The sequence below is a fragment of the Microbacterium sp. MMO-56 genome (genome assembly GCF_037146215.1).
In the GTDB taxonomy this organism is placed as follows: Bacteria; Actinomycetota; Actinomycetes; order Actinomycetales; family Microbacteriaceae; genus Microbacterium.
In genome coordinates this window covers 1-48178 of sequence record NZ_JBBCVW010000022.1, presented here as the reverse complement: position 1 = coordinate 48178, position 48178 = coordinate 1, and the positions used below count along the sequence as shown (strand labels likewise).

47 protein-coding genes are annotated in these 48178 nt (G+C 70.0%); 23 read left to right on the top strand and 24 right to left on the bottom strand.

Going from position 1 to position 48178, the window contains the following annotated elements; genetic code table 11:
• The first annotated feature begins 118 nt into the window (after positions 1–118).
• The 5 genes from WFI00_RS16135 to WFI00_RS16115 are packed head-to-tail and all read left to right on the top strand — an operon-like array spanning position 119 to position 6239.
• Positions 119–271 carry a hypothetical protein gene (locus WFI00_RS16135; protein ID WP_336642375.1) on the top strand — a complete coding sequence of 51 codons (153 nt, stop codon included), beginning with the start codon at positions 119–121 and terminating at the stop codon, positions 269–271.
• Between the two features lie 34 nt (positions 272–305).
• Positions 306–2456 (top strand): integrase, encoded by a 2151-nt coding sequence (locus tag WFI00_RS16130; protein WP_336638503.1) that lies wholly within the window; start codon positions 306–308, stop codon positions 2454–2456.
• Positions 2453–3631 carry an AAA family ATPase gene (locus WFI00_RS16125; RefSeq protein ID WP_101305227.1) on the top strand — a complete coding sequence of 393 codons (1179 nt, stop codon included), beginning with the start codon at positions 2453–2455 and terminating at the stop codon, positions 3629–3631. Before WFI00_RS16130 ends, WFI00_RS16125 begins: the two co-directional genes overlap by 4 nt.
• Positions 3631–6048 carry a TniQ family protein gene (locus tag WFI00_RS16120; RefSeq protein WP_336642374.1) on the top strand — a complete coding sequence of 806 codons (2418 nt, stop codon included), beginning with the start codon at positions 3631–3633 and terminating at the stop codon, positions 6046–6048. The genes WFI00_RS16125 and WFI00_RS16120 overlap by 1 nt, the downstream gene beginning before the upstream one ends.
• A complete protein-coding gene (locus WFI00_RS16115; RefSeq protein WP_101305229.1) occupies positions 6045–6239 on the top strand; it encodes a hypothetical protein in 195 nt (64 codons plus the stop codon). The genes WFI00_RS16120 and WFI00_RS16115 overlap by 4 nt, the downstream gene beginning before the upstream one ends.
• A 396-nt stretch (positions 6240–6635) precedes the next feature.
• Here WFI00_RS16115 and WFI00_RS16110 read toward each other — a convergent pair whose 3' ends face one another.
• The 4 genes from WFI00_RS16110 to WFI00_RS16100 form a co-directional block, all read right to left on the bottom strand.
• Positions 6636–7421, bottom strand: a complete 786-nt coding sequence (locus WFI00_RS16110; RefSeq protein ID WP_101305230.1) for a hypothetical protein — start codon at positions 7419–7421, stop codon at positions 6636–6638.
• A 77-nt stretch (positions 7422–7498) separates the two neighbouring features.
• Positions 7499–7939, bottom strand: coding sequence for a zinc ABC transporter ATPase (locus WFI00_RS16105; RefSeq protein ID WP_336633376.1), 441 nt, complete (start codon positions 7937–7939; stop codon positions 7499–7501).
• Between the two features lie 105 nt (positions 7940–8044).
• Positions 8045–8131, bottom strand: a complete 87-nt coding sequence (locus tag WFI00_RS17790; RefSeq protein WP_349885370.1) for a hypothetical protein — start codon at positions 8129–8131, stop codon at positions 8045–8047.
• Positions 8128–8445, bottom strand: coding sequence for a LuxR C-terminal-related transcriptional regulator (locus tag WFI00_RS16100; RefSeq protein ID WP_336633377.1), 318 nt, complete (start codon positions 8443–8445; stop codon positions 8128–8130). Before WFI00_RS16100 ends, WFI00_RS17790 begins: the two co-directional genes overlap by 4 nt.
• A gap of 26 nt (positions 8446–8471) precedes the next feature.
• Between WFI00_RS16100 and WFI00_RS16095 the strand changes: the two genes are divergently transcribed.
• From WFI00_RS16095 to WFI00_RS16085, 3 genes are read left to right on the top strand one after another with little or no spacing between them, the layout of a single operon-like run.
• Positions 8472–8798 (top strand): tyrosine-type recombinase/integrase, encoded by a 327-nt coding sequence (locus WFI00_RS16095; protein ID WP_275587390.1) that lies wholly within the window; start codon positions 8472–8474, stop codon positions 8796–8798.
• Positions 8788–9123, top strand: coding sequence for a helix-turn-helix domain-containing protein (locus tag WFI00_RS16090; protein WP_060960789.1), 336 nt, complete (start codon positions 8788–8790; stop codon positions 9121–9123). Before WFI00_RS16095 ends, WFI00_RS16090 begins: the two co-directional genes overlap by 11 nt.
• Positions 9124–9129: 6 nt before the next feature.
• Positions 9130–11085 (top strand): hypothetical protein, encoded by a 1956-nt coding sequence (locus WFI00_RS16085; RefSeq protein WP_336638497.1) that lies wholly within the window; start codon positions 9130–9132, stop codon positions 11083–11085.
• A 74-nt stretch (positions 11086–11159) separates the two neighbouring features.
• On the opposite strand, the gene WFI00_RS16080 is transcribed toward WFI00_RS16085, so the two are convergent.
• Entirely contained in the window at positions 11160–11549 is a 390-nt protein-coding gene (locus tag WFI00_RS16080; protein WP_017828519.1) for a heavy metal-responsive transcriptional regulator, read from the bottom strand.
• A gap of 115 nt (positions 11550–11664) precedes the next feature.
• Here WFI00_RS16080 and merA point away from each other — a divergent pair, with 115 nt between their 5' ends.
• Together merA and merB are read left to right on the top strand one after the other, a co-directional pair.
• Positions 11665–13089 carry a mercury(II) reductase gene (gene merA, locus WFI00_RS16075; protein ID WP_036286088.1) on the top strand — a complete coding sequence of 475 codons (1425 nt, stop codon included), beginning with the start codon at positions 11665–11667 and terminating at the stop codon, positions 13087–13089.
• 189 nt (positions 13090–13278) lie between these two features.
• Entirely contained in the window at positions 13279–13497 is a 219-nt protein-coding gene (gene merB, locus WFI00_RS16070; RefSeq protein ID WP_336633378.1) for an organomercurial lyase, read from the top strand.
• Positions 13498–14000: 503 nt separating this feature from the next.
• Here merB and WFI00_RS16065 read toward each other — a convergent pair.
• The 6 genes from WFI00_RS16065 to WFI00_RS16040 are packed head-to-tail and all read right to left on the bottom strand — an operon-like array spanning position 14001 to position 18052.
• The gene (locus WFI00_RS16065) at positions 14001–15914 is read right to left on the bottom strand and encodes a heavy metal translocating P-type ATPase (RefSeq protein WP_336633379.1); all 1914 of its coding nucleotides are present in this window, start codon (positions 15912–15914) and stop codon (positions 14001–14003) included.
• Complete coding sequence (gene cmtR, locus WFI00_RS16060; RefSeq protein ID WP_060960787.1) at positions 15911–16270, bottom strand: Cd(II)/Pb(II)-sensing metalloregulatory transcriptional regulator CmtR; 360 nt, start codon at positions 16268–16270, stop codon at positions 15911–15913. The genes WFI00_RS16065 and cmtR overlap by 4 nt, the downstream gene beginning before the upstream one ends.
• 26 nt (positions 16271–16296) lie before the next feature.
• Positions 16297–16839, bottom strand: a complete 543-nt coding sequence (locus tag WFI00_RS16055) for a type II glyceraldehyde-3-phosphate dehydrogenase (protein WP_081767967.1) — start codon at positions 16837–16839, stop codon at positions 16297–16299.
• 39 nt (positions 16840–16878) lie between these two features.
• The gene (locus WFI00_RS16050) at positions 16879–17040 is read right to left on the bottom strand and encodes a hypothetical protein (protein WP_336633380.1); all 162 of its coding nucleotides are present in this window, start codon (positions 17038–17040) and stop codon (positions 16879–16881) included.
• Entirely contained in the window at positions 17037–17465 is a 429-nt protein-coding gene (locus tag WFI00_RS16045) for a hypothetical protein (protein ID WP_336633381.1), read from the bottom strand. Before WFI00_RS16045 ends, WFI00_RS16050 begins: the two co-directional genes overlap by 4 nt.
• Positions 17465–18052 (bottom strand): AAA family ATPase, encoded by a 588-nt coding sequence (locus WFI00_RS16040; RefSeq protein WP_036286077.1) that lies wholly within the window; start codon positions 18050–18052, stop codon positions 17465–17467. Before WFI00_RS16040 ends, WFI00_RS16045 begins: the two co-directional genes overlap by 1 nt.
• A gap of 60 nt (positions 18053–18112) precedes the next feature.
• Here WFI00_RS16040 and WFI00_RS16035 point away from each other — a divergent pair, with 60 nt between their 5' ends.
• The 6 genes from WFI00_RS16035 to WFI00_RS16010 all read left to right on the top strand — a co-directional run bounded on the left by WFI00_RS16035 (position 18113) and on the right by WFI00_RS16010 (position 22922).
• Positions 18113–18397 carry a metal-sensitive transcriptional regulator gene (locus WFI00_RS16035; protein ID WP_005049572.1) on the top strand — a complete coding sequence of 95 codons (285 nt, stop codon included), beginning with the start codon at positions 18113–18115 and terminating at the stop codon, positions 18395–18397.
• 46 nt (positions 18398–18443) lie between these two features.
• Positions 18444–18803, top strand: coding sequence for a heavy-metal-associated domain-containing protein (locus tag WFI00_RS16030; protein ID WP_051498747.1), 360 nt, complete (start codon positions 18444–18446; stop codon positions 18801–18803).
• Positions 18800–21079: a heavy metal translocating P-type ATPase gene (locus WFI00_RS16025; protein ID WP_336633382.1), complete on the top strand. Its 2280-nt coding sequence runs from the start codon at positions 18800–18802 to the stop codon at positions 21077–21079. The genes WFI00_RS16030 and WFI00_RS16025 overlap by 4 nt, the downstream gene beginning before the upstream one ends.
• Before the next feature lie 25 nt (positions 21080–21104).
• Entirely contained in the window at positions 21105–21383 is a 279-nt protein-coding gene (locus tag WFI00_RS16020) for a YHS domain-containing protein (RefSeq protein ID WP_005049577.1), read from the top strand.
• A 30-nt stretch (positions 21384–21413) separates the two neighbouring features.
• Positions 21414–22031, top strand: coding sequence for a hypothetical protein (locus tag WFI00_RS16015; RefSeq protein ID WP_135948657.1), 618 nt, complete (start codon positions 21414–21416; stop codon positions 22029–22031).
• A 78-nt stretch (positions 22032–22109) separates the two neighbouring features.
• On the top strand, positions 22110–22922 hold the full coding sequence (locus WFI00_RS16010) for an alpha/beta fold hydrolase (protein WP_223849008.1): 813 nt from the start codon (positions 22110–22112) through the stop codon (positions 22920–22922).
• Between the two features lie 28 nt (positions 22923–22950).
• Here the strand turns inward: WFI00_RS16010 and lnt are convergent, their stop codons facing one another.
• The 4 genes from lnt to WFI00_RS15990 form a co-directional block, all read right to left on the bottom strand.
• Positions 22951–24558 (bottom strand): apolipoprotein N-acyltransferase, encoded by a 1608-nt coding sequence (gene lnt / locus WFI00_RS16005; RefSeq protein WP_336633383.1) that lies wholly within the window; start codon positions 24556–24558, stop codon positions 22951–22953.
• Positions 24555–25574, bottom strand: a complete 1020-nt coding sequence (locus WFI00_RS16000; protein ID WP_336633384.1) for a flavin-containing monooxygenase — start codon at positions 25572–25574, stop codon at positions 24555–24557. Before WFI00_RS16000 ends, lnt begins: the two co-directional genes overlap by 4 nt.
• A gap of 268 nt (positions 25575–25842) precedes the next feature.
• Positions 25843–26289 carry a hypothetical protein gene (locus tag WFI00_RS15995; protein WP_036286063.1) on the bottom strand — a complete coding sequence of 149 codons (447 nt, stop codon included), beginning with the start codon at positions 26287–26289 and terminating at the stop codon, positions 25843–25845.
• 152 nt (positions 26290–26441) lie between these two features.
• Positions 26442–27683, bottom strand: coding sequence for an IS256 family transposase (locus WFI00_RS15990; protein WP_336633385.1), 1242 nt, complete (start codon positions 27681–27683; stop codon positions 26442–26444).
• A gap of 452 nt (positions 27684–28135) precedes the next feature.
• Between WFI00_RS15990 and WFI00_RS15985 the strand changes: the two genes are divergently transcribed.
• Positions 28136–30049, top strand: coding sequence for a DUF4396 domain-containing protein (locus tag WFI00_RS15985; protein ID WP_060960784.1), 1914 nt, complete (start codon positions 28136–28138; stop codon positions 30047–30049).
• Positions 30050–30232: 183 nt separating this feature from the next.
• Here the strand turns inward: WFI00_RS15985 and WFI00_RS15980 are convergent, their stop codons facing one another.
• The 9 genes from WFI00_RS15980 to WFI00_RS15940 form a co-directional block, all read right to left on the bottom strand.
• Positions 30233–30931 carry a hypothetical protein gene (locus tag WFI00_RS15980; RefSeq protein ID WP_336633386.1) on the bottom strand — a complete coding sequence of 233 codons (699 nt, stop codon included), beginning with the start codon at positions 30929–30931 and terminating at the stop codon, positions 30233–30235.
• Between the two features lie 864 nt (positions 30932–31795).
• A complete protein-coding gene (locus tag WFI00_RS15975; protein ID WP_005049586.1) occupies positions 31796–32524 on the bottom strand; it encodes a cytochrome c biogenesis CcdA family protein in 729 nt (242 codons plus the stop codon).
• Positions 32524–33153 (bottom strand): TlpA family protein disulfide reductase, encoded by a 630-nt coding sequence (locus tag WFI00_RS15970; protein WP_005049587.1) that lies wholly within the window; start codon positions 33151–33153, stop codon positions 32524–32526. The genes WFI00_RS15975 and WFI00_RS15970 overlap by 1 nt, the downstream gene beginning before the upstream one ends.
• Before the next feature lie 19 nt (positions 33154–33172).
• Positions 33173–33448, bottom strand: a complete 276-nt coding sequence (locus WFI00_RS15965; protein WP_005049588.1) for a hypothetical protein — start codon at positions 33446–33448, stop codon at positions 33173–33175.
• A 25-nt stretch (positions 33449–33473) separates the two neighbouring features.
• Entirely contained in the window at positions 33474–34472 is a 999-nt protein-coding gene (gene ccsB / locus WFI00_RS15960) for a c-type cytochrome biogenesis protein CcsB (RefSeq protein WP_005049590.1), read from the bottom strand.
• Complete coding sequence (gene resB / locus WFI00_RS15955) at positions 34456–36102, bottom strand: cytochrome c biogenesis protein ResB (protein ID WP_336633387.1); 1647 nt, start codon at positions 36100–36102, stop codon at positions 34456–34458. The genes ccsB and resB overlap by 17 nt, the downstream gene beginning before the upstream one ends.
• The gene (lgt, locus tag WFI00_RS15950) at positions 36080–36970 is read right to left on the bottom strand and encodes a prolipoprotein diacylglyceryl transferase (protein WP_005049593.1); all 891 of its coding nucleotides are present in this window, start codon (positions 36968–36970) and stop codon (positions 36080–36082) included. The genes resB and lgt overlap by 23 nt, the downstream gene beginning before the upstream one ends.
• On the bottom strand, positions 36970–37641 hold the full coding sequence (locus tag WFI00_RS15945) for a M23 family metallopeptidase (RefSeq protein ID WP_005049595.1): 672 nt from the start codon (positions 37639–37641) through the stop codon (positions 36970–36972). Before WFI00_RS15945 ends, lgt begins: the two co-directional genes overlap by 1 nt.
• A 394-nt stretch (positions 37642–38035) precedes the next feature.
• The gene (locus WFI00_RS15940; protein WP_005049597.1) at positions 38036–38500 is read right to left on the bottom strand and encodes a DUF6153 family protein; all 465 of its coding nucleotides are present in this window, start codon (positions 38498–38500) and stop codon (positions 38036–38038) included.
• 155 nt (positions 38501–38655) lie between these two features.
• On the opposite strand from WFI00_RS15940, the gene WFI00_RS15935 reads away from it, so the two are divergent.
• From WFI00_RS15935 to WFI00_RS15910, 6 genes are all read left to right on the top strand, one after another.
• Positions 38656–39126 (top strand): DUF6153 family protein, encoded by a 471-nt coding sequence (locus WFI00_RS15935; protein ID WP_036286051.1) that lies wholly within the window; start codon positions 38656–38658, stop codon positions 39124–39126.
• Positions 39127–39226: 100 nt separating this feature from the next.
• Positions 39227–39841, top strand: a complete 615-nt coding sequence (locus WFI00_RS15930; protein WP_056207384.1) for a DUF305 domain-containing protein — start codon at positions 39227–39229, stop codon at positions 39839–39841.
• 117 nt (positions 39842–39958) lie between these two features.
• The gene (locus WFI00_RS15925; protein WP_060959933.1) at positions 39959–40819 is read left to right on the top strand and encodes a F510_1955 family glycosylhydrolase; all 861 of its coding nucleotides are present in this window, start codon (positions 39959–39961) and stop codon (positions 40817–40819) included.
• 58 nt (positions 40820–40877) lie between these two features.
• Positions 40878–43331, top strand: a complete 2454-nt coding sequence (locus WFI00_RS15920) for a phosphoketolase family protein (RefSeq protein WP_336633388.1) — start codon at positions 40878–40880, stop codon at positions 43329–43331.
• Entirely contained in the window at positions 43328–45949 is a 2622-nt protein-coding gene (locus tag WFI00_RS15915; protein WP_336633389.1) for a heavy metal translocating P-type ATPase, read from the top strand. The genes WFI00_RS15920 and WFI00_RS15915 overlap by 4 nt, the downstream gene beginning before the upstream one ends.
• Positions 45942–47471: a multicopper oxidase family protein gene (locus WFI00_RS15910; RefSeq protein WP_336626834.1), complete on the top strand. Its 1530-nt coding sequence runs from the start codon at positions 45942–45944 to the stop codon at positions 47469–47471. The genes WFI00_RS15915 and WFI00_RS15910 overlap by 8 nt, the downstream gene beginning before the upstream one ends.
• The last annotated feature ends 707 nt before the right edge of the window (positions 47472–48178 follow it).

The following is a 48178-nucleotide window of genomic DNA, read 5'->3' as shown; positions in this document are numbered from 1 at the left end:
TCCGGACTGGTAAACGTTGCTCTAGACAATCAACATTTTCCCAGACCAGAAGGACATTTCACTTCACGGCACGCCCACGAACCGCACCCGACATGGTGGATCGGGGCTGAGATCGCCCATGGCGTTCGGCGAGGCAGTGCGCGCGATCGTGCCCGTCACCGGCGGGCTTCTCGCAGCACGCGCGCTCGTCCTGCACCTGCTGTGGGCTCGCCGGCTGAGCACCGACCTGACTCGACTTCTGAGCGCCACGAGCATCGTGACGCGGGCCTGAGATACCACCACCTCAACACTTGAAGGAGATAGCGATGAGCAGCACGTGGACCCTGAAACCAGGCGTGGATATCGTCTACGACGGCGACGCCTGCACTGTTGCGGAGATCTGCGATGGCGCGGTCGTCGTCCGCACTCGAACTGGGCAGGTTCGGCGCCTGCGGATGATCGACCTCCTGCGCCCCCGCGCTGAGGGAGGTACGACACGCATCCCCGGAAACAGTCGCGATGAGGACGCGGCTCCACTGGGTGTCGTCTGGGCCGATGCCAGCGACGCGGCCCGCGCGGTGTCCGCCGAGCGCGCTGATCATGTGCGAGAGGTCCTCACCGGCTACCGGTCGGGGGCGGCCGAGATCGCACGTGAGGGCGAACCGAAGCTCGCCTACCATCCGGAGCGTCGCATCGAGGAGCGGATCGCGGCGAAGGCGCTCGAGCTCGGTAAGGGTCGCCGGACCGTCGCGAGGTGGGTGGCGCGGTATAAGGATGCCGGCGAGATCGGACTGATCGATCACCGCAAGGCGCAGCCGGGCAATCTGCTCGTCAACTTCGACGACCGCTGGGTCACGGCGGCACGTGAGGTCATCGATGAGCAGACGCCGGAGTCGAAGGTCGCGAAAAGCATCATCATCGCGAGAGTCAACGCCCGAGCCGACCGCACCCACGGGCCAGGTATCGTCGCCGCCCCTTCTCGAAGCGCCGCATACAAGATCCTCGACGAGCTCTCCCGTGGCCGCGCGACCTTCTCCGGGAGCACCAAGCGCAAGCGCTCCAACGCGAACCGGCCGCCCGCTCCGTACGGACGCCTGCACGCCACCGCGCCCGGCCAATACGTTCTCCTCGATACGACGCCGCTCAACGTCTTCGCCGTGGCCCCGGTGACGGGCAAGTGGGTCGCCGCAGACCTCACGGTCGCGATCGACCTCTACTCCCGCTGCATTCTCGGCATGCGGCTGACGCCCGGCTCAACGAAATCCATCGACGTATCCGGCGTGCTCATGGAAGCGTGCCAACCCTTCGACACTCCCGCGGAGTGGGGCACGAGCGCACGATGGCCCTTCCACGGTGTCGCCGGTTCCGTGCTCGTCGACCCGACGCGCATCCGCGTCCCGCGGTTCGTCCGTGCGGGGATCCTGCCCGACACGATCATCGTCGACCACGGCGCACCGTACCTCTCGGAGCACGTGACCAGCGCGTGCGCACGCCTGGGCATATCCATCCAGCCGGCCCGCGTCTACCAGCCCACCGACAAGAGCCCTGTCGAGAGGTTCTTCCGCACCCTCGACACGTTCCTCCAGGAACTCCCTGGCTACAAGGGCGCGGACGTCGGCGGCCGCGGCGACGACGTCGAAGCCGACGCGGTCTACACGGTCCCGCAGCTGGAGCAGATCATCCGCGAATGGGTCGCGACGGTCTACCACCTCCGACCCCACGACTCCCTCGAGGATCCCCGCCTCCCCGGCGTCAAGCTCAGCCCCGCCGAGAGATACGACCAGGGGCTCGCCGTTGCCGGGCAACTGCGGATGCCGATCGACCGGAGCGTTCTCCTCGAGCTGCTGCCGGTGGTGAAACGGCAGTTCAATCACTACGGCGTCGAGATCCACAAGCTGCGCTACACCGGAGACTCGGTCGCGAAGTACCGCAACCGCGCCCGGTCGATCCACCGAGACAAGGGCACGGAGTGGCCGTTCGTGGTCAACCCCGACGACTTGACGCAGATCTACTTCCACGACCCCGAGGACGGCACCTGGCACACCCTCGAGTGGGAGCACAAGGGAGCCTTCGACACACCGTTCAGCCTCGACGCGCTGGAGTACGCGAAGAAGATCGCGATCCGCCAGGGTCGCCCCTCTCAGGTCGACGACGTCGCCGCGCAGCTGCTCGAGGACTGGGGCGCGGGACGCGCGCTCACCCCATCGGAGAGGCGGATGAGTTCCCGCATGGCCGCGCAGCTCAACGAGAAGGATCCCGCGGCTGACGGGGTGTGGTCGCTGCGCACCGTGCAGCGGATGCTCGAGGCCGAACTGAACCCCACCACAGATCTCGGACGGGAGCTCACCGGCGAGGTCCGCGACCCACGCAAGCGCGTCGACATTCCCGAAACGGGCGATGACGACGACGAGGACGACATCGACGAGCCCACGATCCGATCCGACTACCACTTCGAGCCGATGGAGATGATCCAATGACCGCCACAGTCCCGGGCGAGCACGACGCGCCTCGCCGGCAGCGGAGCCTGTCGACCTACGAGGGATGGAAGGACTTCGCCGAACGTCCCCCGCGCGATAAGCCCGCGTTGCTAACGACCGAGCAGCTCGGATCGCTCGGCCCGGACGAGTTCGCGCGGTACAACGCGGACCGGCGGGCGTGGCACGCGAACATCCTGCTGCGCACCCGGCAGGTGCACGGGGTGCACCTGCAACTGGGCGACATCCTGGACAGCAACCTGCAGGACTCCGACCGGGTCAAATCCGCCGCCGCCCTCGACGCCCCACCGGCCCTCGGGAAGTCGACGGTGGTCAACACGTTCGGGCGCGACTTCCACCGTCAGCGGATCGCGGAAGTGGGCGAGTACCTCGACGAGGATCGCGACATCCTCCACCTCCCGGTCTGCCACATCACCGTCCCAGGGCGCCTCACGATCAAGGGCCTGCACATGATGATCCTCGGGTTCTACGCCCACCCCGCGACCGCGGGCATCCTGCACCGTTCGATGGCCGGCCGAGATCTGGCGCGGGCGGCCGCGGACTGCATCGAACGGCACGACACCCGCCTCGTGATCATCGACGATCTGCACTTCATCCAGATGCGCACCCGCGACGGTGTCGAGGTCGCGAACCAGCTGAAGTGGCTGTCCAACGAGTACAGCGCCACCTTCCTGTTCGCCGGCGTCGCGCTCCGCGAACGCGGCCTCGTCGGCGAGGGAGCGACCGGGAAGGAAGCGGCGATGGCGCAGACGTTCCGCCGCTGGACCGTGCTCAGCCTCGACCCGTACAGCCTGCGCACCAAGCAGACCCGCCAGGAGTGGGACAGCCTGCTCTGGCACATCGAACAGGCCCTCGTGCTCGCGGACGCGCACGAAGGGATGCTCGTCGACATGTCGCGGTACCTGTTTGCCCGCACCACCGGCAACATCGGCTCGCTCATGGACCTCATCCGCCGCGGCGCGTCCCGCGCCATCCGCACCGGCGCCGAGCGGATCGACCGGAAGCTCCTCGACGACATCCGCATCGACGAGGGAGCAGAAACGGAGCGCACCGAGCTGCAGGCCAAGCACGACCAAGAGGATCGGGCACGCCGTGAGCGGCGCCGACGCCGACTGAAGAGCGACGGCGCCGAAGAGACCGGCGAGGAGGCCGCCTGATGAGCGAGACGGCCGGTGCCGTGCGCGTCCTTCCGTTCCGGGTCCGCCCCTTGCCGGATGAGCCGTTCGACTCCTGGCTGGAGGCCTCGGCGGCCGCGAACCGCGCGACTGTCGCGGAGATGGCGTGCGCGCTCGGCCTGGTGGAGCAGGAGGGCGGCAGGGCGGTGTCAGCGACATCGTGGATGGCCGCGCAGTGGGCGACCGAGCTCACCGATGAGCAGGCGTCCCGGCTGGAGCGGTCGACGGGGATCCCGGCGGCGCAGTTCCAGGAGATGACGCGGATGCGGTTCGCGCGCCACGCGATCCGCTACACCCGGCAGGGACGGATCAGCTTCCGCTGCCCCGTCGGCGGGATGGCGGGACGGTACTGCCCCGAATGCCTGGCGGACTCCGGAGGCAGGTGGCGGATGTCGTGGCAGTTCCCATTCACCTTCGCGTGCGTCAGACACCGCCGCATCCTCGCCGACAACTGCCCGGTGTGCCACAAGCCACCGCGTCACACCGGGCACCCGCTCGCCGGGATCCCACATCCCGGGCACTGCCACAATCCCGTCGCCGGTGCCGGGACGGGCCCGATCGCGAGCCGCTGCCGCGGCGACCTCACCGCGCATCCCGAACGCATCGCCGCACCCGACCCGGCGCTCCACGCACAGCGCCGAATGATGCAGATCCTCTCCACCGGCGAGGGCCGGTTCGGGATCTATGCGGACGCCCCGCAACCCGCGATCACCGTCCTCGAAGACATCCGTCTCCTCACCCGCGCCGCAGGAGTTACGCTCTGCGATGGCGGCGACCTCGACATGCCAGAGCTGGAAACGGACCTCCTCGCGGCGGTGCCCCAAGACAAGCATGAGTGGACGTGGGCGGGACCGCCCACAGCGGCCGGCGGCGCGGTCGGTACGACGATCGCGATCGCCGCACTCGAAGACCCCGACCGTGCGGTTCGGCTGCTGGCTGGGCGCCTCGCGGTGAGCACGTCGTACACCGGTCAGACGCCGCAGCTGCAGCGACTGATCGCCGCGTCCCTCGGACGCACCCGACGACCGACGCTGTTCCTACAAGCTGCGCCAGCCTCGGACGTAAACCCGGAAGAGCGGGCACGGAAGGTGCCCGCACAACTCTGGGATGAATGGACGAACGCGCTCACCCCACGCCGCATCAACGGCGACGTCGCCGCCTCCGCGCTGGCCGCGGCCGTCGTGTTCACCGGCACACGGCTGACCCACTCCGCTGCCCTCGCCCTCCTGGACTCGACGGCGCCCATTCGTCAGGTCACTCATGTGATGCGCGAGTTCGGGAGGCCGGGCGCGGAGACGCCCGCCCTCGCGGCGATCCTCAACCTCGCCGCCTACCTCGACAGCCACGAGACACCGATCGACTACGCACGCCGCCGCAGACTCGACTGCACTGAACTCCTTCCCGAAGAGGAATGGCAGCAGCTGTGCGCCCGACTGAATGTCCAACCCGGCTCCGGCGCCCGACACCGCCATGCGCGCGCCCACCTCTACCGGGCCATCACCGGCAACTCGATGCGACGCGCACCGGAAGCATGGGACGCGGCCGGGATATCTCCGCGGACGGTCACGACGTTCACGAAGACGCTGCCGGACACCGTGCGCCGCGAGCTGAACGATATCGGCCGCGCCTTCCTGCTCCGCCGAGGGATCGACGAGCCACTCAGCTGGGCGCCCCCGCTGTCGACGCACATCGAACCCGCCGTCCGCAGCGACCCCGTCGGTGAGTGGGCGACGGCCAGACCCGTCCGTGGCGCACTCGACACACCATCTCGCAGCCGCGAACTCATCGCCCAATACGGTGAGGGCGCGACCACCTATGAGCTCGCACGGCGGACGGGAGTATCGCGGCAGACGGTGTCGCGTGTGCTCGCCGACGGCAACAGCACCCTCCGCCGCGGACGGCCCACCACGTTCGTCATCGACGAGGCTTGGCTGCGCGAGCGGTACGAGAAGGAAGGGATGACGCTGCGACAGATCGCGGCGCTCGTCGGCTGCAGCGCTCCCACGATCGCGCACCGCATCCAAGCGGCAGGCATCACGATGCGACCCGGCCCACACGACCGCACCCCTCACCCACTGGCCGGCCGGTCACGGCTCCTCCAGCGCGCCCTCGTCGGCCGCCACCCCATCGAACGCGCGCGCCGATTCCTCATCGCCACACAGCACGACAACGTGCGCGCCGCCGCGGCGACCATCCGCACGACCCAAAGCTCACTGAGCGCCCAGCTCGCAAGCCTCGGCGCCGACGTCGGCGGGGGCCTGTTCGTTGCCGCGGCACGCAACAGGCCGATGCGCCTCACCCCACTCGGCGAACGGCTCGCTCGCGAGCTCCATCGCGCCCTCGCCGCCGACCCCGATACCCAGACCACATCACCTACCGAAGAGAAGAAGGCATCATGACCGAGAAGAAGCGGACCTCCAGTCGTCTGCAACGGGCAGCACGGGAGCGCATGAAGGTGACAGGGGAGAAGTACACCGCGGCGCTGATGGCCGTGACGGAGGACGCCGGGTCACAGACTGAGCTCAGCTCCCCGCCGACCACGCCCGCTGGTTCACTGCGCGCGTCCGTCGACCCCGAGGCGCGGCGGTGAGCCCCGGCTCTACCGAGGATGGCGAGCCGGTCCTCCAGCCCGACACGATGCAGTGGAACAACTCCGGGTGGACCGAAAAGCCGTGGTCGGCACCTCACCTGGCGCCGCTGTTCACCGAGCTCACGTCAGCGAAGAGCGCGCCGAGCTGGGCGCGTCGCGCAGTGAAGATCATCCACCGGTACACCCGCGAGCACGGCGAACCGCCGACGTTCCGCGAGCTGTTCACCGAGCTCGCCGCACAAGACCCCGACTACGCCGACCACGAGGAGGCGTGGTCGTCACGCGCAGTCCGGAGCCTCGTGATGGTGCATTGGCGAAGGCAGGGATGGGTGCGCTACCGGACCGAGACGCGCACTCTCCGATCCGGCCCCACCGCGAACGGCGACCTGTTCCCGGCTACCCGTCCGCCTCGTCGGGAGGGAGCGCGGCGAGAAGCTCCTCGAGAACGATGACGAGCTCGTTGTATCCCTGTGTGTAGAACAGCGCGTCCGAGCCCGGGGTTTCGCCGCCGACGATATCGGCGAGCACGGTGCGCGCTTCCCGAGTTGCGGCCTGCAGTCGTGTCTCGATGTCCGGCAGGCTGCGGATCCATTCGTCGATGACGGTGAAGCGGATGGGCGTGAAGTCGTGGGCGTCGACGCCGACGTGGAACTCGTGCCCGTGGGGGCCGTGATCGCGGGCATGCGTGTGACCGTGCAGCAGCGGAACGCCCTCGTCGCCGCGTGGGCGGTGCGTCGTATGCCGGTCGGTGCCGTGCGAGTCGCCGCTGTAGGGATAGTGGGATGCCAGGATCCGGTACCCGCGGCGGGTGCCCTCGATGACCTCGGGGAGTATGCTCCACCCGGCCGCCTCGTACAGCGGGGCGAATCGTTCGATCGCGCGCCTTGACTGTGTTGCCGGCGAAACTCGGTCGTGGTTGCCGGGCACGAGAAATCGTCGCCCGTTCAGGTGCTCGGTCAGCCCGACAGATTCCTCGATCGGTCCGAGCGCGAGGTCACCGAGATGAAGGACGATGTCGTCCGGTCCCACGACCTCGTTCCACCGTCGCACCAGCTCCGCGTTCATCTCTTCCACGGTCGCGAACGGGCGGTCGGCGAGTTCGCTGATCCGTGCGTGGCTGAAGTGCTGGTCCGAGGTGACGAAGTCCACCTGGTCGAAGTCAAACCACGGATACTGGCTCACACCGGCCTCCTTCGATGAGCGTGGCCCTCGAGAAATCTAGGGATATCTATCGTTTCGCTAGACGGGTGTAGATGTTCCTAGAGATCATCGAGGTCGACCCCGAAGCGCGCCGCCAGATCCTCGAGCGGTTCACCGCTCATGCCATCCCGCTCACGCACCACCCGCTCGACCTCGCGGTCGTCGATTGCTTCGACCAGCTCCTCGAGTACTCGGTCGATGTCGCCGCCGTTCGCGGCGGCGACTCGCGCCACTTCCCTTGCCGCGTCAGCGAGCGTGTAGAGACGCTCCCAGGGGTGGTCTCCGTGACGGGCGATCGCGACGGTCTCACGAGTGTAGGAGCGGTCGTCCCCGGCGACGAGCCAGCGTTCCTCGCCCTCAGCGGTGATGAAGAAATCGACCACACACTCACCGCACGGCATCTTGTAGACGCCCGGTTCGGTGGGCGCCGCCTCGGTCGCACGCGTGATCATCTCGCGGATGACGCCTTCCCAATCGACCGCCGGTTCATCGTCGCCCATGGTGACCTCCCGAAGTAGAACAGAGAAGTGTCTCACTTCGGCACCGCGGCGTCTAGGGCTCAGCCCCGTCGCGTTCGCGCATCAGTTCGCTTGACCACCGATGGTCTACCCGAGCTGGTGGGCAAGAATCACAGCCTGCACGCGGTCGCGGACGCCGAGCTTGGCGAAGATTCGGTTGATATGCGTCTTCACCGTTGCGGGTGATGCAGTGCCTGGCTGATCTCGCCGTTGGAGAGGCCGAGCGCGATCGCGTTGAAAACGTCGCGTTCTCGGGGGGACAGAACCGAGAGGCCCTGTCCGCCCGGGACGGGCTGGTCGCGGCCGGTGTAGGCGTCGATGAGCTGCCGTGTGATGCGGGGCGTCACGATGGCATCGCCTCGAGCGACGACGCGTACGGCGTCCACGAGTTCTTGGTGTGTCGCAGTTTTGACGAGGAACGCACTCGCCCCCGCGCGGAGTGCCCCGAAGGCGTACTCGTCCAAGTCGAACGTCGTGAGTACGATCACGCGGCTCCGCAGCCCGCCGTCGACAATTGCGCGGGTGGCGTGGATACCGTCTTGACGCGCTGTGGGTGACGGAACGCCGCACCCGACTGTCGGCCGGCTATCTCGACCGGCGGTTCGCGGAGCTGCGGGACGAGGCCGGCTTGTCAAAGGCCCTGACTCTGCACAGCCTCCGGCATTCGTACGTGACGCACCTGCTCGAGTTCGGCTACGCCGACCGATTCGTCCAGGAGCAGGTCGGGCACATGCATGCTTCGACGACCTCGATCTACGCCTCCGTCAGCTCGGACTTCAAGAACCGGGTACTCGCGGACGCATTGAAGGCCCTCATCGAAGGAGAAGCAGATGACCGTTGAGCTCGAGACCGCATGGAGCCTCCGCAGCGTGATGGCCTCGCGCGGGATCTTCCAGACCTCCAAGCTGAAGCCGTTGCTCGAGGAGCGGGGCGTCGACCTGTCCCGGGAACAGGTGTACCGACTGGTGACGCAAGCACCGCAGCGGGTTCGCATCGACGTGCTCGCCGCGCTGTGCGACGCGTTGGAGTGCTCGCTCGACGACCTCGTGCAGGTCACCCGCCGGGAGGCTGCGGCCCCGGTCGCGGTGGGTGAAGAGGCGACGCGGGGTGCGATCGGCGATCTGCGGCCCGTGCGGGCCACGATCCGTCGCCCGCGCTCGAAGTAGGCCGCGGTGGCGAAGCCTCCGCAGGAGCCCAGGGTTGCTGAGGTCGCCGGGCTCGTCCACGCGATCGCGCCGGAGATCCCGGTGGAGCGCCTTGTTGAGATCGTGGCTGAAGTCGCACCCGTGCCGCTCACCCAACGGCGTCTCGAACTCGCACTCCTCAAACAACCTGGAGTCCTCGAAGGGCGACACCGGAACGTACCGGTGACGGTGCAGGATCTGGCCCACGCTCTCGTGAACGAGGGTGCCGGGCGGGTCGTCTTGCCTACATGCGATTCCTGTGGACGTGCCGTTCGGATGCCTCACAAGACGCAGACCGGCGGTCGCCACTGCTCGCGCTGTGAACGGAATGCCCGATCGGTCGCGTGTGCCAGATGCGGACGAGTTCAGCCCGTGCAGCGCACCGTCGATGGGCAACGGTTCTGCCGGGACTGCTGGCGAGCCGATCCGCGGTCGTTCGGCGACTGCTCGCGATGCGGGCAGAACGCCACGATTATCGTCCGTCGCCCCGCGCTCGTCTGTCTCGCGTGCTACACCGCGCCGGTCAAGATGTGCGAGCTCTGCGGGGAGCCGGGCCGCGTAGCGACGCACCTGGACGGCCGACGGGTCTGCGCCCGCTTCTACTACGCGATGCGACGCCCCCAGCCGTGCCCGGAGTGCGGGCGGAAGGTGTTCCTCACTGGCTTCATGAATGGGCACAAGGTCTGCGCCGAGTGCGCAGGAGCTCCCGTGACGATGGCATGCCCGGGATGCGGGACGATCGAAGAGGTGCGCAAGCACCGGCTATGCGTAGAGTGCCGGCGACCTATCGCCATCCAGCAACTGCTTGCTGACGACAGCGGAGAGATCCGCCCCGAGCTGCACCCGCTCGCGGAGTATCTGGTGACGCACCACGGCAGTGCGATCTCCCTCGAGCGGTGGCTGTACAAGAGCCGCTGTGCGGTCGTCCTCCGTGAGCTCGCCGATGGCACGCTGCCCCTCACCGCGGACGCGATCATGACCAGAGCGCACGCCGCCCAGTCCGTGGCATTCCTGCTCTCGCTCCTCATCCGCTCAGGCGTGCTGCCCGATTTCGACATCCAAGCGGCGAGGTTCGAGCACTGGTTCCAACGGTGGCTTCCGACCGTCCCCCATCCCGAGGACCGGCTCCTCCTACGGCGGTACTGCACCTGGGAGCTGCTGCCGTCGGGCAGATCACTCAGGGGCAGACCAGCTACGGCCGTCCGATCCGGCTCCACCTATCAGAAGGTGCGTGCGGCGCTGAAGCGGTGCGCGGCCCTCCTGCAGCAGATCCGCGCGAGCGGCGAAACGCTGACGACATACCCGCAGCGATCTCTCGACGGCTTCCTCACCGGTTCGCCCTCACAACGGGATGCCCTCGCGCCGTTCACCCGGTGGCTGCGACGGCACCGCCTGAGCCGCCTCCGGGTCGAGTTCCGCAGCCATCGCCTCGAAGGGCGCGACTACGCCGCCGACCATCGGTGGACGATGGCACGCGCGTTCATCACGCGAGACGACATGGATCCCGTGACGCGAGTCAGCGGATTGCTCGTCCTGTTCTACGGGCTCCACCTGACCCGCATCGCAGCGATCACCCGCGCACAAGTCGATACGACCGCGCGCCCCATGACGCTGACGGTCGGAACTGAACCGATCGAGCTGCCCGAAGTCCTCGCCGAAGCAATGGTCCAGCTGCTCGACGGCAACCGCTCCGACACTTGGCTCGTCCCGGGCAGGAACCCGGGCCGACCGATCACCCCCGGGCCGCTCAGCCGTCGACTCCGTCAAGAAGGACTCCTCGCCGGCAGCGCTCGTGTCACCGCGCTGATGGACCTCACCCGACAACTGCATCCTCGAATCGTGTCCGACCTGCTCGGCATCACGGCGTCATCAGCTGCCGCCTGGGCACGCCTCTCCGGGGGCGAATGGTCCGACTATCCCGCGCTGCGCTCAACCTCGACCTGAGCACCAATGGCCTCCCGCTACGCTTGCGCCTCCAGTGGGACTGCCTGAATTATCGGACAGACCCCCGGGCTTGGCTACAGATAGCGGCAGACCTGATCCGAGCTGCACGTGTCGGGCTCGACGTGCTCGGCCTGGTCGCGGAGCCCGGCGAGGGTGTCGCGCAGGTCGTGGAGCTGCCTGAGCTGCTGGTCGATATCGGTGAGGCGTGCGTCGAGGAGGTCGCGGACGTGGCTGCAGGGCGCTTGGCCGTGGTCGCGGATGTGGAGGATCTGCTGGATCTGGGCGAGGGTGAGTCCAGCGGCTTGGCCGCGGTGGATGAAGTCGATTCGGGCGATGGTCTCGGCGGTGTAGTTGCGGTAGCCGCTGGGCGTGCGCCCGGCCGGCGGCAGGAGCCCCTGGTCCTCGTAGAACCGCAACGTCTTCGCCGTGGTGCCGGCCGCGTCGGCGAGCTCTCCGATCCGCATTCCCCGCCCCCCCTTTTCGCTGGTCGCAAATTTCGTGCTTGACCTTCCCCTGTGGTGGAAGGTTCATGATGAGTGTATCAGCGGGATGTTCCAAGATGTCCAGGGAGGAATAAGGATGCCATCGAGGTTTGATCTGGCCGTGATTGGGTCGGGTGGCGCGGCATTCGCCGCGGCGATCCGCGCCACCACACTGGGAAAGTCGGTGGTGATGATCGAGCGCGGCACGTTGGGCGGCACGTGCGTGAACACGGGGTGCGTTCCGTCCAAGGCGCTGCTCGCGGCCGCCGAGGCCCGCCACGTGGCCGCGGATGCGGGCTCCCGGTTCCCGGGGATCGCCGCCACCGCTGGCCCGGTAGACATGCACGGGCTGGTGGGTGGCAAGCAGGACCTGGTCGAGGCGATGCGGAGTGAGAAGTACATCGACGTGGCAGAAGCCTACGGCTGGCCGGTCCGCCAGGGCGAGGCGGCGTTCGCCGGCACGCCGGATGCGTCGGTCCTCGAGGTCACCGCCGCGGACGGCACCGTCGAAACCATCGAGGCCGCCCACTACCTCATCGCCACAGGCTCCCGCCCGTGGGCTCCTGCCATCGAGGGGCTGGACGGCGTCGACTTTCTCACCTCGACGTCGGCGATGGAGCTGTCCGAGGTGCCTGACTCGCTGCTGGTGCTCGGCGGGGGCTATGTGGCGCTGGAGATGGCACAGTTGTTCGCCCGGCTCGGCTCGAAGGTGACTCTGCTGGTGAGGTCCCGGCTGGCGTCGAAGGAGGAGCCGGAAGTCTCCAAGGCGTTGCAGGAAATCTTCGCCGACGAGGGCATCCGAGTGGTCCGCCGCGCCATCCCCACCCGCGTCACCCGCGACCCGGGCACCGGCCAGATCGTCGCCGCGGCCGAGGTCTCGGGCGGCGTGCAGGAGTTCCGTGCCGACGAGATCCTCGTCGCGCTCGGCCGCGCCCCGGTCACCGACGGGCTCAACCTCGAGACCGTGCAAGTGAAGACCGGCGCGGCCGGAGAGGTCGTGGTCACCGACCAGTTGCAGTCCTCCAACCCTCGCGTCTGGGCGGCTGGGGATGTCACCGGGCACCCCGAGTTCGTCTACGTCGCAGCCCGGCACGGCACGTTGGTCGCCGAGAACGCCTTCACTGACGCCAGCACGTCGGTCGACTACACGCGGATGCCGCGGGTCACATTCACGAGCCCTGCCGTCGGCGCGGTCGGGATGACCGAGAAGGAGGTCATCGCGGCCGGGATCCGCTGCGACTGCCGTGTCCTGCCACTGGAGTACGTGCCCCGCGCGCTGGTGAACCGGGACACCCGCGGGTTCATCAAGATGGTCGCCAACGCGGACACCGGCGAGATCCTCGGCCTGACCGCGGTCGCCAAGGACGCCGGCGAACTCGCCGCCGCAGGTGTCCACATCCTCGGCAAGACCATCACCGAGGTCGCCGACGCGTGGGCCCCGTACCTGACCACGGCCGAAGGCATCCGGATCGTAGCCAAGGCCTTCACCACCGATGTGTCGATGCTGTCCTGCTGCGCCTGACCGCGCGCCAGACAGCGGATCCACCCCATCAGAAACTGGAGCCTCGCCCGCTCCTCGATCGGCCCGCCCGGGTCGAATCGATCTCCCCGGCCAGCGGCGACACGATCCGCGTCACCGTCGACTCGACCGCCGGTGTCACTAGCGTGGAACCGGCGACCGCGGTGGGTGTCCTTGGTCAGCCCCGAGGCCATGCACTCGATTCGCTCCTCGTTCTGCAACCAGGTCCACTACTTCGCTTCCCGCGAGGACGCCGCCGGATGGCTCACGGAACACCCGATGGCCCAAATCCTCACGGTCGCCGATGCCTTCGAGGTTGGCAGCACCCTGATCACCGAGATGCTCGAGCGCCCCCGGACCGGTGCCGACGAACTGTCTGGAAGCTGCTGCGGTCCCGAGACCTGCTGCTGAGACGGCACCACGAGAGGACAGAACACCAATGCCTCCCAACCAGGACGACCAGCGAGGCGGCCGTGGCCTGCTCCTTGGGGCCGTCGCCGCACTGCTCGTGGTCGGCTGCTGCGCCCTCCTTCCACTTCTCGTCGTCGGAGGCACGATCACAGGGATCGGCACCCTCCTCCGCAACCCGTGGGTGATCACGGGCGGTGCCGCACTCCTGATGCTCGCGGTGGTTGCAAGCATCGTGATGACAGCGCGTGCCAGGCGACACCGCCGCGAAAACGACCCCGACTGCTGCCCGCCCCTTCGCCCGACCATAACGAAGACAGACCCGAGGCGAAGGGAAACCGGAACCAAATGATCATGGCCATTAGACCCCGGCATACGGCCCGCCCGATAGGCCCCTAGCCAGCAGGCAAGTCGCCGATCAACGCGCGCGAACTCTGATGTGAAATCTAAAGGTCATCCGCATGGTCCCGGATCAAGCCGTCACGCGGCGGCGACGTCCTGCGCGGTCACGTGCTTGCCTTCCGCGTCGACGCGGCGCGCAGGCCGTTGAGGATCACGATCACCTCGGCGATCTCGTGCACCAGCACCACCGCCGCAAGCCCCAGGACGCCAAAGAGGGCGAGCGGGAGCAGGGCGGTGATGATCAGCAGCGACAGGATGATGTTCTGGTTGATGATGTGCCGCCCCCGACGGGCATGGGCGAACGCGCGCGGGAGAAGCCGCAGATCGTGACCGGTGAAGGCCACGTCGGCCGACTCGATCGCGGCGTCGGAGCCCGTCGCGCCCATCGCGATCCCGATGTCCGCGGCGGCCAGCGCAGGGGCGTCGTTGATGCCGTCGCCGATCATCGCGACCGGCCCCTTCGCACCGAGCTCTGCGATCGCGGCGGCCTTGTCTTCGGGGCGCAGCTCGGCGCGGACGTCATCGATCCCTGCATGCGCAGCGAGGGCGCGGGCGGTGCGGGCGTTGTCGCCGGTGAGCATGGTCACCCCGATGCCCTGGGTCGCGAGGGTGCGGACCACTTCAGGGACCTCGGGGCGCAGCTCGTCGCGGACGCCGATCGCGGCGACCGGGACGCCGCCGCGGTGGACGATCACGACTGTCATGCCCTGCTCCTCCAGCCCCGCGACCCGGTCGCCGAGGGTCCCGGCGTCGAGCCAGCGCGGGCTGCCGACGGTGATCCGCGCGCCGGCGAGCTCGCCCTCGATGCCGTGCCCGGCCTGCTCGGTCACGCCCTCCGCCGCAGGGGCATCCGGCGCTGCGGCGGTGATCGCGGCGGCGAGGGGGTGGGTGCTGTGCTGCTCCAGAGCGGCCGCCCGCGCCAGCGCCTCCGCCTCGCTCACACCGTCCACGGTGAGGACGGCGGTGACGGCGGGCTCGTTGCGGGTGAGGGTGCCGGTCTTGTCGACGGCGACGTGGCGGATCACGCCGAACCGCTCGAACGCGGCACCGGACTTGATGATCACGCCGAACTTGCTCGCCGAGCCGATCGCCGCGACCACGGTCAGCGGCACGGAGATCGCCAGTGCGCAGGGCGATGCCGCGACCAGCACGACCAGGGCGCGGGTGATCCACAGCTCCGGGTCGCCGAGCAGCGAGCCGATGATCGCGACCAGGGCGGCGAGGATCAGCACGCCCGGGACGAGAGGGCGGGCGATGCGGTCGGCGAGGCGGGCGCGGTCGCCCTTCTCCGCCTGAGCCTTCTCCACGAGGTCGACGATCGTGGTCAGTGAGTTGTCGGTGCCTGCCGCGGTCGTTTCGACCTCCAGTGCCCCGGCGGTGTTGATTGCGCCGGCGGAGACGGCATCGCCGGGTTCGACCTCGACCGGGATCGACTCCCCGGTGATCGCGGACGTGTCCAGGCTGGAACGTCCCGTGCGGACGACGCCGTCGGTCGCGATCCGCTCACCCGGCCGCACCAACATCAGCTGCCCGACAGCCAGATCCTTCGCGGCGACCTCGACCGAGACGCCGTCGCGGCGGATGGTGGCGGTCTCCGGGACGAGCTTGAGCAGTGCCCGCAGCCCGCCGCGGGCACGGTCCATCGCCTTGTCCTCCAGCGCCTCGGCGATCGAGTACAGGAATGCCAGCGCTGCGGCCTCCTCGACGTAGCCGAGGATCACCGCGCCGACCGCGCTGATGGTCATCAGCAGCCCGATGCCGAGCTTGCCCTTGAAGAGGTTCCGGATCGCGCCCGGCGTGAACGTCGACGCGCCCAGCAGCAGGCCGATCCAGAACAGCACCAGCGCAGGGATCTCCATCCCGGACCACTCCAGCGCCAGACCGGTGAGGAACGCCACACCGGAGAAGACCGGGACCATGATCCCGCGGTCCCGCCACCAGGGGCGCTCCGCCTCCTCGGCCTCCTCGCCGACTGCGGTCTCAGGCTCGTCGTGCTCGCAGCCGCACGCCGCGCTCACGCGCCCGCTCCCGTCCCGCAGCATCCCGGCACCGTGCACGAAGCGTCCATGCAGGGCGCGTGCTCGTCCACCGCGAGCGTCACGTCCACCAGCGCGGTCAGCGCCGCCGCGAGGTGCGGGTCCGCGATCTCGTAGCGCGTCTGCCGCCCTTCCGGCTCGGCGACCACGATGCCGCAGTCGCGCAGGCAGGTCAGGTGGTTCGAGACGTTCGAGCGGGTCAGCTCCAGCTCACGCGAGAGCACCGCCGGGTAGCTGGGGCCGTCGAGCAGGGTCATCAGTATCCGGGAGCGCGTCGGGTCCGCCATGGCCCGGCCGAGCCGGTTCATGACGTCGAGACGTGGAGCAATGGTCAGCATGCACTGATCATACAGTGTTGACTGAACTAATCCCAGGATGAATAGTGCACCCTGCGACATTCGGCCCTACCAGTAACCCCGCGGGCGCGCAGCAGCAGCCCGGCGTTTTCGAGCGCGCCGAGGACGCGGACGATGCTGGTGGTGTTGCAGGACACCACCCGGGTCAGGTCCCGGCCGAGCGCGGTGGCGTAGTTGGCCTGGGCGACGAAGGAGTGCCCGGTGGTCGAGTGCGCTTCCCCGCCCTGCACGATCACCTTTACTCCCGCCGCCTGGTAGCGGGGCAGGTTTCCGGCGGCGACGTGCTTGGGGGTCGTATCGACGATCACGTCGCTCTGCGCGAGGAGATCGTCGAGGGTTCCCTCGGGGCGGATGCCGGTGTCCACCATGCCGCTGTGCGCGTCGGGGGTGGCGGCGAATACGGGCAGCCGCGGGACGGCGGATTGTATTCGCCAGTCGGTGACGATGTCCGCGACGCCCACCAGGTGCATGTCGGGTTGGGCGTGGACGGCGTCGGCGACCCTCTTGCCGATCACTCCGTACCCGTTGACGCCGACTCTGATCCTGTCCATCTTCGTCTCCTTTCGTGGTGTTCTTGAGCCGTGCGCGGGTCAGGGGCGGGGTCGGCGGCGCCGCAGCGTCCACAGCAGATAGCTGCCGAGGGCGCCGATCGTGCCGGTCCCGGCGCCGATCAGGACGCCTTCCCGGGAGCGCCATTTCGTGTTCCCGCCGACGAGGGTGCCGATCCCGCTGATCAGCGCGGCGGCGATCATTCCCGCGACGACACGGTTGCCGACGCGTTCGGCGCGCCCGACGAGAGGTTCCAGCTCCGTCGCGCGCAGGTGCACCTCGAACCCGCGGCGCCGAGCTCTTCACGGAGCACGTCCCGAATGCCCTCCCACGGTGCCGCGGCGACGTCGTCCTGCAGTTTGGCGAACTCGGCGACCCATGCCGCGGGGAGCAGATCGTGCCGGGTGGAGAGGATCTGGCCCAGTTTCACGAACGTCGGCCCGAGCTCCTCCAACGCGACCCGCACATGCTCGGGGTTCGTGTAGGGGTCCTCCTGCCGGGCGTGTCCGAGGGCGCCGCGGTGGAACGGCACCAAGCCGCCCAGGCCCAGCACGCCGGCCAGGACGCCGAGTCCGTGCCGGCGCAGCACGGCCCCGATCTGCCGGTACCGGCTACTCCCCGCGCCCATCAGCTCACGCCCCTCTCGGCTGGAGTGCCGGCCGATGCTCGTTCGAGGATGAAGTCGACGCGCGCGTCGGGGGCGAGTGCGGGGACGGTGACGACGGGAAAGCCCAGCTCCTGGTACACCAGCCCGAGCAGGTCGTGGATGCGCCGCTGCGCGGCGGGGTCCTCGGTGCGCGCGTAGTCGGACGCCAGCGGGAGCAGGTCAAGCAGGAACACCGTCGCGTACCGGGCGCCGGCCAGCGCGCCCAGCAGGGCGGTGCCGGGGGCGAGGCCGAGGAAGCGGTAGTAGGCGAGCGAGTCCGGCAGAGCACGGTCCAGGAACACGGTCTGTTGCGGGTCGAGGGAGCGTTCCTGCTCGATCTGCATGTCGACGACGGCGCGCTGGAACTCGCTCTGCCGTGCCCGCACCTCCGCGGTGCTGCGCCCGGTGATCCGTTGCAGGTCGATGTAGTGGCGGGCGTGCTCGATTGTGGTCGTGTACCCGCGGCCCCGCAGCAGGTTGACCGTGGTGGTCTTGCCCGAGCTGGGACCGCCCGTCACGACGTGCCAACGGGTGGTCTGTGCGGGCCGCGGCTCCTGGATGCCGGTCATGACCTCACCCTACACCCTGTACCCCTACAGGGTATGGTAGATTGTGGGTGGAGGTGCGAGATGGCACACGGGTATGTGGACAACAAGCCGGCGCTGCTGGCGCGGCTGAGCCGCGCGGAGGGTCAGGTGCGCGGGATCGCGCGGATGATCGACGAGGACGTGTACTGCATCGACGTGCTGACCCAGGTGTCGGCGGCGACGAAGGCGCTGGAGTCCGTCGCGCTGTCGCTGCTGGAAGACCACCTCGCGCATTGCGTCGCGCAGGCGACCGCCGAAGGCGGCCCGCTCGCGGAGGAGAAGCTCCGCGAGGCGAACGCCGCGATCGCGCGCCTCGTGCGCTCCTAACGTCGTCCCCACTCACATCGTTCAACGCTCTTGAAGGGAGCACATCATGACCGGACAGGGATTCCAGGACCTCGGCCTGCAGGCGACCAGCACCGGCGGTGGCTGCGCCTGTTGCAGCCCCACCTCCCACGCCACGGCAGCCACCGACACCGGCGCGCCGGCGCAGCAGACGGCGGCGGGTGAGACCGTGTCGGCGCAGTTCCTGGTGGAGGGGATGACCTGCGCGCACTGCGTGCGTAGCGTCACCGAGGAGGTCTCCGCGATCGACGGTGTCTCCGACGTCGCGGTCGATCTGCACGCCGGTGGCGTGTCCACGGTGACGGTGTCCAGCGCGACGCCGGTGGATGCGGAGCGGGTGCGGGCGGCGGTGGAGGAGGCCGGGTACAGCCTCGCCGCAGCCTCATGAGCACGCTGGACGTCGATCTCGACATCACCGGGATGACCTGCGCGTCGTGCGCGACGCGGGTCGAGCGGAAGCTGAACAAGCTGCCCGGGGTGGAGGCGACGGTCAACTTCGCCACCGAGAAGGCCCGCGTGCACTCGGAGGCCCCGGTGCCGGTGGAGGAGCTGATCGCGGCGGTCGAGCAGGCGGGGTACGGAGCGAGCCTCCCAGCCCCGCCTGTGCCCGACACGGCTGAGCAGACCATCCCGCGGGACGATGAGCTGGCGTCGCTGCGGCAGCGGCTGATCGTCTCGGCGGTGCTGGCGGTGCCGGTCGCGGTGCTGTCGATGATCCCCGCCCTGCAGTTCACCTACTGGCAGTGGCTCACGCTCACCCTGGCCGCGCCGGTGGTGGTGTGGGGGGCGTGGCCGTTCCACCGCGCCGCGGCGATCAATGCCCGGCACGGGGCGGCGACGATGGACACTCTGATCAGCGTCGGGGTGCTGGCCGCGTTCGGCTGGTCGCTGTACGCGCTGTTCTTCGGCGGTGCGGGGATGCCGGGAATGCGGATGAGCGTCACCTTCGTCGGCACCCCGCAGGCCGGTGGCCACGAGGTGTACCTGGAGGTCGCCGCGCTGGTGACCGTGTTCATCCTCCTCGGCCGCTACCTCGAGGTTCGTGCCAAGCGGCAGTCCGGCGAGGCCCTGCGCGCCCTGCTGGAGCTCGGCGCCAAGGACGCAGTGATCCTCCGCGAAGGCACTGAGCAGCGCGTCCCCGTCGCACAGCTCGTTCCGGGTGATGTCGTGGTGGTGCGGCCGGGTGAGAAGATCCCCGCCCACGGCCTCGTCACCGAGGGAATGTCCGCGGTGGACGAGTCGATGCTGACCGGCGAGTCCGTGCCGGTCGAAGTCGCCCCCGGCTCCCGCGTGGTCGGCGCGACTGTGAACACCGGCGGGCGCCTGCTCGTGCAGATCACCCGCGTCGGCGCCGACACCGAGCTGGCCCGGATGGCGCGGCTGGTCGAGGAGGCGCAGACCGGCAAGGCCCAGGTGCAGCGCCTCGCCGACCGGGTGTCGGCCGTCTTCGTCCCCATCGTCATCGTCCTCGCCCTGGCCGCGTTCGCCGGGTGGCTGATCGCGGGGGCGCCCTTGGAGGTCGCCTTCACCGCCGCGGTGACCACCCTGATCATCGCCTGCCCGTGCGCGCTGGGGCTGGCGACGCCGACCGCTCTGCTGGTCGGCACCGGCCGCGGCGCCCAGCTGGGCATCCTCATCCGCGGACCCCAGGTGCTCGAGCAGACCCGCCGCATCGACACCGTCGTGCTCGACAAGACCGGCACCATCACCGCCGGCACCATGACCGTCACCGGCATCCACCCCGCTCCCGGCACCGATGAGGCGGAGCTGATCCGGTTCGCCGCGGCGCTCGAGCACGGCTCCGAGCACCCCATCGGCCGCGCCATCACCGCCGCAGCCGACGGCCCGACGGATGCCGTGGAGTCATTCGCCGCCGAGGCCGGTCAAGGCGTGCAGGGCATCGTCGACGGCCGCCTGGTCGCCGCCGGCCGCGCCTCCTGGATCACCACCCAATGGGCGCTCCCCATCCCCGCCGAGCTCGCCGCGACCATCGCGGCGGACGAGGCGGCGGGGGCGACGGTGACGGTGGTGGCGTGGGACGGGCAGGTGCGCGGGGCGATCAGCGTCGCCGACACCATCAAACCCACCAGCCGTGAGGCGGTCGCACGGCTCCGGGAGCTCGGGTTGACCCCGATCCTGCTCACCGGCGACAACCCCGGCGCCGCCCGCGCGATCGCCAACCAGGCCGGGATCGAGGACGTCCGCGCCGGGGTCACCCCGCAGGGCAAGCTCGACACCATCCGCGACCTGCAGGCCGCGGGCCGGGTGGTCGCGATGGTCGGCGACGGCGTCAACGACGCCGCAGCCCTCGCCGCCGCCGACCTCGGGATCGCGATGGGCACCGGCACCGACGCGGCCATCACCGCCGCGGACCTGACCATCGTCTCCGGCGACCTGATGCTGGTCCCGGACGCGATCCGGCTGGCCCGCCGCACCCTGGGCACGATCAAGGGGAACCTGTTCTGGGCGTTCGCGTACAACGTCGCCGCGATCCCGGTCGCGATGCTCGCCCTGCTCAACCCCATCCTCGCCGCCGCGGCAATGGCGTTCAGCAGCGTGTTCGTCGTCACCAACAGCCTCCGCCTGCGCCGCTTCCGCCCCCTGCCCACCCCGACCCGTGCCGGCGCCCCCGCCACCCGAGAGCCCGCGCCCGTCCAGGCCTAACCATCGCTCGAGAAGGAGACACACCATGTCCCACGACCACGACCACTCCGGGCACGACCACACGCACGGGCACGACCATGGAGGACACGAGCATGGTGCGCACGAGCATCACCATCACGAGCCGCCGGCGGGGGCGACGAACCTGGTGACCTGTCCGGTGATGCCCGGCAACCAGGTCGACCCGGCCTGGGCCGAGCAGCGCGGCCTGTTCCGCGACTACCAGGGCAGCCGGTACTGGTTCTGCTGCGCCGAGTGCGGGCCGCTGTTCGACGCCGACCCGGCCCGCTACGCGCACGCCGCCTGACCGGCCAGATAACCCGGTCGGAGATAGAGGGTGGACACGGCGGTCGGGCTGGTGCAGGCGTACCTGCGGGTCAACGGCTACTTCACCGTCGCCGAATACCCCGTGCTGGACGCCACCGGTCCCGGCGGTCCCCGCACCATCACCGACCTGGACATCCTCGCCGTACGGCTGCACCGCGCACCGGGAGCGTCCGGGACCGTCGACGCACCGCTGGACCCGGCCCTGGGTGCCGGGGGCGGAGCGGACATGATCGTCGGCGAGGTCAAGGAAGGCCGCCCGCACCCCAACCCGGCGATGCGGGACCCGGCCGTGCTGGAAGCCGCGTTCACCCGGTTCGGGTGCTGCGCCCCGACCGATGCCGCCCGGCTGGTCGCCGAACTGCTGGAAACGGGACGGACGGTGGCGCCGGAAGGGCGCACGATCCGCACGGTCGTGTTCGGCAACCCCACCTCCCCGCCCGGGGCGGGGGCGCCGTGGCACACCGTCCCGTTCGCCCGGGTGCTGCGCTACCTCGAAGACCACCTGAGCGCGCACTGGGGCATCCTCGGCCGCACCCAGATCAAGGACGACACCCTCGCCCTGCTGGCCCTGCGGGAGAAGGCCCACCGCGCCGCGACCGGCGCCTCCCGCCAGGGCACGGACCGGTAGGGCGGGTCATGGCGGGGGAGCGTGTGCACACGCAGGGGGAGCCGGTGTGGGTGCGCACCCGTGGCGGGCGCGCCCCTTATGCGATGGTGCTGCCGGGCCCCGCCGGGGCCCCGGGTGCCGACGGTGGTGTTCGAGGCGGGATCGGCGGCGACCCGCTCCACCTGGGCGTCGGTGCAGACCCGGGTCGCCGCGTTCACGCGGGCCGTGGTGTATGACCGGGCGGGGCTGGGTCGGTCCGTCCCGGATAGTGCAGGGCGCACCCTGGACCGGATGGCCGACGACCTGAACGATCTGCTGGACGGCCTCGAGCCGAGCAGCGGGTTCGTGCAGGTGGGGCATTCCGCGGGCGGCCCGATGGTGCGGCTGGCCGCGTCCCGCCGCCCGGACCGGGTGGCCGGGCTGGTGCTGGTGGATCCGACCGATGAGGCAGCGGACCTCCTGTTCGGTATGCGGTTCCGGGTCGGGGAGAAGATCGTGATCGCCGTGGAGTGGGTGCTGGCCCGGGTGGGGATGCTGGAGCGGTTCTTCCGGTTCCTCGGGGAGGGGATGCCCGAGGATGTGCGGGCCGATCTTCACCGGGAGGCGTTCCGGCCCGCGGTGGTGGTCACCCAGGGTCGGCAAGCGCGCACCTTCCTCACCGAGCTGCACGCCTGGCAGGGCGACCCGCCGGCGCTGCCCGATGTCCCGGTCACCGTCATCTCCGGCAGTCTCGCGGACGGGATGCCGCGACGGGTCCGGGATGCCGCGACCGCCGCCGGGCGGTATCGGGCCGCACAGTCCCGGCAGGGCCGGCACGTGGTCGCTGCCCGCTCCGGCCACTACATCCCCGCCACAGAACCAGATCTGATCGCTGCGGAGATCCGCCGCCTCGTCCTCCCACCCGCAGGATAACCCCGGGTTGTCTGACGGGCATGCCTAGTCAGGCCACAGCAGGGGTGCGCCGCCGCCAGGCGATCGCGCCGGTGAGGGCGAGACCACCCAGCCCACCCCACAAGGTGACAGCGGAGACGCCTTGCCCGATGAGGACGGCGGGGGTGATGCCGGTGCGCAGGTCGGTGTCGGCGATCAGCGCCCCGGCCTGTCCGGCGGGCAGACCGGTGAGGGTGCTGCCGTCGGGGCGGATGATCTGGCTGGTGCCGACGGTGGAGACGTTCACCACGGTACGGCCGGTCTCTACCGCGCGGATCCGGGCGACCGCGAGCTGCTGCAGGTTCTCGTCCGTGCCGCGGAAGTCGGCGTTGTTGGTCTGGAACACCAGCAGCTCCGCACCGGCGGTGATGCTCTCGGCGATGACCTCGTCGTAGATCACGTCGAAGCAGATCGCCAACCCCACCGGCACACCGCCGACGGTGACCAGCGGCACGTCCGTGCCGTGCGCGTAGTCGCGTTGCAGCAGCCCGACCAGGTCGGGGGCGAGCAGGGTGTAGAACGCCCGGTCGGGCACGTACTCGCCGAACGGCACCGGGTGGCGTTTCGCGTGCGTCTGCACCTGCTCCCGCTGCGGCGTGGCACCGGTGGTGGCCGGGTCCCACAGGAACGACGTGTTGTAGATGTTGCCGCCCGCCGTGGTGGCCGCGTTCGCCAGCAGCGGGGCACCTGCCCGGGTGCTGATGCTGGTGAGATACTCGGCCAGCCACGGGGTCTGGAACGGGTCAGCATCCAGCCCTTCCGGCCACACCACCAGATCCACACCCGCGTCGAGCACCGGGCCGGTCGCGTCCCCCTGCGCCCGGGCGATCGCCCCCACGGTGCGCTGGTCGAAGTACCCGGACGGGCCGTTGCCTTGCACCGCCCCGACCCGCATCGTCCCGGCCGGTGTGGTGGGAAACGCCGGGACCAGGACCAGCATCAGGGTGGTGACGGCGGGTACGGCGGCGGGGAACGGGCGACGCCACCGGCCGGTCCGGATGGCTTCGATCGCGGCGGCGACGGTGAAGACCATCAGGAAGGTGAGCCCGCTCACCCCGACCCAGGACACCGTCTGAACGAGGGGGCTGTCGTCTTGGGTGATCCCGAGCCGCGCCCACGGCAGCCCCCCGTACGGCCAGGCGCCCAGCAGCACCTCCCGGCCCGTCCACAACGCGGCCACCAGGCCCGGCAGCAGGAGCAGGCGTCCGACCGGGCCGGGGGCGGCGCGCGGCACCCACCGGTAGGCGAGTGCCAGCGGGATGATCCCGACCGCGGTCAGGGTCCCTTCCACCACGGTCAGTGCCGCCCACGGCACCGGCCCGAGATACCGGGTCGTCCAGGACACCAGCAGCCCGAAGAACAGCAACCCGAACACCGCCCCGACCGCCACCGCCCCCCACACGCTCCGGCCGATCAGGGCGAGAAGCAGCAGCCCGGTCGCGGCGAACGCGGCCGGCCAGAATCCCACCTCCGGGTAGGCGAGATCCATCAGCACCGCCGCGGCTGCCGCGACCGGCAACGCCATCGCCAATGGCATCACCGCCCGGGCGCGGCGGTTCGGCGGGGTGGGTTGGGGGCGTCCGTGCGGGTCCTGGAGGGTCGTCGGGGTGGCGGTCATGGCCGGTCCGCGATGGTGCGGGCGATTACGGCGGCGTCCCGGGACACCCCGGCGAGGGTGTCCGCTCCGGGGCGGCTGTGGGCGGGGATCCCGGCGACGAACAAGCCCGGCAGCCCGGTCATCGCCGGGCGGGACCGGGCTGCGGTCGCCTCGGCGGGGAGCCAGTCCTCGCCGGGGTCGTACCCGGTGGCGAGGATTACCGAGTCCGGGGCGAGGGTGCTGCCATCGGCGAACGTGACCTGCCCGCCGTCCGCGCCGGTCACCGCCGGGGCGACCGCCACACCCGCGTGACGCAGCGCATGGTAGCTGTCGCCGAACACCGGCTGCACGGCGGGTGGGCGACCCAGCCAGGACGAGCCTGCCCGGGCGTGGACGGGGAAGGTACGGGCGGGTCGGTGCGGGCGCCGGGTGCGGACCGCGAGGGTGACCTCGTGGGAGGCGGACAGCTCTCGCGCCAGCTGCACCCCGCTGTTCCCTCCGCCGACGATCAGCACCCGCCCGGTGGGCACCTGCCGGGGGAACTGGTAGTGGGCACTGTGCAGCACCACCCCGGGCACCCGCAGCTGCTGCGCCCACGCAGGGATGCGGGGGTGGGTGGCGGCGCCGGTCGCGCACACCACGTTGCGGGTCTGCACGTCGCCCTCCGCGGTCTGCAGCTGCAGCACCGACCCGTGACCGCGGTGTTCCACCCCGACCACACGCAACCCCCAGAACGGGTCCACCCCCAGGGTGTGCTGCACCTGGTCCAGGTAGTTCGCGATCTCATCGGCCCGGGGATGCTCGTGCGGGTCCAGCGGCAGCGGCCGGAGCGGAAGCGTGCTGTGGCGGGCGTCGGACAGCAGCCGCATCGAATGCCACCGGGACGCCCAACTGCGTTGCCGGTCCGTGGCGGCGTCGACGACCACGAACTCCTGCTGCGGCCGGAACCCCAACCCGATCAGCGCGGCGGCCACCGCGAGCCCGGCCTGCCCGGCCCCGACGATGATCGCCCGCCGATGCGTCAACCCCGGCCGCATCACCACCCCCTCCCCGCAGAAGAGGGCCGGGGCGGGAATGGACGGAGGATGATCGCGCCGGCGCCGCGGCGGGACGGGGCCGGACGGGGCCGAGCGGGGCCGGGTGGGCGGCGGTGACCGGCCGCAGCCGTCGGCACCGGACCGGCGAAGGGGGCCGCCGTGATACGGGTCGTCAAGACATTCTCCAAACCTAGAAATCGGCATCACACAGCGCCCGCACACGGGCGGGCGGGAAGACGCCGCCCATGGGTGGGCGGCATGCCGGATCTCAGGTTCGGGAAATCGACAACAGCAGCAGTGAGGGCGCGGCCGGACGCCGCGACACGGGCACCGGCACCAGCAGCGGCGCGCGCACCGGACGGGATACCCGCAGTATCCGCAGCCGGCCCTGGAGCCGGGAAGCCGTCACGGCCGCCAGTACCAGCAGCGTGCACACCACCCCGATCAGGCACCCCCACGCCCCGGACGCATCGACGGACACCCCCGCAGAGGACGACGCCGTCCGGCCCTCCACCGGTGCCCCCGAGTCTGGGGTAGAGCCGGTCGCGACGGGGGAGCCCGCACTGGTGTCGGCGTGCGCGTCAGCCGTGGTGTGGGAGGTGGTCCAGCCGCCGATGATGAGCACAAGTGCCAGGCCCAGGATGGTCAGCAGCCGCCCCGACCACCACCCCGCCGCGATGACCCGGTCGGGCCGGGATCGGGGGTCGCGGGGCATAGTCCCTCACTGTACCAATCCGACCTTTGCGTCTCCCGGATCTCGCCCGGCCGCAGGCCTTCCACGCCTTCGCCGACGGAGCAGCCACATCGCGTCCAGGTCAAGTCCTGGGGCGTGGTGTATCGGTGGTCGTGTGATTCCTCGTGTTGTGGTCAGGCTGTGAGGGCTCGGAGGTCGGGTTCGATCACCTCCTCGGTGACGGGTTCGCCGACGCGTCGTGCGGCGGTGAGGGCGTCGAGGCCGAGGTAGCGGCGCTGCTCGGCCCATTCGTCGTGCTGCTCGGCGAGGACGGCGCCGACGAGGCGGATGATCGCGTCGCGGTTCGGGAAGATGCCGACGACGTCGGTGCGGCGGCGGATCTCCCGGTTGAGGCGCTCGTTGGGATTGTTGGACCAGATCTGCCGCCAGATGCTCTTCGGGAATGCCGTGAACGCGAGGATCTCTTCCCGCGCGGCCTCGAGGTGCGCGAAGCTGCGCGGCAGCTTGTGCTCGAGGGCGTCGAGGACACGGTCGAACTGGGCGTGCACGGACTCCGCGTCGGGTTGGTCGAACACGGTGCCGAGCAGGGTCTTCACCCATGGCCACGAGGACTTCGGGGTCACCGCCATGAGGTTCGCGGCGTAGTGGGTGCGGCATCTTTGCCAGGAGCCGCCGACGGTCGCGCCTGCCGCGGCGACAAGGCCTGCGTGCGCGTCGGAGGTGACGAGCTTCACCCCGGTCAGGCCTCTCGCGACGAGGTCGCGCCAGAACGTGAGCCAGCCGGCGCCGTCCTCCGTGCTGTTGACTTGGAGGCCGAGGATCTCGCGGTAGCCGTCGGCGTTCACTCCGGTCGCGACCAGCACCGCGACCTTCACGACACGCCCGCCTTCGCGGACCTTCATGGTCAGCGCGTCGGCGGCGACGAACGAGTACGGGCCGACGTCGAGGGGGCGGGTGCGGAACGCGGTGACCTGGTCGTCGAGGTCTTTCGCCATGTCTGAGACCTGGCTCTTGCTGAGCCCGGTGATCCCGAGGGTCTTGACCAGGTCGTCCATCCGACGGGTCGAGACGCCGAGGAGGTAGCTGGTGGCGACCACGGTCGTCAGCGCGGCCTCCGCGCGGCGGCGACGCTCGAGTAGCCATTCCGGGAAGTAGGTGCCCTGCCGCAGCTTCGGGATCTTCACGTCGAGCGTGCCCGCACGGGTGTCGAACGCGCGCGTGCGGTAACCGTTGCGACGGTTGATCCGGTCGTCGCTGATCGTGCCGTAGGAGGCGCGGCAGACCTGGTCGGCGTCTGCGGACAGCAGCTGGTTGATGAACGTGCCGAGCATCTCCCGCAGCAGGTCAGGCGACGCCTGCGCGAGGTGGTCTTCGAGGAAACGGGCAGGGTCGATATCGTGGGGGGCGACGGTCATCGTCGGGGTCCTTTCGAGACGGATGTGAAGAGTTCTCTCGAAGAATCACGCGGTGACCGTCGCTACGTCCGCAGCGACACGCTCACCCGATCCGTACACCACCCTGCCGGACGCAACCCGCGTCCACCGGCACGTCGTTCTCGATTATCGGCGAACGACGTCCGTCTCCTGAGCGGAAGGATCAGTGCCCTCGGGGTGCCGTGGTGTCGGTCAAGGCGGGCAGCAGGATCGCCGTGACGCCGTCGGGGTCGAGTCTGCCGGTGCGGACTTCTTCGGCGGCGCCGTTGAGGGCGGCACGGGTCGCTGAACTCCGCCGCGATCGTCTCGGCTGCGTCAGGTTCGCCCCACCGGGCACGTGCACCCGTCGGCACCCGAGGCGGCGCCGATTGAAAGAATACCTATAGGGGGTATAAGGTGTGGGGGAGTCGTGTGCGAGGGAGAGGCGGGCGAGGTTGATTCAACCGATCGACTATTTCCTGGTCGCCTGGTTCGTGCTGGTCGCGATCAGCACGATCTGGGTCGGGGTGGACCAGTTCCGTCACAACCCGGAGCCGGCGGTGATGAAGTGGGGCTTCATCCTGGTCACCCTCTACCTGGGGCCGATCGGGGCGCTGCTGTATGTGCTCGCGGACAAGGAGCCACGGCCGGGAGAGCATGAGGAGTTCACCCGGCCGCTGTGGAAGCAGGGCATCGGCTCGACCATCCACTGCGTCGCGGGCGATGCCACCGGCATCATCGTCGCCGCCGTCGTCGTCGCGTCGCTGGGCCTGCCGATGTGGCTGGATCTGATCATCGAGTACGCCGCCGGGTTCGCGTTCGGGTTGTTCGTGTTCCAGGCCCTGTTCATGAAGAACATGATGGGCGGCAGCTACTGGCAGAACGTGCGCCGCTCGTTCCTGCCCGAGTTCATCAGCATGAACTTGATGATGGCGGGCATGGCGCCGGTGATGTCGCTGCTGATGATGGGCCGCGACATGCGGGCCATGCTGCCCACCGAGTTGCTGTTCTGGGCGGTGATGAGTTTCGGGATCGCGGTCGGGTTCGTGCTCGCTTACCCCGTGAACGTGTGGATGGTGAAGAAGGGCCTCAAGCACGGTCTGATGACCGTCCGCCCCCAGCCCGCCACCCACCCCCAGGAGCATGACGCGCACGCGCAGCACAGCCCGCGGCCGGAGGCGCACGCCGGCCACGACCAGGCGGCGGGCGGTGCGTCGTCGCCGGGGTCGGGGCATGAGGCGCACCAGCCTTCTGGCGCCGGAGCGGTGACCGTGCCGCAGCTGACCGTGGTCGGCGCGTTCTCCGCGATCGCGCTCGTGGTCGGGATGGTCGCCCCCGCGAACGCCGTCAACATGACTCTCAGCGCGCACGACGTCGGTGGGCTGATCATGCCGCCCGGGATGATCATGACCCGTGACACCCCCGCCGAGGCGATGCGGGACATGGCCGCCGTCGACCCGCGGGCCGCGACCGCCGCGTACGACGTGGACACCCGCGGTGATGAGGTGCTGGAACCTGCCCGCGTCGAGGACGGGGTGAGGGTGTTCGAGCTGACCGTGTCGCAGATCCGCTGGGAGATCCTCCCCGGCGTCACCGTCGACGCGTACGCGTACAACGGGCAGATCCCGGGGCCTCGGCTGCAGGTCACCCAGGGCGACCGGATCCGCATCGACGTGACCAACGAGCTCGACGAGTCCACGACCGTGCACTGGCACGGCCTGGACGTGCCCAACGAGATGGACGGGCCCGCCGGGATCACCCAGGATCCCATCCAACCCGGCGACACCTACCGGTACGAGTACACGGTGAAGCAGTGGGGCACGTTCTTCTACCACTCCCACGATCACGCCGACCGGCAGCAGGCCCTCGGCCTGTACGGGGCGCTGATCATCGACCCCGCCGACCCTGGCCTGCAGCCGCCTGCCGATCGCGAGTACACGATCCAGCTGCAGGAGTGGCTGTCCCGGGAGGGGCTGACCTATCCGGCGATGCCGATGGAAGGGGGCATGCCGAACTACTTCACCATCAACGGGAAGGCGTACCCGGCCACCGAGACCATCGACATGAAGGTGGGGGAGACCCTCCGGGTGCGGTTCATCGGCTCGAACACCAACGACATCCACCCGATGCACATCCACGGCGGCCCGTTCACCGTCGTCGCCCGCGACGGGGCGGCCCTCACCACGGCGCAGCAGTTCCAGGCCGACACGATCAACGTCGGGCCGGGACAACGCTACGACGTGCTCTGGAACGCGCTCGAGCCCGGCCAGTGGCTCATCCACTGCCACATCAACCACCACACCACCAACAACAACGTCGAAACCGACGGCGCTGGCGGCCTGACCATGATCATCAACGTCACCGAATAACCCCACGAACCGAAGAACCGCCGCCGTTGTGGTCGCCGTTGCCGCGTCGAGTCACGTCCGCGCCCTCCGGCAGCACAGCAGGCGGATGCCAGGGGTGCCCAGCTCATCGTGCCCGACCGTTTCGGTTGCCGGAGGCCGAGATCGCCCGCCCGCCCGCAACGGGGCGCGGTGACCTCGCCGTGGTCAGGTGGTCGCGGGAGGGAGGACGCGTCGGCGGCGGGCGACGGTGACGGCCGCGGCGACCGTGAGTGCCGTCGAGACGGCGAGGAGCACGGCGCCGAGGATGATCTGCCCCGGTGACGGGGTGAGGGCGGTGACGGGCTGGTAGAGGTTGCGCTGCTGGCTCTGCGGGCCGGTGAGTTGCTGATCGACGGGCACCCACACCTCGAGGGTGCGTTCGCCGGTGGCGAACTGGGCGTACACGAACCACAGCCCCGGTGACGGCAGTGCCAGTTCCCCGGTGAAGGTACCGGGAGGCGGGGTGCCGGGTTGTGCGCGCAGCGGCGCGGTGAGGTCCTCTCCGGTGCGGCGGGCGACCAGACGGGACGGGGTGAGGTCGGTGTCGTCGGTGAGGCGGATGCCGGTGATGGTGACGGTCAGCTGCCCGGTGCCGTCGCCGGTGACGGTCATCTGTGCGGTGCCGTAGGCGGTGCCCTGGCCGGGGTCGTGCGCCTGCGCGGGTGGGGGCGGGGCGAGGGCGACCAGCAGAAGGGTGAGGGCCGCGGCCGCGCCGCCGGATCGGAGGCGAGTCCCCGGCCGCACGGTGAGGGCGATCATGCTGACGATGATCACCGTGGTGGTGCCGACGGCGGACCAGGCGACGGGGGTGGGTGGGACGCTGCTGATCCCGGTCCCGGAGGCCAGCAGTTGCAGGGTGGTCACGGCGAGGGCGGCCACCGGCCACCGCGACCGGCAGGTCGGGGGCGAGCCACCCAGAGGTGGTGAGCAGCACCCACAGCACCACCCGGAACACCAGGTACACGGCGACGACGAGGACAAGGCGGGTGCGGCCGGGGACCAGGGTGGTGATCACCCATGCCGCGCCGAGCGTGGTCGCCAGCAGCAGCGGCAGGTACAGGGTCTCGGTGAACTGGGGCACGTCGGTGTCGTATTCCATCACGATGATCAGCGCCGCCCCCAGCACGCCTGCGGCCAGGGCGATCCGCGGCGGGGCGGGCACGTGCCGGTCGGTGCCGGTGAGCAGGCCGATCAGCACGCATAGGGTGCCGATCACCGACAGCAGGTGCGGGGGCGACCAGAGCACCGCGTCACGCCCGAACGCGGTGTGCCAGAACGCGTCGGCGGGCGCGGCCGCCGCGGTCGCGACCGCCGCAGCGACCGCGAGGGCGAACCCGGGAGTACGGAACACGGCGGCCACGGATCGTGTCGCGGCCAGCCGCCGCCACCCCCAGCCGGCGATCACGACCCCGACGGTGAGGATCGACGCATACAGCAGCAGGTGCGGAGGGATGAAGGTGTTGTCCCGGCCGAGGGTGGTGTGCCAGGAGTCGTCCCAATACGCCGACCCAACCCCGGCGGCCGCGGCCGCTGCGGCGACCCAGACGCCCCCTGCCCCCAGCGCCGGGGAACCGCGGGCCGGGTCCGGCTCGGACGGGATGGGGGCGCGGTCACGGCTGCCGTGTGGTCGCATGGTCTGTCCTTTCTGTGATGCGGCAGGGAGCCGGTCCGGCCCTGGCGGCTAACGCCATGGCCCCGCTCCCGGCGGCAGCGGGTGTTAGAGGTGTGTTAGAGGGGGAGCACGGTGGCTCCGATGAGGTTCTGGATGCTGGAGGTGAGGAGTGTCCAGGCTCCGCTGATCATCGCGATGCCGGTGGCGATCATGAGGACCCCGCCGGTGATGTTGATGGTGCGGATGTGGCGGCGCAGGAACGTGATGCTTCCGGTGGCCCAGTTCAGGCCGGCGGCGGCGGCGATGAAGGGCAACCCCAGGCCCAGGCAGTAGGTGACGGCGAGGAGGGCGCCGCGGGCGGGGTTGCCGGTGGTGAGGCTGAGGGCGGAGATCGCGGCGAGGGTGGGGCCCAGGCACGGGGTCCAGCCGAGCCCGAACGCGATGCCGAGCAGGGGAGCTCCGGCCAGCCCGCTGGGTGGGTGGATGGCGGGTTTCGCGGTGCGTTGGAAGAGCCGGAACACGCCGAGGAACACGAGCCCCATCAGCAGGACCACGATCCCGAGGATGCGGGTGAGGAGATCTTGCCAGCGGATGAGCCAGGCCCCCAGGGCGCCGAACGCGGCCCCGTAGCCGATGAACAGGACGGAGAAGCCGAGGGTGAACAGTCCGGTCCCGGCCAGCGCCCGCCACCGGGAGACCCCCGCGGTGGTGGTGGTGCCGGTGAGGTAGCCGAGGTAGCCGGGCACGAGGGGGAGCACGCAGGGGGAGGCGAAGGACACCAGCCCGGCGAGGAGGGCTAGGGGGAGGGCGGCCCAGATGCTGCCGGCGGTGATGATCTCCCCCATCAGGGGCTCGTCTCGGCGAGGACGGTGTCGATGAGGGCGGCGAGGGTGGTGCGGGTAGGCAGTTGCCCGATGATGCGGGCGGCCATCCGGCCGGTGCGGTCCAGGACGATTGTGGTGGGCACGGCGCCGGGGGCGGCTTTCCCGGCGAACGCGGCTTGCACCGTGCCGGTGGTGGCGTCCAGGATCGACGGGTAGGTGATGCCGAACTGGTTCTCGAACGCGGCGGCGGTGTCGGCGCTGTCGCGCACGTTGACGCCGATGAACACGACACCGTCGGGCTGGTAGGTCTGGGCGAGGGCTTCCAGGTCGGGCGCTTCGGCACGGCAGGGCGGGCAGGCGGCGTACCAGAAGTTCACCACAACGACCGAACCCGCCCACGCGGTGGAATCCGCCTGCTCCCCGGTGTCGGTGGTGCCGGTGAAGGTGACCGGGTCGTCGCGCTGGTCGGCGGGGATCTCCCGCACGGTCTCGTCCGCGGACAGATACCCCGGGGACGGGGAGGAGGACAACAGGCCGGGCGTCTGGGCGGTGCACCCGGCCAGAAGCAGGACGAGCGCGCCGAACACGGCGACCGCGGCGGCGGTGACGGCGCGGCGGGGTGGGCGTGTCAGGGTGGTGGGGGTGCGCATGCGGGATCACTCCGGTCGGTCAGGTGTTCGTGCTCTTGCTGGTGGGGCGGCGGCGGCCGGCGAGGATGGCGCCGGTGATCAGCAGCAGTGCCCCGGTCGGGTACCCGGCGACCAGGTCGAGCCAGCCGGAGGGCTGGCCGGGGCCGAACACTTCCAGGTGCGCGAGCCAGTGGATGATCGCGACGATCGCGCCGGCGGCCATCAGGGCCTGGCCGACCCGGACGAGCAGGCGGTGTCGCCGCCAGGCGCGTTGCGGGTCCTCAGCTGGGGCGGGGCGGGGGGTGGTGCGGGTCATGAGCGGTCCTTTCGCAGGGGGCGGGTCACAGTCCGGAGTAGGAGTGCAGCCCGGTGAAGAAGACGTTGACGACGCCGAAGTTGAACAGCACGGCGGCGAAGCCGACGATGCACAGCCAGGCGGCGCGGGTGCCGGCCCAGCCGCGGGTGGCGGTGGCGTGCAGGTATCCGGCGTAGAGCACCCAGATGATGAACGTCCACACCTCTTTCACGTCCCACCCCCAGAACCTGCCCCAGGCGCGGCCGGCCCAGATCGCCCCGGCGATAAGGGTGAAGGTCCACAGGATGAACCCGACGATCGTCAGCCGGTATGCGAGTCGGTCCAGATCCTCCGGCCCGGGCAGACTGTCCCGCAGCCGGGTGAGCCGGGAGGGGAGGCCGCGGCGGCGGGTGGTGAGCAGGTAGGTGAGGGAGACGAGGAACGCGAGCCCGAAGAACGCGGTCGCCAGCAGCGCGACCAGCACGTGGATGACCAGCCACCCGGACTGCAGGGCGGGCATCAGGGGGACGACGGGGACGTAGAAGCTGACCGTCGCGACGCCGAGCAGCAGCACGGTCAGCCCGAGCACGGCGCTGCCCAGGTACGCCAGCCGCACCCGCAGCGACACGGCCAGGAAGGTGGCGATGATCAGGGCGGTGCCGGTGAGGGAGAACTCGAACATGTTCGCCCACGGCACCCGGTCCGCGGCGACCCCGCGCAGCACCACCCCGGCAAGATGGAACACCCAGCCCAGCACGGTCAACACGAACCCGACCCGCGCCGCCTTCCCCGCCCCCCGTCCGCCCCCCGGGGCAGCGGCGGCACCGGGTGCGGTGTCGGGGGCGGGGGCGGTGGGTGTGCCTGCCAGGTCCGGGTCGGTGGTGCTGGTGGCGCCGGCGGTGACCGGCACCCGGACGGTGACCGGGACGGCAGGGGTGCTGGCGCGGCGGGCGAGGTGAAGGGTGTAGGCGACGAATGCGGCGGCGTAGATCGCGATCGCCGAGTACACCAGCAGCAGGGACAGGGCGTCAAGGAACGGGGTCATCAGAGCCTCCTCGAAGGGGTGCGGGGGAAGGGGTGAGGCGGGTGGCGAGGGTGTCGACGGTGGGTTGCAGGCGGGGGTCGTCGCCGCGGGCGAGCCCGGCGACCTCAAGCACCGTGCCGCCGTCCCGGCCGGTGGTTGCGCGGACCCAAAGGCGGCGGCGGGGCACGAACAGGGACAGGGCCAACCCGGCCATCGCGACGACCGCGGCGATCAGGGTGGGGGTTTGGGTGGGGTCGGCGGCGATCTCCAGCGACGCGAATCGGGGGATCGGGCCGAGCTCGATCGTGCCCAGCTCGTCCGGCAGCGGAACCGGGGTGCCGGGGACCAACTGCAGGGCGGGGGTGGGGGTGCCCCGCCCGGCGATCTGGGTGAGGGTGCTGGTGTCCAGTGCGTACACCGACACCGGGACCCCGGTGTTCAGGCCCAGGTCGCCGACGTACACGTTGAAGGTGACGACCGGGTCCAGCAGGTCCGGGTAGCTGGACGCGAACGCCCCAGAGGCGGTGGTCGCGCGGGTGGGGTACAGCATCCCGACCAGGCCGACCTGCTCGGCCAGCCCGTCGGGAACCTTCACGATGCCCAAGCTGGTCAAATTCGCGTCCTGCGGCAGGAACGGGACCGTGTCACGGAACACGATCTTCCCGGCCGGGTTTCGGACGGTGAGGGTGGGGGCGTACCCGTTGCCGAGCAGATAGATGTCGGTGCCAGCCACCGGCAGCGGCTCGTTGACCCGGATGCTGGAGGCCTGCCGGGTGCCGCCAGTGGTGGTCGTGACCTGCGCGTCGAACGTCTTCGGCATGCCGAGCGCGTTGACGTTGTCCAGGACGTAGTCGACGCGGAACCGGTCCAGGGTGAGGGAGAACGCCGGGATCTGCGTGTCAGTGATGAACCGGCCGGCGGTGAACGAGTCGTACGCGATCCGGGTGGACGCGAACGTCTGCCCCTCCACCAGCACCCGCTGCCCGGTGAACCGGAACCCGCCGCCGACGCCGACCACGACCAGCACCGCCAGCAGCGCCACGTGGAACAGCAGGTTCCCGGTCTCCCGCAGGTAGCCGCGCTCGGCTGCGACCGAGTCCCGTCCGTCGTCGCCGCGGACCCGGCGGGTGCGGTACCGCTGCCGACGCAGCGCCTTCTCGGCCGCGTCCAAGACCGCACCGGGGGGCGTGTCGGGGAGGACGCGGCGGGTGTGGGCGGGCAGGCGGGACAGGTTGCGGGGGGTGGCCGGGGGCGGGGCGAGCAGCGCGGTCAGGTGGTGGCGGATGCGGGGGATGACGCAGCCGATCAGCGACGCGAACAACAGCAGGTAGATCGCGGAGAACCACACCGACCCGAACACGTCGTGCAGCTGCAGCAGGTCCACCGCCCACATCCAGACCGGGTTGGTCTTGTCGAACTGGATCACCCCGTTCGGGTCGGAGGAGCGTTGCGGGATCAACGACCCGGGGATCGCGGCCACCGCGAGCAGCAGCAACAACACCAGGGCGGTGCGCATGCTGGTCAGCTGCCGCCACGCCCACCGCGCCCACCCCGACACGCTCAGGCGCGGATTCGTGCGCTCCTCCACCGGCCGGTCGACGTGATCGGCGGGCAGCTGCGGGGCCTGCTCACTGCGGATCGACACGCGCATCCCCCCTCCCCCGGACGGGTGCGCGGCGGCGGGCGCGCCAGGAGGCGTGGGCGAGCAGCCCGACCCCCAGTACGGCGGCCACCAGGGCGGTGAGCACGTTCGCTTTCAGCCCGCCGGCGAGCAGCTCGGTGGGATCCAGCCGGATGGACTCCAGCACCGCCCGCCCCGCCCCGTACCACAGCAGGTACACGCCCAGACTCCGCCCGGCGCCCAGCGTGATCCGGCCGTGCCGGCGGCGGTGCTGCTCGAGCAGCACGATCACGGCGGCACCGGCCAGGTTCCACAGCAGCTCGTACAGGAACAGCGGATGAAACAGGGTCCCCGCCGGGGTCCCCGGCGGGATCGCGGGGGCTGAGGGGTCGATCTGCAGCCCCCACGGTAAGGTGGTGGGCGGGCCGAACAGCTCCTGGTTGAAGTAGTTCCCCAGCCGTCCCACCGCCTGGGCGACCAGCATCCCCGGCGCGAGCGCGTCCAGGAACAGCAGCACCGGGATCCCGGCGCGACGGGTGCCGATCACAATCCCGACCAGCCCGCCCAGGATCGCACCGAAGATTGCGATCCCGCCTTCCCAGATGTAGAGCACCCGCCACAGGTCCGCGCCAGGGAAGAAGTAGTCGCCGGGATGGGTGAGCACATGGTAGATCCGGGCGCCGAGGATCCCGAACGGCACCGCCCACATCGCCACATCCACCACGACCCCGGCCGGGTGCCCGACCGCCCGCAGCCGACGGCCGGTGATCAGCACCGCCAGCACGATCCCGGCCAGGATCGCCAGCGCGTAGAACCGGATCTGGAACGGACCGACCTGAACGAAGCTGATCCCCGGGCTCGGGATCAGCGCCGGAGCCACAATGAGGAGTGCGTCCATCAGGGCCTCACCCTCGCCGGAAGCCACGCCAGCGGGTCCACCGCTTCGCCTCCGGTGCGGATCTCGAAGTGCAGGTGTGCGCCGAAGCTGCGTCCACTGTCCCCGACCCGGCCGACCATCTGCCCCACCCGCACGGTCTGTCCCGGGGTCAGGGCGAGGGACCCTTCCCGCATGTGCGCGTACGCGCTTTCCACGACCTGCCCGTCGATCTCGTGCCGGATCACCACGTACACCCCGTACGCGCCGCCCTGCTCCGTCGCGGTGGTGACCACCCCGTCGGCGATCGCCTGGATCGGGGTGCCGATCCCGGGGGTCATGTCCAGTCCGGCATGGAAATTTGAGCAGGACGGGCATGGCGGGGTGCGGTACCCGAACGTGCTGCTGATCGGCACTCCCACGGTGAACGGCCACTGCACCGCCGATGCCGGGTCGTTGGTGAATGTGTCCGCGGTGTGCGCGTACGACTCGGTCCCGACGGGGGCGGTCACCGCCACCGTGTAGTCCCCGCGCACCATCACCGTCCCGGTGACGGTGTCGGGGGTGGTGAACGACTGGGCGCGCACCGGGGTGCGGGTCGCCTCGACGGCGAACACCGGCTCCGGCGTCAACGGGATCAGCAACGGCAGTCCGGCGATCGACGCGACCGGGAGCATCACCGCGCCGGCGAGCATCCGGGATCGGGTGAGCGTGCGGCGCGGCGCGTGTCGAGGTGTCCGGGCGGCACGGGTGGGCCGACGGCGTCGATCGCGTCGCGTCTGGACGGGTGGGGAAGACAGGGCGGCTCTCGCCGCACGGCGCGTTCCGGTACCGGGAGTCGGGGTGGAGGGGGCGGGTTCAGGCATACAAGACTTTCCTGGATGAGGGGGACGATGAAGGTGCGCACGGTCGCCGTCACACGGTCCAACCGGGAGCCGCGGCCCGGAGTGCACGGCGAGAATCCGGGATCGGATCACCCATGGCGCTGCCGCAGACGGGTCGCGCTCGCCTGCGGACCGCACATCGTGGACCGTCGGCGACATCACGCGCCGGCGGCGGCTCAGGCGGCGGGCGCGGGCGGGGTGCTGATCAGGTGCGGCTGATCGACAGCACGATCAGGGAGGGCCGCAGAAGAGGCGACCCGGATGTGAACGAGCTCGACCTGCCGGGGAGGGATCGCAGCCACGCCAGCAGCGACATCCACCCGTCCCGGGCCGGGAGCACCAGGATGAGCAGGGTCAGCAACGCGAGCAGACACGTCACGGCAGCGAAAGCATGAGACGTCCCGCAGACCGTCTCATCGCACGAGGGCGTCACCACCCCGCTGACCAGGACATCAGCGGCGGCATCGGGGGCCGCAACGACTGCGGAGGCGGACACGACAGTGCCCGCCTGGTCCTCTTCCAGACTCAGCGAATGCATCGCAAGCAGCCCCGCGATGATCGCGGTCACCGCGGCCAGGTAGAACCACAGGGCACGCCGGGACCCGAGTGCCCGCCGTCGCGCCACCACCTGGTTCACCGTCGACGCCCCTTCCTCGATCACGCCCAGCATACCCCGGGCGGGTAGCCATCCCCGAAGCGATACCCATCCTGGATACCCCGGATGGGTATATGCTGAGTGGTAGGGGGCACCCGCTCCCGTGCGTGGTGTTCTGACCGTGTCGCGGAGGCAAGGCACCGCTACCCTGGACGGGAAGGAGGTCGGTCGTGAACGTGATTCGCTCGCACGCGCGTCTGACCCCCGGGGTGCGACGGCTCCTGCTGGCCGCTCCGATCGCCCTGGCGATCATCACCGGGCTGCTGTCCATGCACGTCCTGACCGGTTCCCACCAGCCCGCCCTGGCATCAGAGACCAGCGCGATGAGCACGCACAGCCAGGTCGGCTCCGCACCAGCCGCCGCCGACGATACGCCGATGACCGCAGCTGCGGCGGAGGGCGCTGGAGGGCATTGCCAGGACGGGTGCGGCAGCCCTGCGGGGATGCCGGATCACTCGATGCTGATGATGGTGTGCGTGCTGGCGCTGCTGGCCGCGGTGATCGTCCTGCTCGCCCCGACGTCCCGTGCCCTTCTCACATACGCCGTAGCCCGCTCGCGCTCCCATACCCGGACTCTGCTGGTCGGATTGCCGCATCCCCGCCCGCCTTCACTGCTTGTCCTGTCCATCAGTCGCACCTGATTCCGCCTGAACCCCGGCGACCCTTGCCGGGGATGCTGCACCCTGCCCTCCCGGGCACTGAATCAGACCCTCACCGACTGAATAGACAAGGACACCCCTGATGCGTTTTCGTACTCTCACGCTGACCGCCGGCGCCCTGGCCACCGTGCTCGTGCTCGCCGGCTGCGCCCCCACCGACGGCACCATGCCCGGCATGGACCACGGACCCGGGGGGATGACCAGCACCGCCCCCTCCCAGTCCGCCGCCGCGTTCAACGCCGCGGACGAGATGTTCGTGACCATGATGATCCCGCACCACCAGCAGGCCATCGAGATGGCCGATCAGATCCTCGCGAAAGACGGCATCGACGAGCGAGTCGTCTCCCTCGCCGAGCAGATCAAGGCCGCACAGGACCCGGAGATCCAGACCATGAAGGGCTGGCTGGAGGAGTGGGGCGTCCCGTACGACGACTCCATGTCCGGGATGGACGGCATGGACATGGGCGGCGGGATGATGTCGGAGGACGACATGGCCGCTCTGGATGCCGCGACCGGGGTCGAGGCGACCCGCCTGTTCCTGAACGGCATGATCGCTCACCACCAGGGCGCCGTGACGATGGCGCAGTCGGTGCTCACCGACGGACAGAACCCGGACGTGGCCGCCCTCGCGCAGCAGATCATCGACGGGCAGACCGCCGAGATCACCACGATGCAGGACATCCTCGCCAGCCTCTGACCCGGTACCCCTCGGACGGGACCCGCGCTCCCGATGCCGGTCCCGTCCGAGGCCCCACCCTCGACCCCTGTGCGGTCACCGGTATCCGGCGTACCCGCACGGAAAGGACCTCCGTTCATGATCTCTCCCACCACCCGCAGACTGGCGATCACGGCCACCGTCACCGTCGCGCTGCTGCTCACGGGCTGCAGCACCACCCCTGCGGAGCCCGATGCCCCCGCGGGCACCGCGGCCGGGTTCGGGCATGTGCACGGCATCGTCGACGCCGGTGACAGCACCGTGCTGCTGGGCACCCACACCGGCCTGTACACGCTGGGCGAGGACGGCACCGTCACCGGCCCGGTCGGTGGCATCGACCTGGACGCGATGGGACTGACCGCTACCGGTGACACCCTCTACGCGTCCGGGCACCCCGGCCCGTCCACCCCGGCGGAGCTCGGCGCCCCCAACCTCGGCATCATCCGCAGCCTCGACGCCGGCGCCTCGTGGGAACCGGTCGCGTTCACCGGGGAAGAGGACTTCCACGTCCTCACCGTCACCGGCGACGGCACCCTGTACGGGATCGGATCCTCCCGGCTGCTGCTGCGCACCAGCAGCGACGGCGGGCAGAGTTGGGCGGACGGTGCCGAGCTGCCCGCCGTCGACCTGGCCGCCGCGACCGACGGCACCCTGTACGCCGCCACCCAGGACGGGCTGCAGCACAGCACAGACGGTGGCGCCACCTTCACCCCGGCGCCGGACGCGCCAGTGCTGTACCTGGTGGAGACCGACCCAACCGGTGGGGTGGTCGGAGTGGACACCGACGGGACGTTGCGACGCCTAGTCGGCACCGGCTGGGAGAACGTCGGCACCACCACGGGAACCGTCCAAGCCCTCGGGGTCACCGGGGACGGTGCGATCGTCCTGGTCGATGACCGCGGCGTGGTCTGGATCCGCGACACCACCGCCACCGTTCTCATCCCGGCGGCAACACCATGACCACCGTCATTCGCACCTGGCGCGACCCGAGCGGTCGCGGATCGGAAGGAGACCGACCATGACCCCCACACCGGCACCCCCCGCGTGGGCGCACCGCACCACTGATGCCACCGCCGAGCAGTTGGCGGCGGTGGATGCGTGGTGGCGGGCGGCGAACTATCTGAGCATCGGGCAGATCTACCTGCAGGGTAACCCGCTGCTGCGCCACCGCCTCAGCCGGGACGACATCAAGCCGCGGCTGCTGGGGCATTGGGGCACCACCCCGGGCCTGAACTTCCTCTACGCCCACCTGAACCGCGCCATCCGCGACCGCGACCTGAACACCCTGTACGTGACCGGGCCCGGGCACGGCGGACCCGGCATGGTCGCCAACGCCTACCTCGACGGCACCTACACCGAACGCTACCCGGGCATCGACCGCACCAAAGAGGGGCTGCGGGCGCTGTTCCGGCAGTTCTCCTTCCCGGGCGGGATCCCCTCGCACGCGTCCGCGGAAACGCCCGGGTCGATCAACGAGGGCGGGGAGCTGGGCTACTCCCTCGTGCACGCCTACGGGGCCGCGTTCGACAACCCCGACCTGCTGGTCGCCTGCGTGATCGGTGACGGGGAGGCGGAGACCGGGCCGCTGGCGACCGCGTGGCACGGCAACAAGTTCCTCAACCCCGCCCATGACGGGGTGGTGCTGCCGATCCTGCATCTGAACGGGTACAAGATCGCCAACCCGACCGTGCTGTCCCGCATCCCCGAGGAAGAGCTGGTCGCGCTGCTGCGCGGCTACGGCCATCACCCCCACGTCGTCACGGTCGGCTTCGATGGCGAGACCCCGCAGGAGTCCCACGCGACGTTCGCGGCGGTCCTGGATGCGGTGCTGGATGAGATCGCGGACATCAAGGCCGCCGCGGCGGCCGGGACGCTGGAGGGGCGGCCGGCGTGGCCGGCGATCGTGCTGCGCAGCCCGAAGGGGTGGACCTGCCCGAAGATCATCGACGGTCTGCCGGTGGAGGGCACCTGGCGGGCACACCAGGTGCCGCTCGCCGAGGTCCGCGACAATCCCGAGCACCTGCGGATCCTCGAGGACTGGCTGGCGTCCTACCGCCCGCACGAGCTGTTCGACGTGACCGGCGCCCCCCGCCCGGCCACGGTCGCGATCGCCCCGGACGGGGATCGGCGGATGAGCGCGAACCCGGCCGGCAACGGCGGACAACTCACCGTCCCGCTGCGGCTCCCGGACTTCCACAAGCACGCGCAGCCGGTCGACCCGGCCGAGCGGGGTGCGGGAACCGGGGAAGCGACCCGCGTGCTGGGCGAGTGGCTGGCGGGGGTGATCCGGGACAACCCGGACAACTTCCGCATCTTCGGCCCGGACGAGACCGCCTCCAACCGGCTCGCCCCACCCGTCTACCAGGCCACCGGCAAGCAGTGGAACGCGGCCGTGGAGCCCGTCGACGAGCACCTGGCCCCGACTGGGCGGGTGATGGAGGTGCTCAGCGAGCACCAGTGCCAGGGCTGGCTCGAGGGCTACGTCCTTACCGGCCGGCATGGGCTGTTCAACTGCTACGAGGCGTTCACCCACATCGTCGACTCGATGTTCAACCAGCACGCCAAATGGCTCGAAGCGGCCCGGGAGGTGTCGTGGCGGGACCCGATCCCGAGCTTCAACTACCTGCTCTCCAGCCACGTCTGGCGGCAGGACCACAACGGGTTCTCTCACCAGGACCCCGGGTTCATCGACCTCGCCCTGAACAAGAGCCCCGACATCGTCCGCGTCTACCTGCCGTTCGACGCGAACACGCTGCTGTCCACCTACGACCACTGCCTGCGCTCGGCCGGGTACATCAACGTCGTCGTCGCCGGGAAGCAGCCCGCCCCGCAGTGGCTGACGATGGACGAGGCGATCGAGCACTGCACCCGCGGGCTCGGGATCCTGCCGTGGGCGGGCACCGAAACCGAAGGCACCGAGCCGGATGTGGTGCTCGCCGCCGCCGGCGACGTCCCCACCCTCGAGACCCTCGCCGCGGCGGCGCTGCTGCGCGAGCACATCCCCGACCTGAGAGTGCGGGTGGTGAACGTGGTCGACCTGACCCGGCTGCAATCCGAGGACCAGCACCCGCACGGTCTCCCGGACCGGGAGTTCGATGCGATCTTCACTCCCGACAAGCCGGTGATCTTCGCCTACCACGGCTACCCGTGGCTGATCCACCGACTCACCTACAAGCGCGCCGGGCACCAGAACCTGCACGTGCACGGCTTCCAGGAGCGCGGCACCACCACGACCCCGTTCGACATGGTCATGCTCAACGACCTCGACCGGTACCGGCTCGCGATCGACGTCCTCGACCACGTCCCGGGCCTCGCCGCCCGCCACGCCGGCCTGCGGCAGGAGCTGCAGGACGCCCGCCTGCACGCCCGCGCCCACACCCGCGAGCACGGCACCGACATCCCCGCCGTCGCCGACTGGCAATGGCCCCACCCCGACACCACCGACCCCACCCTCGGGAAGGAACCGAAATGAGCGACACCAGAACCGTGACCCTGCAGGTCAGCGGCATGATCCGCGCGACCTCCAAGAACGTCACCGAAGCCCACCTGAGCCGACAACCCGGAGTGATCGCCGTGGACGCGAACCCGGTCTCACAGACCGCGACCGTCACCTACGACCCCGAGACCACCTCGGTCGCCCACCTCCAGCAATGGGTCATCGACTGCGGGTATCACTGCGCCGGCCAGTCCGTCCCCGACCATATCTGCGACCCCGCGCACGACCCGCACGACGAGGGTGCGCACGACCACAGCGCCCACCACGGCCCCGCAGCTGAGGGCGCACAAGAACCGCACGCGAGTCACGACGCGCACGAGGGCCACACGGATGCCACGGGTCACGCCAGCCACGCGGGCCATAAGGGTCCTGCGGGCTATCACGACGACCCCGTCCACGACCACGCCGCTGGCCACGACCACACGCACGCCCCGTCGGCGACGGCGGATGACGGTGTGCATGCCGGTCACCACGTCGAGCACGCCGGTCACACCGCGGCCGCGGGTGGGCACGATCGTGGTGCAGCGTCGGGTCACAGTGCGCAGGAGATGATGGGCCACGGTGGGCATCACGGCGGGATGTCGATGGACGCGATGATCCGCGACATGCGCAACCGGTTCCTGGTCGCGCTGATCCTGTCGATCCCGATCACCCTGTGGTCTCCGATCGGGCGGGAGGTGATCGGATTCGAGGTGCCGGCACCGTTCGGGCTGCGCGATGACGTGTTCATGCTGATCCTGTCGCTGCCGGTGATCTTCTACTCGGCGTGGATCTTCTTCGACGGCGCCTACCGGGCGCTGCGCGCGAAGACCCTCGACATGATGGTGCTCGTCGCAGTCGGTGTCGGCGCCGGCTGGCTGTACTCCCTCGCGGTCACCCTCACCGGCGGCGGTGAAGTGTTCTACGAAGCCGCCACGGTGCTTGCCACCTTCGTGCTGCTGGGGCATTGGGTGGAGATGCGCGCCCGCGGCGGCGCGAACGACGCCATCCGCACCCTCCTGGAGCTCGCACCCTCGCAGGCGGTCGTGATCCGTGACGGGCAGGAGGTCGAGATCCCCACCAGCGAGGTCGTCCCGGGGGATCTGATGCTGGTGCGGCCGGGGGCCAAGATCCCCACCGACGGTGTCGTGGAATCCGGAGAGTCCGAGGTGGACGAGTCGATGGTCACCGGCGAGTCCATGCCGGTGGACAAAGCGCCCGGGTCGGAGGTGATCGGAGCGACCGTGAACACCGTCGGCACCCTCCGCGTCACAGCCACCAAAGTCGGCTCGGACACGGCGTTGGCGCAGATCGTGAAGCTCGTGCAAGAGGCGCAGAACTCCAAAGCCCCCGGGCAGCGCCTCGCCGACCGGGCAGCGTTCTGGCTCGTCCTGGTCGCCCTGATCGGCGGCACCCTCACCTTCCTGGTGTGGCTGCTCGCCGGCGCTGCAATCCCGATGGCGATCCTGTTCGCTATCACCGTCGTCGTCATCACCTGCCCCGACGCGCTCGGCCTCGCCACCCCGACGGCGATCATGGTCGGCACCGGGCTCGGCGCGAAACGGGGCGTGTTGTTCAAGAACGCCTCCGGGATCGAAACCGCCGCCCACATCGACACGGTCGTGTTCGACAAGACCGGCACCCTCACCAAGGGGGAGCCGGAGGTCACCGACTACATCCCCGTCGGCGACGACGACCTCGAGACTCTCTCCCTCGCGGTCGCGTTGGAGCGGGAATCCGAGCATCCTCTGGCGAAAGCGATCGTGAATTACGCCGACGCCCGCGACATCCCCCGTCGCACCGCGACCGCGTTCCGAAACGTCACCGGGCAGGGCGCGATCGCCACCGTCGACGGTCGACAGGTCGTCCTCGGCAACCCGCGCCTTCTCACCGGGGAGGGGATCGACATCAGCGGGGTGCAGGCCGCTCAGCAGGACCTGGCTGGGTCCGGCCGCACCGCGATCCTGTTCGCCGTGGACGGGCAAGTCGCCGGGATCATCGGTCTCGCCGACGCACCCCGGGACACCGCAAAGACCGCGATCGACGCTCTCCACGAGCAGGGCGTCGAGGTCGCAATGCTCACCGGGGACAACAAGCCCACCGCCGACCGGATCGCCGCTCTCCTCGGCATCGACACCGTGATCGCGGATGTGCTCCCCGAGGACAAGTCCGCGAAGGTCGCCGAGCTGCAGAAGACGGGCAAGAAGGTCGCGATGGTCGGCGACGGCGTCAACGACGCCCCCGCCCTCGCCCAGGCCGACCTCGGCATCGCGATCGGCGCCGGCACCGACGTCGCCATCGAGACCGCCGACGTGGTCCTGATGCGCTCGGACCCGCTCGATGTTGCGATCGCACTCAAGATCGGCAAGGGCACACTGCGAAAGATGCGGCAGAACCTGGGCTGGGCCATCGGATACAACGCCGCCGCCCTCCCCATCGCCGCTGGCGTGTTCTACCCGGCGTTCGGGATCATGCTGTCCCCGGAGATCGCCGCCCTGTCGATGTCCGGTTCCTCCGTGATCGTCGCCGTCAACGCCCTCCTCCTCAAGCGGCTCCGCCTGCCCGCCCAGGCGCCCGCTGCGACGACCATGCAGAAGGAGCCCGAACATGCCTGACCGTCCGCTCTCTCCCACACCGTCCTCCCCGATGCTGCTGACCCGACGAGGTGTGCTCGGACTCGGACTGGGCGCCGTCGCGGCAGCCGTGCTCGCCTCCTGCACCCCCGCGCCGCAATGGGTGACACCCACCGGCGCAGCGGTGTCCGGCACGGAGAAGAACCGCGGCGGCACCGGCCGAGTCACCACCGTCGACCTCACCGCCGCCCCCACCACGCTCGACCTGGCCGGTACCTCCGCCGCCACCTGGGCGTTCGGAGGTATCCCCGCCCCGGTAATCCGGCTCACCGCAGGCGACACGCTGAAAGCGACCGTCCGCAACCAGCTCGACGCGGACACCTCCGTGCACTGGCACGGACTCGCCCTCCGCAACGACATGGATGGGGTCCCTCCGGTAACCCAAGCCCCCATCGCCCCGGGCGGACAGTTCGCATACGAGTTCGTCACCCCGCATCCGGGCACCTACTGGTTCCACCCCCACGTCGGCCCGCAACTGGACCACGGCCTCTACGGTGCGCTCATCATCGACGACCCGGACGAGAAGGTGACGTGGGACGACGAATGGGTGCTGATCCTCGACGACTGGCTCGACGGCGTCACCGCCACCCCGGACCAGGTCCTCACCGACCTCTCGAAGGGCATGGGAGACATGGGCGGGATGGGCGACATGTTCATGCGGATGGGGAACCTGCTGATGGGCGCCACCTCCGACCTGCTCGGCGGCGACGCCGGCGACGTCTACTACCCGCACTACCTCATCAACGGCAAACCCAAAGCCGACCCCGCCCAATTCACCGGCACTCCTGGTGCCCGGGTGCGGATCCGTGTCATCAACGCCGGCAGCGACACCGCGTTCCGGTTCGCGATCGGCGGCCACACCCTGACGATCACCCACACCGACGGGTTCCCGGTGGATCCTGTCGAGGTCGACAGTGTCCTGATCGGGATGGGCGAACGCTACGACCTGCAGGTCACCCTGGACGATGGGGTGTTCCCTGTCGTCGCCGACGCGGAAGGCAAGCAGGATCGCGCGTTCGCGCTCGTTCGCACCGCCGCTGGCACGGCTCCGGCCAGCGACGTCCCCGTCGCCGAGCTCGGCACCGGCAGGGTCGGCACCGCTGCCGGACTGAGCGCGACCGCCTCCGTCACCCTGCACCAGGCATCCCCCGACCGGGTCGTGCACCTCGCGCTGACCGGGGGGATGGAGGCGTACGACTGGGGGATCAATGGGCGCCGGTTCGACATGAACGACCCGTTGCGGGACGCGCACGCGGTCAGTATGGGGGAGCGGGTGCAGTTGCGGATCCGCAATGACACCGAGATGTGGCATCCGTTCCACCTGCACGGCCACACCTACCAGCACGCGAACGGCGGCCCCCGGAAGGACACCTCCATCATCCTCCCGGGCCAGACCCTGACAGTCGACTTCGACGCCGACAACCCCGGCCAGTGGGTCGCGCACTGCCACAACATCTACCACGCCGAGACCGGCATGACCACGGTGCTCGGATACCAGTCATGAACCGCGCGTTCATCCCCAGCACGGGAGGATGATCGCGCGGGCGATCGGACGGCGGCGGCGGACGTCAAGTCTAAGTGGACTTCCTACTCTTATGTAGGGATCTGCCATTTCGCGCGGAATCCTGCTGACGAAACTGCTGCCAATTAGCGTGGAATCCCCGAGTTCTGCGCCACCTTGACCGGGAACCTACAGTAGGGCTGGGTTCTTGTAGGTTTTTTTGAAGTTGTCCATTTCGCAGATGAAATGTCCACCGTGTGTCCATATATGTTCGTGTTGAGGGAGCGGAGGCCCATCGATGCTCGGTTACGACGCGGATGTGCTCGAACTCCGCGCTGGCGTGGGCGAGCGGGAGGTCATGCGGATCGCCCGATTGCCGCATGAGAAGCGAGGGGGATACCTCAAGACGATCGTTTCCCGTCGCGTAGCTCGCGTCCCGTTCCGGACTTGGGTCGATCAGCTGCTCGACGCCGTCGATGACGGGCGGGCGCAGATGCTGATTCACCGCCAACTGGCCGGCATATTCGCTCCAGGCCGCGTCCTCGGGTCTGGTGCGTTTCGCCACCGATCCAGCGTTCCGCTCATTGGGGTTCGGTATGGCGGCTCTGCGCATTCTGGGTGGGGTGAGGCGCTCGGGCGTGGCGTGACGGGGTGAGGTGGGTCGAGGCCCGGAGGATCGGTAGCGACCAAGCAACCTGTTCGTCCGGAGA

Excerpts from the sequence above, each read along its gene's own strand:
- WFI00_RS16135 (WP_336642375.1), top strand. The coding sequence starts at position 119 with ATGGCGTTCGGCGAGGCAGTGCGCGCGATCGTGCCCGTCACCGGCGGG.
- WFI00_RS16130 (WP_336638503.1), top strand. The coding sequence starts at position 306 with ATGAGCAGCACGTGGACCCTGAAACCAGGCGTGGATATCGTCTACGAC.
- WFI00_RS16125 (WP_101305227.1), top strand. The coding sequence starts at position 2,453 with ATGACCGCCACAGTCCCGGGCGAGCACGACGCGCCTCGCCGGCAGCGG.
- WFI00_RS16120 (WP_336642374.1), top strand. The coding sequence starts at position 3,631 with ATGAGCGAGACGGCCGGTGCCGTGCGCGTCCTTCCGTTCCGGGTCCGC.
- WFI00_RS16115 (WP_101305229.1), top strand. The coding sequence starts at position 6,045 with ATGACCGAGAAGAAGCGGACCTCCAGTCGTCTGCAACGGGCAGCACGG.
- WFI00_RS16105 (WP_336633376.1), bottom strand. The coding sequence starts at position 7,939 with ATGGGCGACGATGAACCGGCGGTCGATTGGGAAGGCGTCATCCGCGAG.
- WFI00_RS16090 (WP_060960789.1), top strand. The coding sequence starts at position 8,788 with ATGACCGTTGAGCTCGAGACCGCATGGAGCCTCCGCAGCGTGATGGCC.
- WFI00_RS16080 (WP_017828519.1), bottom strand. The coding sequence starts at position 11,549 with ATGCGGATCGGAGAGCTCGCCGACGCGGCCGGCACCACGGCGAAGACG.
- merA (WP_036286088.1), top strand. The coding sequence starts at position 11,665 with ATGCCATCGAGGTTTGATCTGGCCGTGATTGGGTCGGGTGGCGCGGCA.
- merB (WP_336633378.1), top strand. The coding sequence starts at position 13,279 with ATGCACTCGATTCGCTCCTCGTTCTGCAACCAGGTCCACTACTTCGCT.
- cmtR (WP_060960787.1), bottom strand. The coding sequence starts at position 16,270 with ATGCTGACCATTGCTCCACGTCTCGACGTCATGAACCGGCTCGGCCGG.
- WFI00_RS16055 (WP_081767967.1), bottom strand. The coding sequence starts at position 16,839 with ATGGACAGGATCAGAGTCGGCGTCAACGGGTACGGAGTGATCGGCAAG.
- WFI00_RS16050 (WP_336633380.1), bottom strand. The coding sequence starts at position 17,040 with ATGATCGCCGCCGCGCTGATCAGCGGGATCGGCACCCTCGTCGGCGGG.
- WFI00_RS16045 (WP_336633381.1), bottom strand. The coding sequence starts at position 17,465 with ATGGGCGCGGGGAGTAGCCGGTACCGGCAGATCGGGGCCGTGCTGCGC.
- WFI00_RS16040 (WP_036286077.1), bottom strand. The coding sequence starts at position 18,052 with ATGACCGGCATCCAGGAGCCGCGGCCCGCACAGACCACCCGTTGGCAC.
- WFI00_RS16035 (WP_005049572.1), top strand. The coding sequence starts at position 18,113 with ATGGCACACGGGTATGTGGACAACAAGCCGGCGCTGCTGGCGCGGCTG.
- WFI00_RS16030 (WP_051498747.1), top strand. The coding sequence starts at position 18,444 with ATGACCGGACAGGGATTCCAGGACCTCGGCCTGCAGGCGACCAGCACC.
- WFI00_RS16025 (WP_336633382.1), top strand. The coding sequence starts at position 18,800 with ATGAGCACGCTGGACGTCGATCTCGACATCACCGGGATGACCTGCGCG.
- WFI00_RS16020 (WP_005049577.1), top strand. The coding sequence starts at position 21,105 with ATGTCCCACGACCACGACCACTCCGGGCACGACCACACGCACGGGCAC.
- WFI00_RS16010 (WP_223849008.1), top strand. The coding sequence starts at position 22,110 with ATGCGATGGTGCTGCCGGGCCCCGCCGGGGCCCCGGGTGCCGACGGTG.
- lnt (WP_336633383.1), bottom strand. The coding sequence starts at position 24,558 with ATGACCGCCACCCCGACGACCCTCCAGGACCCGCACGGACGCCCCCAA.
- WFI00_RS16000 (WP_336633384.1), bottom strand. The coding sequence starts at position 25,574 with ATGCGGCCGGGGTTGACGCATCGGCGGGCGATCATCGTCGGGGCCGGG.
- WFI00_RS15995 (WP_036286063.1), bottom strand. The coding sequence starts at position 26,289 with ATGCCCCGCGACCCCCGATCCCGGCCCGACCGGGTCATCGCGGCGGGG.
- WFI00_RS15990 (WP_336633385.1), bottom strand. The coding sequence starts at position 27,683 with ATGACCGTCGCCCCCCACGATATCGACCCTGCCCGTTTCCTCGAAGAC.
- WFI00_RS15975 (WP_005049586.1), bottom strand. The coding sequence starts at position 32,524 with ATGGGGGAGATCATCACCGCCGGCAGCATCTGGGCCGCCCTCCCCCTA.
- WFI00_RS15970 (WP_005049587.1), bottom strand. The coding sequence starts at position 33,153 with ATGCGCACCCCCACCACCCTGACACGCCCACCCCGCCGCGCCGTCACC.
- WFI00_RS15965 (WP_005049588.1), bottom strand. The coding sequence starts at position 33,448 with ATGACCCGCACCACCCCCCGCCCCGCCCCAGCTGAGGACCCGCAACGC.
- ccsB (WP_005049590.1), bottom strand. The coding sequence starts at position 34,472 with ATGACCCCGTTCCTTGACGCCCTGTCCCTGCTGCTGGTGTACTCGGCG.
- resB (WP_336633387.1), bottom strand. The coding sequence starts at position 36,102 with ATGCGCGTGTCGATCCGCAGTGAGCAGGCCCCGCAGCTGCCCGCCGAT.
- lgt (WP_005049593.1), bottom strand. The coding sequence starts at position 36,970 with ATGGACGCACTCCTCATTGTGGCTCCGGCGCTGATCCCGAGCCCGGGG.
- WFI00_RS15945 (WP_005049595.1), bottom strand. The coding sequence starts at position 37,641 with ATGCTCGCCGGCGCGGTGATGCTCCCGGTCGCGTCGATCGCCGGACTG.
- WFI00_RS15940 (WP_005049597.1), bottom strand. The coding sequence starts at position 38,500 with ATGCTGGGCGTGATCGAGGAAGGGGCGTCGACGGTGAACCAGGTGGTG.
- WFI00_RS15930 (WP_056207384.1), top strand. The coding sequence starts at position 39,227 with ATGCGTTTTCGTACTCTCACGCTGACCGCCGGCGCCCTGGCCACCGTG.
- WFI00_RS15925 (WP_060959933.1), top strand. The coding sequence starts at position 39,959 with ATGATCTCTCCCACCACCCGCAGACTGGCGATCACGGCCACCGTCACC.
- WFI00_RS15920 (WP_336633388.1), top strand. The coding sequence starts at position 40,878 with ATGACCCCCACACCGGCACCCCCCGCGTGGGCGCACCGCACCACTGAT.
- WFI00_RS15915 (WP_336633389.1), top strand. The coding sequence starts at position 43,328 with ATGAGCGACACCAGAACCGTGACCCTGCAGGTCAGCGGCATGATCCGC.
- WFI00_RS15910 (WP_336626834.1), top strand. The coding sequence starts at position 45,942 with ATGCCTGACCGTCCGCTCTCTCCCACACCGTCCTCCCCGATGCTGCTG.